Source organism: Novosphingobium sp. PASSN1, assembly GCF_002278815.1.
The window spans coordinates 115344-173014 of record NZ_NKIS01000008.1 but is presented as its reverse complement, the minus strand read 5'-3'; the positions used below and the strand labels follow the sequence as shown (position 1 = coordinate 173014).

Below are 57671 nucleotides of genomic sequence, written 5' to 3'. Positions count from 1 at the left end.
CCGAAAGCGCTTCGGCCTTGCTGTCGAGGCCGGGGAAGTAGTTGCGGCGGTCGGTGACGAAGCGGCGCGCTTCGGCGAGGGGATCGGCCATGCCGCTGCCGCCGCTGCCGCGCAGGCCCGCCAGCGCCTGCTGTTCGCGGATATAGGCGGTGTGGAGCCGCAGCATGGCCTCGGTAATGCCGGGATAGCTGGTGGCGACGTCGGCCACTTCGAGGGCGGGCAGGTCGATCTCGGCGAAGATCGGATCGCGCAGCACATCGGACAGGCGGCGGGCATAGTCATCGCGCTCGTCCGCCGCGAGTTCGCTGACATCGAGCTTGTAGGCCTTGGCGAGTCGCAGCAGCAGGTCCGCCGTCAGCGGGCGCTGGTTGCGTTCGAGCAGGGCGATATAGCTGGGCGAGATCGCGAGATCATCGGCCATGACCGCCTGCGTGAGGCCGAGTTCGCGGCGCAGGCGCTTGAGCCGGGGGCCGAGGTAGAGCGGGCGCGATTCCATGAGTCCTCCTGCGTGTTCTCCGGCCTTGTGCGGGCTGCACAACTTTACAAGCATATTCTGTAAAGTTTTACAACATGACTGCGCTGCGGGTTTCGCGCTGCGGTTTGCGGGTCTAGCCGGTGGTCATCAAGCCTGTTCCCTGAAGAAAGCAAGACCCATGACCTACTCGCAGACCATCAACGAAGCCGCCAAGGCGATCGCGCCTTATGGCCAGCCCTGGGATGGGATCGACGCCGCTTCGGTGGCCCGCATGCGTCTGCAGAACCGCTTCCAGACCGGGCTCGACATCGCGAAGTACACCGCCAAGATCATGCGCGCCGACATGGCCTCCTATGATGCGGACCCTGCCAAGTACACGCAGTCGCTCGGCTGCTGGCACGGGTTCATCGGCCAGCAGAAGATGATCTCGATCAAGAAGCACTTCGGCACGACCAAGGGCCGCTACCTCTACCTCTCGGGCTGGATGGTCGCCGCGCTGCGCAGCGAGTTCGGCCCGCTGCCCGATCAGTCGATGCACGAGAAGACCAGCGTTCCGGCGCTGATCGAAGAGCTCTACACCTTCCTGCGCCAGGCCGATGCGCGCGAGCTGGGCATGCTGTTCCGGGAACTCGATGCAGCCAAGGCTGCGGGTGACGCGGTCAACACGCACCGCCTGCTGCACAAGATCGACGAGTACCAGACCCACGTCGTGCCGATCATCGCCGATATCGATGCTGGTTTCGGCAATGCCGAGGCGACCTATCTGCTGGCCAAGAAGTTCATCGAAGCGGGCGCGTGCTGCATCCAGATCGAGAACCAGGTCTCGGACGAAAAGCAGTGCGGCCACCAGGACGGCAAGGTCACCGTGCCGCACGAGGACTTCCTCGCGAAGATCCGCGCTGTCCGTTACGCGTTCATGGAACTCGGCGTGGACGACGGCGTGATCGTGGCGCGCACCGACAGCCTTGGCGCAGGCCTCACGAAGCAGATCGCGTTCGTGAAGGAGCCGGGCGATCTGGCTGACCAGTACAACGCGTTCCTCGATTGCGAGGAAGTCGATAGCGCCAACCTTGGCCACGGCGATGTGCTGATTGCCCGCGATGGCAAGCTGATGCGCCCCAAGCGCCTGCCTTCGAACCTGTTCCAGTTCCGCCCCGGCACCGGAGAGGACCGCTGCGTGCTCGATTGCATCGCAAGCCTGCAGAACGGTGCGGACCTGCTGTGGATCGAGACCGAGAAGCCCCACATCGGCCAGATCGGCGGCATGGTGAACCGCATCCGCGAAGTGATCCCCAACGCCAAGCTGGTCTACAACAACTCGCCCAGCTTCAACTGGACGCTGAACTTCCGCCAGCAGGTGTTCGATGCATGGGCTGCTGAGGGCAATGATGTGAGCGCCTATGACCGGGCGCGGCTGATGAGCGTGGACTATGATGGCACTGATCTGGCCGACGAAGCCGACGAGCGCATCCGCACTTTCCAGCGCGATTCGGCGCGTGAGGCGGGGATATTCCACCACCTCATCACGCTGCCGACCTATCACACCGCCGCGCTCAGCACCGACAATCTGGCGAAGGAGTACTTCGGCGACGCCGGGATGCTCGGCTACGTCAAGAACGTGCAGCGCGAAGAAATCCGTCAGGGCATTGCCTGCGTGAAGCACCAGAACATGGCCGGGTCCGACCTTGGCGATGACCACAAGGAATACTTCGCTGGTGAAGCCGCCCTCAAGGCGGGCGGCACGCACAACACCATGAACCAGTTCGCAGCTTAATCGCAGAACAGAGGAGCAGGACAATGGCTGAACCGACCCGGGCCCGTGCGGTCCTTTCCACCGAAGATTTCAAGCTCATCCGCGAGGCGGTGCTGCACTACCTCAAGGTGATCGAGGACCAGCCGGAATCGGTGAAGTTCTCGCACCTTTATCACCGGCTCGGGAGCGCCATGGGCCGCTAAGAGCTGCCGCGCCCCACACGAGACTTTCCTGGGGAGGAAAGCTGGCCCGTCGCACTGCGGTGCGGCGGGCCATTTTATTTCAGATGCTGACGCGCCACTGGCTGAGGCGCGCGACGGCATCTTCCAGCATGGCGGGCGGCTTGCAGTGGCACAGGCGCACGATGGTGGTGGGGCCGCCATCACCCTCCCACAGCGCGGAAAGCGGGATCGAGGCGACACCAGCCTCGCGCACCGCGCGTTCGCTGAAGGCGGTGTCGTTCAACGCGATGCCGCTGGCGGTCAGATCAATGCAGGCGAACCACGTGGCGGCGCTTTCGAGCACCGCGAACCCGGCGGCGCGCAGACCCTCGACCAGCACCTTGCGTGAGGCGGACCAATCGGCGTGAAGCCCGGCGGTGATCGCAGGATCGGCCAAGCCTTCGGCGGCGGCCCATTGCAGCATCGGCGGCGTGGTGAAAGTGAGGAACTGGTGCGCCTTGGCAAGGACGGCCACGAGCGCGGCATCGCCGACCATCCAGCCGACTTTCCAGCCCGTCGCGCCGAAGATCTTGCCTGCAGAGCCGATCTTGATCGTGCGCTGCGCCATGCCCGGCTCCGCCAGCAGCGAACGGTGCGTGCGGCCATCGAAGCGCACGGCTTCCCACACTTCATCGCAGATCGCGACAAGATCGTGTTCGCAGGCGATCCGGGCGAGCAGCGCGAGTTCTTCGGCGCTCGCGACCGAGCCTGTGGGATTGAGCGGATCGTTGAGGATGAGGGCGCGGGTGCTGGGGGTGATGGCGGCGCGGATGGCAGCTTCGTCGTAAGCCCAGTGCGGCGGGCTGAGCGGCACGAACACCGGCACGCCGCCCGCGCGCCGAACCAGCGGGGCATAGGCATCATAGGCGGGCGCGAAGAGCAGCACTTCATCGCCGGTTCCCACCACGGCAAGGATCGCGGCGGCGATTGCCTCAGTCGCGCCCGAGGTGACGACGACCTGTTCGCGGGTGAGTGCAAGGCCTTGCTCGCGCGCATAGAACCCGGCGACGGCATCGCGCAGTTCGGGCAGGCCCATGCTGGGCGGATAGTGCTGCGAGCGGGTTTCCATCGCGCGCATGGCGGCAGCGGTCAGCGCCTGCGGCGGCGGGCTATCGGGAAAACCCTGCCCGAGATTGATCGCGCCGAGGCTGCGGGCGAGGCCCGACATATGCTCGAACACGGTGACGGGCATGTTCGCGTAGATCGGATTGAGGGCGCGGGATGGAGTGCTCATCCGCAGAGGGTTAGCCCGGACCAGCAGGGAGTGGCAATGCACCCTCGCTGGCCCGGGCGTATGATCAAAGCACGAAGTCGGTGGCAAGCAAAGTGATCTGCGAAGCCAGGGTGATGCCAAAATCGGCCGTGCCATCGCCGTTTGTATCGCCCAGAATCAGCGTGTCGAAAAAACCGGGCGAAGTTTCGACAAAGCTGATGCGAAGTTCACCCGCCACGTTTTGGAAGGCGGCGGTGCCGATGAACGTAAAGGCGTCGTTTGTGGCAGTGCCTGCCTTGGCGTCGACCGCTGCCAGGTTGATCTTGTCGCCACTGGCCCGGCTGAAATCTGCGATGTAGTCTGACGTGTTGCGGGTTATCCCACTGAAATCGCCGGGTCCAAAGAGGAACAAATCTGCGCCGCCGCCGCCGGTCAAAGTGTCCTCGCCGCTGCCGCCGGTCAGGCGATCGGCGCCATCCCCGCCGTTCAGCAGGTCATCTTCGCTGCCGCCAAGCAGGATGTCATTACCAAACCCGCTGATCAGCCTGTCGGCGCCGCCAAGGCCTGATAGCGTGTCTTTGTCGCCGCCGCCGATCAGCGCGTTGTCGTTCTCGTCGCCGACAAGCGTGTTGGTCTCCGTGCGCGAGCCGAGGATGTTTTCGAATTGCGCATAGCTGTCACCAATGGCCACGCCGGTGAATGCAAAACTGCCGTCGAGCGCAACCTTGATCGAACCGGCGTCGCTGAAATCGAGCGTGTCGATACCGGCCCCGCCATCTGCGAAGTCGGCGTTGGAGCCGGGTCTGAAGCGGTCATCACCCGAACCCATATCGATCTGGCCGTCGATCAGCCCACCACGATTGTCGAGCACATCGTTGTTGGCCTCAAGCTTCACATCACCGACGATCGTGCCGCGATTGATCAGCTTATCGTTGCCTGAAAACAGCCGGACCGTCCCTGCGATGTTGCCGTGATTGCGCACGATGTCGTCACCGGCATCGGTGAAGATGGCTGTGTTGTTCGGATCACTGCTGATCACGCCGAAATTGTTTATGACGCCAGTGCCTGAGGCGAAGAATATCCCGTTGTAGCCAGCGATTGTGCCGAAGTTGGCAATGACGATCTTGTCTGTGGTGTTGAGCTCGCCGCCAACCACAATCGCCGAACCGACGCTGCTTATGCTGCCATGATTGGTGATCCGGCCATTTTTGGCAGACAAGTTGATGCCGTTGTCAAAGCCATCGACACTGCCGCCGGCGTTGACCAGCACCGAGTTGCCCGAATCGGTCTGCGCCGATCCGAGTTCGATCCCGATGTGCGCACCAAACAGGTTGCCCGAAACAACCACCTTGTGCCCACCCCCGCTGCCGAGGACAGAGTTGTCGCCGGTGGAAACGCTGGAAACACGGACCGGGACGTAGAGATTGTCGAGCGTTCCCAGGTTGTAGGTTATGCCAGTCGTGGTCTGGTTGGTGGCAATTCTGAGCGGCATGGACTGTTCCTCTGGTCATGGCGAAGCGGAAATTGGGTTGGCTTACGGCGCGACCAGACGCTCTTGAGGAAAGAATAAGCACAGCTGCGGCGAGGTGGCAATCACATACTCGATCATTGCTATGCCTAATGGCAGAGCATTGGTGCCGGTGCGCGGGGGTGTTTTTCGGTAACTGCTTTACCGGGCGCAGGCCTTGCACGCGCAGGGCTGCATTTTTTCAGGTTCGGTTGACCTGCTATTCGCCACGCTGTCGCCTTTTTTGGGAACAGGACGGTAGGGCGGGAGGTGTGGCCTGCAGAATAAATCGCAGAATGCCCATGGGATAACCAGCTAAGTGCTGGCTGGGGCGGGAGGATTCGAACCTCCGAATGCCGGTACCAAAAACCGGTGCCTTACCACTTGGCGACGCCCCAACGGGAGCCGCGCTTATAGCGGCGACTGTCTGAATGAAAAGAGGCGGATGGGGCAGGATTTCGCCCCATCCGCGCTTTCTCTTAGAGCGTTCCTTCGGGCAGGGCCGCGAAATCGGCGGCGCTGTGGCGTTCGAGCACGCCCTTGTTGGTGTTGACGAGGCGGCCGCGCTTCACGCCGGGGCGCGCGTCGATTTCCGCGACCCAGCGGCCGACGGCTTCGTATTCGTGCATCGAAAGGAACGTTGCCGCCTCGCCGTAGGCTTCGCCGCGATAGATGTTGCCGAGCCACGGGTAGGCCGACATGTCGGCGATGGTATAGTCATCGCCGCCAAGGAAGCGGGTTTCCTTGAGGCGGTTGTTCGCCACATCGAACAGGCGCTTGGTTTCCATCGAATAGCGATCGATCGCATATTCGATCTTGAACGGCGCGTAGTGATAGAAGTGGCCGAAGCCGCCGCCCATGAACGGCGCGGAGCCGACCTGCCAGAACAGCCACGAGAGCACCTCGGCGCGCGCCGGGCCGCTTGCGGGGAGGAAGTGGCCGAACTTTTCAGCCAGATGCATCAGGATCGCGCCCGATTCAAACACGCGCACCGGCTCCGGCCCGCTGCGATCGACCAGCGCGGGGATCTTCGAATTGGGATTGATGGATACGAACCCGCTGCCGAACTGGTCACGATCAAAGATCTTGATCAGCCAGGCATCGTATTCGGCTTCCTTGATGCCGAGCTCGAGCAGCTCCTCAAGCATGATCGTGACCTTCTGGCCATTGGGCGTGCCGAGCGAATAGAGCTGGAACGGGTGCTCGCCGACCGGAAGCTCCGCTTCATGCTGCGCGCCGGCAGTGGGGCGATTGACGGCGGCAAAGGCACCGCCGTTGTTCTGGTCCCAGACCCAGATTTTGGGGGGCACGTATTCTTCGGACATCGGGATCTCCTTGGGGATGGATTGCTGGGGCCAAGAGTGGCGCTGCCATGCGCGGATGGCAAGGCGGGGGAGGGACGGAGATAATCTGCGCAGGCCCCACCTTTTTCTATCAGGCCAGCATTTCCAGTGCGGGCACCAGCTCGTCGAAGTGGTCGATCACCGCATCGGCGCCGAGTTCGTGCGCGGGCAGATCGTTGAAGCCGAAGCTTACAGCGACCACCGGCATCTGCGCGGCGCGCGCTGCGCCCACATCGAACGTGGTGTCGCCGACGAAAGCGGCCGCCCCGCCGCCGCCGCGCGCGGTCATTTCGTGCAGCATGTCGGGCGCGGGCTTGGCGCGGCCGGGGCCAAGCGTGTTGCCGCCGATGATCGTGGCAAAGCGGGGCGTGAGGCCGAGTTCATCGAACAGGCGGCGGGCGAGATCCTCGCGCTTGTTGGTGGCAATGGCGAGGTGGACGCCGCGTGAAGCCAGCGCATCCATCATCGCCTCTCCGCCCGGAAACAGCGCGGTGTGGCGGGCGATATTGTCGGCATAGAAGGCCAGCAGGCGCTCTTGCAGGGACGCAAAATCCACCCCGTCCAGTCCGCCGCTGGCCATCAGCGCATTGTGAAGCATCTGCGCGCTGCCGCCGCCGATGAAGCGCCGCGCCTCCTCCAGCGGAACGAGCGGGCGGCCCGCATGGGCGAGGGCGTGGTTGAGCGCGTGGCCGATATCATGCGCGGTATCGAGCAGCGTGCCGTCGAGATCGAAGCCGACGATCTGGAAGGGAAAATCCGTCATGGTTCAATCCGTGGCGGCGCATTCTGGAAACTGCAAGGAAATGCTGGCAAGGACGCGTGCATGACTGACACGGCTTCTCCGCTCGCACTTGTTGTCCTCGCCGCTGGCAAGGGCACCCGCATGAAAAGTGATCTGCACAAGGTGCTGCACCCCATCGCCGGGCGGGCCATGCTGATGCACTTGCTGGCCAGCGCCGATGCGCTCCAACCGCAGCGCAAGGTAGTTGTGGTTGGTGCTGGGCGCGAGCAGCTGGCGGCGGCGCTGGGCGAATCTGCGGAGCTGGCGGTGCAGGATCCGCAGCTTGGCACCGGCCATGCGGTGCAGCAGGCCGAGGGTGCGCTCTCAGGTCCGGACGGGGCCGGATTCGCTGGCGATGTGCTGATTCTCTATGGCGATGTGCCGTTCGTGCGTGCCGAGACGATGCGCGCGATGTTGGAGCGGCTGCACGGGCCGGACAATCCCGCGGTGGTCGTGCTGGCGTTCGAGCCGGAGGATGCGCTGCAATATGGCCGCGTGATTGCGCAGGATGGCGCAATCCTGAAAATGGTGGAGCACAAGGACGCGAGCGAGGCGGAGCGCGCCTGCCGCTTGTGCAATTCCGGCCTGATGGCGGTGCGCGGGGACGAGCTCTTCGGGCTGCTGTCGCGCGTGGGCAACGACAACGCGCAGGGCGAATACTACCTCACCGATATCGTCAACGTGGCGAACGGCGATGGCCGCGTCTGCGCGGTGGTGGTGACGGACGATCCGGATGAAGTGGCCGGGATCAACAGCCGCGCCGAACTGGCCGAGGCGGAAGCGCGCTGGCAGAAGAAGCGCCGCCTGCAGGCGATGGCGGACGGGGCAAGCCTCGTCGCGCCCGAGACAGTGTGGTTTGCGTGGGACACGAAACTGGGCCGCGATGTGACGGTGGAGCAGAACGTGGTGTTCGGCCCCGGCGTGACCGTGGCGGACAACGTTTCGATCCACGCCTTCTGCCATATCGAAGGTGCGCGGCTGGAAAGCGGCGCTTCGGTCGGCCCGTTCGCGCGGCTGCGGCCCGGCGCGGTGCTGGAGGAGCAGGCGAAAGTTGGCAATTTTGTCGAGGTCAAGAACGCAGTGCTCCACGCGGGCGCGAAGGCCAGCCATCTGACTTATCTGGGCGATGCCGATGTCGGCGCGGGCGCGAACATTGGCGCGGGCACGATCACCTGCAACTATGACGGCTATTTCAAGTATCGCACGGTGATCGGCGAGCGGGCGTTCATCGGCTCCAACTCCGCGCTGATCGCACCGGTGAAGATCGGCGCGGACGCCATCGTCGCCGCAGGCAGCGCCGTCAGCCGCGATGTGGCAGACGGCGAGCTGCGGCTGGTGCGCGCCGAGCAGCTGGTCAAGCCCGGCTGGGCCGACCGCTTCCACGATGCGATGAAGCGCAAAAAGGCGGAGCGGAAGTGATCGCCATTGTTCAGGCCGGACCTGAACATCTCGATGGCTGGGCGGCACTGCGGCACCTGCTGTGGGACGAGGAGCCTGCCAGCGCCCACCGCGCGGAGGCGGAGGAGCAGCTGGCGGATCCGGAGCGGTTTCTCAATCTTGTGGCGCTCGAGCACGGCGCGGTTGTCGGCTTTGCCGAGGCCTCGATCCGCCATGAGTATGTGAACGGGTGCGAGGACTCGCCGGTGCTGTTCCTCGAAGGCATTTGCGTTGCGCCCGAAGCGCGGCGACGGGGCGTCGCACGGCGGCTGGTGGCGGCGGTGGCAGAGTGGGGCCGGGCGCGGGGTTGCGGTGAGTTCGCCTCGGACGCCTGGCATGACGATACCGAAAGCCATGCTTTCCATCTTGCCGCCGGTTTTGCGGAAACCGAGCGTGTCGTCTATTTCCGGCAGGAGCTTTGATCGATGCCTATTGCCCAGATCAACGTTTCGCGCTTTCGCAAAGCCAAGGCCGATCCCGCCAACCAGTCGTTCATGGACGCGCTCGATCGCGTGAATGCGCAGGCCGATGTGGCGGACGGGTTCATCTGGCGGCTGGTGGGTGAAGGCGACGCCAACGATGCCACCGCCATTCAGGTCATCGCGGGAGACGCAGACTTCATCGTGAACCTTTCGGTCTGGCGCGATGTGCCTGCGCTGGAAGCCTTTGCCTATCGCCAGGCCGATCACCGCAGCGTGCTCGCGCGGCGGGCGGAGTGGTTCGATGCGGTGGAGCCTTCGCTGGCGCTGTGGGAAGTGCCTGCGGGATACATCCCCACGGTGGCCGAAGCGCTGGACATGCTGGCGCAGCTGGGCCGCGAGGGGCCGAGCGCGGCGGTGTTTACCTTCAAGTGGTGGCGCGAGAACCGTTGAAGGCGTTTTGTTTACCCGGCACGCCTATGCATTTTTGCCTATAGCTATGCCAGTGATTTCTCTTGACATGATATCATGATATGATATCATGATATCATCATGACGCGCATCCTTGCAGACTTGCCCGACGAAGACATTGCCAAGCTCGATGCCCGCGCGGCTGAGCAGGGCCGATCGCGTGCGGCCCTGGTGCGTGAGGCGGTGCGACTGTTCCTCGTGCAGGGGGACCGGAGCAACGACTGGATCGAACGCTACGCCGGGCTCTGGGCAGACCGTGAGGATATCCCGGATGGGGTCGAATACCAGCGCGCCATCCGCGAGGATCGCCGTCCTTACGACGAAATCTGAACTGTGTCCGATCCCTTTTTCGACACCAATATCGTCATCGATTGGCTGAAGCGCCTGCCGCAGGCGACGGCGGAGCTTTCGCGCTATCGCCGCCAACGTATCAGCCGGATCGTGTGGACCGAAGTGCTGGCCGGCGAGGCGCTGGAACGCCGCGATCTGGTGCGTGAGGCGCTCAGCCATTTCGAGACGGTGGAGATCGACGCGCGCATTGCCATGGCCGCTGCCGATATCCGCTATCGCAGCCGCATGAAGCTCATGGACGCCTATATTCTCGCCACGGCGCAGATCAACGGCGCGATCCTCGTCACCCGCAACACCAAGGATTTCCCGGCTGAAATGCCGGGCATCCGCGTGCCCTATACCCTCTGAGAGAAAGTCCCTCGCTCCATGTGCGGAATTATCGGAATTGTCGGCAAGGAACAGGTCGCGGACCGGCTGGTAGATGGCCTGCGCCGCATGGAATATCGCGGCTATGACAGCGCCGGGATCTGCCTTGTCGAAGGCGGCCAGCTGGTGCGGCGGCGGGCCGAGGGCAAGCTCAATAATCTCGTGCTCGAACTCGCGCGCAATCCCGCTTCGGGCCTGATCGGCATTGCCCACACCCGCTGGGCGACCCACGGCGCGCCGACGACCAGCAATGCGCACCCGCACGCCACGGGCGAAGTGGCGCTGGTGCACAACGGCATCATCGAGAACTTCAAGCCGCTGCGCGATGCCCTGATTGCGCGCGGGCGCACGTTCGAGAGCGAGACCGATACCGAAGTGGTCGCGCATCTGATTTCGGAGCAGGTTGAGGCGGGGCTTTCGCCGCAGGACGCGGTGAAGGCGGTGCTGCCCACGCTGCGCGGCGCGTTTGCGCTCGCGATTGCCTTCCGCACGCACGATGACATGCTGATCGGCGCGCGGCTCGGCTCGCCGCTGGTGGTGGGCTATGGTGAGGGGGAAACCTATCTCGGTTCCGACGCGCTGGCGCTCGCACCGCTGACCCAGCGCATCACTTATCTGGAAGAGGGCGACTGGGTGGTGATCACGCGCGAGGGTGCGACGATCTTCGACGTGAACAACACGCCCGTCACGCGGCCCATCGTGGCCTCAGGCGCGACGGCTTCGGCGATCGAGAAGGGCGAGTTCCGCCACTTCATGCAGAAGGAAATCTTCGAGCAGCCGACCGTGGTGGCGCAGACGCTGCGCAGCTATCTGCGCCGGATCGATCAGACCGTGGCGCTGCCGCAGATCGATTTCGACCTTTCCAAGATTTCGCGCGTGACCATCGTGGCCTGCGGCACCAGCTTCTATGCCGGGATGGTCGCGAAGTACTGGTTCGAGCAATTTGCGCGCCTGCCAGTCGATATCGATGTGGCGAGCGAGTTCCGCTACCGCGATCCCGTGCTGGAGCCGGGCGGCCTTGCGCTGTTCATCTCGCAGAGCGGCGAGACGGCGGACACGCTGGCAGCGCTGCGGCACTGCAAGGCGGCGGGGCAGACCATCGCGGTCGTGGTCAACGTGCCGACCAGTTCGATGGCGCGTGAGGCGGATTTGCTCCTGCCCACCCATGCCGGGCCGGAAATCGGCGTGGCCAGCACCAAGGCGTTCACCTGCCAGCTGGCCGTGCTGGCCGCACTGGCCGCGCATCTGGCCGTGAAGCGCGGGCGGCTCAACCGTGAGGAAGAGGCCGAGATCGTCGGTCATCTGGCCGAAACCCCCGCCGCGCTCAATGCCGCGCTGGCCCATGATGGCGAGATTGCGGCGATGGCGCATCTCATCGCCCCGGCGCGCGACGTGCTCTACCTCGGACGCGGAGCGGACTATCCGCTGGCGCTGGAAGGCGCACTGAAATTGAAGGAAATCAGCTATATCCACGCCGAAGGTTATGCTTCGGGTGAGATGAAGCACGGGCCGATTGCCTTGATCGACGAAGCCGTGCCGGTCATCGTGCTCGCGCCCTCCGGTCCGCTGTTCGAAAAGACCGTGAGCAACATGCAGGAAGTGCGCGCGCGCGGCGGCAAGGTCGTGCTGATCTCGGACGCGGAAGGCATTGCCGAAGCGGGCGAGGGCTGCCTCGCCACCATCGAGATGCCGAAGGTGCATCCGCTGATTGCGCCGCTGGTCTATGCCGTGCCGGTGCAACTCCTCGCCTATCACGTGGCCGTGGCCAAGGGCACGGACGTTGACCAGCCGCGCAATCTGGCGAAATCGGTGACGGTGGAGTGAGCGCGCCTGACGCGCGGGCGATGCTCGCGCTCAATCAGGCGCATGTGGTCGAAACGTCCTCGCTCGATCTGGCGGGGATGCAGGCGCTGATCGATCAGGCGTTCTATCTGGGCACCTGCGAAGCGGGCGGGGCGGAGGCCTTCCTCCTCGCGGTCGATCAGGATGCGGACTACGCGAGCCCCAATTTCCGGTGGTTCCGCGCGCGCTATCCGCGCTTCGTCTATATCGACCGGGTGATCGTGGCACCCTCGCAGCGGCAGAAGGGCTGGGGGCGGCGGTTCTATTCAGCGCTGTTCGATGCCGCGGCAGCAGCGGGCCACACGGTGGTCGCCTGCGAAGTCAATGCGGAGCCGCCTAATCCGGCGTCGGACGCCTTTCACAAGGCACTGGGCTTTGCCGAAGTGGGCAGCGCGGTGCTGGCGGGGCGGGGCAAGACGGTGACCTATCTGGTGCGGGCGTGCGGCCCCGGCTGAGGGTTCACCCCATCACCACTTTGCCGATGGAAAGCAGCAGTTCGACTGCAATCAGCGCGATGATAGCGACTTCGAGCCGGACGGCACGCTTGTCCTGCGCGATGTCGAGCAGCACGTCCGTGAAATCGCCGAGCGCGCCAAACTTGCGTTCGAGCACTTCGGCGCGCTCGCCCAGTTCGTATTCGGCTTCGAGCCGGGTGTAGAGCCGGTCAAGATCGGGGTGGTCCCACAGCAGATCGGGTCGCTCGCCCGCTTGCGCCGTGCCCATCACCCGGTGGCGCGCGGCCAGCACGCCGCCGACCATGCGCATGACTGCGGGGATCGAGAGCCGTGCCTTGCCGTTGACCTGCAAGTCCGCGACCAGAGGCACGCTCGAAGCGAACACTTCGGAGACGAGCATTTCATCGCGCGAGAGCATGACCGAATGCGCCAGCACGGTGGCGACAAGCAGCAGGCGCGGCTCGGTCTCGTCGGCAAGGTGGATCACGCCATCATCGTCGACGCGTTCCTTGCCGCCGTCGGTAAACAGCACCGATGCCGTTTCGATATCCTGCTGCTCAGCGGGTTCCTGCACGTGGGCAAGGAGGGCCATGTCGAGCGCGGGGATGCGTTCGGCGCTGGTGCAGAAGGTGACCGCGACGCCGTAGCGGAAGGCGAACGTGAGGCCGGCTGCACTGGCCAGATCGCGCAGCACCAGATCGGCGGCAAGCCCGCGCGTGTCGATCCGCGTGCCGAGATGGCGGGCGTGGACAATGAGCTGCTCGCCGGGCGGGAGTGCGCCCAAGGCCACTTCGTCGGGCCAGCCCGGCGGTTTGGTGGTGGCAGGCTGGGCGCGGCCCCCGGTTTCAGGCATGGGCCGCGCTTTCGCGGAGCGCCGCAATATGTTCCGGCCCGATGCCGCAGCAGCCACCGAGGATGGATGCGCCTGCCTGGTGCCAGGCCGCGGCGAAGCGGGCGTAACCTTCGGGCGTAAGGTCTGCGCGGATCGGGCTGAGGCCGGCATTGGCTTCGGCATCGGCGGCCATCGGCGGGAAGGCATTGGCATAGACGCCGATGCGGCTGGGGCTGTCCGGCCCCAGTTCGGCCTTGGCCACGCGGACGGCGGCTTCCATCACTTCGGGCTGGCTGCAATTGAACAGCAGCGCGGCGGCGCCGATTTCAGCGGCGAGGCGGGCGGCCTCGGCCACGCTTTCGCCCGAGCGGAGGGTGGGTTCAGGCGTGGGCTTCTCGTCTTCCAGCGTGAAGGACAGCCAGATCGGCTTGCCGGTCGGCGCGGTGAGCGAAGCGGCGAGGCGGGCTTCGGCGAGCGAGGATAGCGTTTCGGCGAGCCAGTGATCGACATGGGGGGCCAGCGCCGCGACGAGCGTTTCCAGCACCGGACGGGCGCGGTCCAGATCGACGAGATCGGGGCGGTAGGAGCCGCAGACCGGGGGGAGCGAACCGGCAACATGGACCTTGCGCGGCGCTTCGTCCGCCACTTCGCGCGCCAGCCGGCCCGCCAGCGCGGCGAGTTCGCCGCCGTGCCGGGCAAACCGCTCATCGCCGATATGGAAGGGGACGACGGCATAGGAGTTGGTGGTGATCACATCCGCCCCGGCGGCAACATAGGCGCGGTGGACGGCGCTCACGAACTGGGGCCCTTCGATCAGGGCAAGTGCGGACCATTCCGGTTGGCGGAAAGGTGCGCCGCTGCGCGCAAGCTCGCGGCCGGTGCCGCCATCAAGGATCAGGAGGGGGGCATTCATGGCTTGGCGGCTGCTCTCTTCTTAGTGCGTTTTGCAGCGCTAGCATGGCGCGCGGCGGATGGGCAGGGGCCGGTGCGCAGCGCAGCGTCGCTTCGAGAAAACCTACTGCGGAATTTACCGAAATATCAGAAAAAAATTAAAAATATCAGTTATTTAAATTAAATCCGAAGTGGTTTTTTCCGGACCGGAAATTTCCAACCGCTTACCATTGCTCAAGGTTTGTCCACTAAGCCTTGCGAGGTGACACGCGCATCCGATCAAACCATGCCTGCTTTGCCGCGGGACCTCCCGGCTCTTGCCGTGCTGGGGCTCAGCGATTCGGCGGAAGGCGATTGGGGACGGCTGCGCGGACTGCAATACTCCGGACTTGCGCGGTTGACGCGTCCGCGCCTTGCGGCACACGGCCTCGCGGCCCTGCTCGTGGTGCAGGCGCTGGCCGGGGCGGTCCATCTGGCCATTCTCCTCGCATGGGTCGGGCTGCTTGGCGCCGTGCTGGTGTGGGGCGCGCGGTTCGAACATACGCTGGAGGATGCCGATCGTCGCCGGATGGCAGGGCATGAGATCCGTCGCCACATGGTGCGCACAGTTGCGGCCGGGCTGATCTGGGCCATCCCGATCGCGGTGTTTTCCCCGTTCGCGGCGGCCGAGCAGCGGTTGCTCGTCTGGACGGTCATGGCGATGCTGATGGGAGGGACAGCCCTCGCCTTTGCGGCGGTGCCGCTCGGAGCAGTGCTGTTCAACGCGATTCTCGGGCTGGCCAGCCTCCTGGTGTTCTTCTGGTATGGCCAGATGACAGCGGCCGCGGCTGTGGTCCCGTTCGTGATCTTCCTTGCCGTCGGCAGCCTTGAGGCCGGACGCATGTTTCTGGCGGGGAAGGTGGCCGAAGCGGGCATGGCGGAAAAGAGCGAGGTTGTCTCGCTGCTGTTGCGCGAATTCGAAGAAGGCGAAGCGGACTGGCTGTGGCAGATCGATGCGACGCGGCGGGTACGATCCGCTTCTCCGCGCTTTGCCTTTGCGCTGGGCGAGGATCCCGAGGACATCGATGGCAAGCCGTTGATTCAGCTCATTTCTGGTTCGGCTTGGGAAAGCGGGCATTTCCATTCGTCGCTCCACGATCTGGCCGAACGGCTGAAGCGGCGCGAAAGCTTTTCCAACTTGCTCGTGCTGGTGACGCTGCATGGCCAGAACCGCTGGTGGGAGCTGTCCGCTTCGCCGCGGTTTGACGACAACGCGACCTTCATCGGCTTTCGCGGCGTGGGTTCGGACGTGACCGAGCAGCGCGAAAGCGCCGACAAGATCGCTTATCTGGCGCGGTATGATACGCTCACCGGCCTGCCCAACCGCCTGATGCTGACCGAGACGCTGGGCGATGCGATGGGCGAAGCGGATCGCTGGCGGATGCGCTGCGGCTTCATGATGATCGATCTCGACCGGTTCAAGGCGGTCAACGATACGCTGGGGCATCTGGTGGGTGATCAGTTGCTGGCCAAGGTTTCCGGTCGGCTGAAATCGCTGATGAGCGAAAACGAGCTGTGCGGGCGGCTGGGCGGAGATGAATTTGCCATCGTGGTGCGCGATGCGGGCGACGGGACGCGGATCCGCGAAGTGGCGCATGCGGTGATCACCGCACTTTCGCAGCCCTATGAGATCGACCACCACACTCTGTTTGTGGGGGCAAGCGTCGGCTCAGCTATCGGGCCGCGCGACGGGGCGACGGTCGAGACGCTGATGCGCAATGCCGATCTGGCGCTCTACCGCGCCAAGGATGAAGGCGGCGGGCTGCACTTCGATTACGAACCGGCGCTGCATGCCCATGCCGAGGAGCGGCGCAAGCTGGAGTTTTCGCTGCGCCACGCGCTGGAGCGGGGCGAGTTTCAGCTGGCCTACCAGCCGGTGGTGGATGCCATCACCGAGGCGCCGGTGAGCTTCGAGGCGCTGCTGCGCTGGAATTCGGCGGATCATGGGCCGGTGAGCCCGGTGAAGTTCATCCCGCTGGCCGAAGATACGCGCCTGATCGTGCCGATTGGCGAATGGGTGCTGCGCACGGCCTGCTACGAGGCGATGAACTGGCCCGCCCCGATCAAGGTGGCGGTCAACGTTTCGGGCGAGCAACTGCTCGATCCCAGCTTCGCCGAAGTGGTGGTGAGCGCGCTGGCCGGGAGCGGCCTGCCGCCGCACCGGCTGGAGATCGAGGTGACCGAAAGCATCTTCGTGCGCGACGGGACGGCGGCGCAGCAGACGCTGGAGCGGATCATGTCGCTGGGCTGCGGCGTGGCGTTGGATGATTTCGGTACGGGGTATTCCTCGCTCGGCTATCTGCGCAAGCTGCGCTTTTCGACGATCAAGGTGGACCGGAGCTTCGTGCAGGGCGCAGCGCGCGACAATCCGGAGAGCCTTGCCATCGTGCGCGCGGTGGTGGCCATGGCCGATGCGCTCGAAATGTCGACCACCGCTGAAGGCGTGGAAACCGTGGAAGAGCTTGAAAAGATCCGCCAGCTTGGCTGCAAGAAGATCCAGGGTTACTACTTCGGCCGCCCGATGACCGCGCATGACGCGGGCGCGCTGTTCGAAACGCTGGAGTGGCGCCGCCTTCAGGCTTGAGTTTGCGAAGCGCGCGAAAAAGCGCGCTTCGAGGCGGCACCGGCCCGCTCCCCCGCTCGGCCACCCAACGAAATTGTACGTTGTGGGTGGCCGGGCGGGGGAGCGGGCCGGTGCCGCGCCATCCGAACCCTTGGGTTCGGATCGGATTACGCGGCGACGCTGAGCCCGGCCAGCACGCTTTCGAACAAGGCGCGGCCATCGCTGCCGCCTTGGGCGGGTTCGATCATGCGTTCGGGGTGGGGCATCATGCCCAGCACGTTTCCGGCTGCATTCAGCACGCCCGCGATATTGCGCTGCGAGCCGTTGACCGGTTCGCCATAGCGGAAGGCGATGCGGCCTTCGCCTTCGAGGCGGTCCAGCGTTTCGGCATCGGCGAAATAGTTGCCATCATGGTGCGCGACCGGGATCGTGATGCGCTGCCCGGCGGCGTAGCGCGCGGTGAACAGCGACTGGTTGTTTTCGACCACCAGCGGCACATCGCGGCAGACGAAGCGGATGCCGGCATTGCGCATCAGCGCACCCGGGAGGAGGCCCGCTTCGGTGAGAACCTGAAAGCCGTTGCACACGCCCAGCACGGCCACGCCGCGATGGGCAGCGGCAATCACCGACTGCATCACCGGCGAACGCGCGGCCATCGCGCCAGAGCGCAGATAATCGCCATAGGAAAAGCCGCCGGGCAGGGCGATGAAATCGAGCCCTTCAGGCAGCTGCGCATCGCCGTGCCACACGCGGTGGACGGTGCCGCCGGTGATTTCACCGATCGCCACCGCCATGTCGCGGTCACAGTTGGAGCCGGGGAAGGTGATGACAGCTGCGGTGAAGGCCATGGTCAGGCGACCTTTTCGATGCGGAAGTTTTCGATCACCTGATTGGCGAGAAGCTTGCGGCACATCTCGTCCAGCGCGGCGTCGGTCGTGCTGTCGGCCACGTCCATTTCGATCAGGCGGCCAGCGCGCACATCGTTGACGCCTGCGAAACCGAGGCCTTCGAGCGCGTGATGGATGGCGCGGCCCTGCGGATCGAGCACGCCGTTCTTGAGGCTGACGTGAACGCGAATTTTCATGGGCAGCGGGCCTTTTTCAGGAGGGGCTGGGAGACTCGGCTGCGCCTATGCCCCGATGCGGCGCGTGAGGCAAGTTTGGGCGCAAATTGACACGGTTGACACGGTCCTGAGGGAAAACGCCCGGCTCTGGAATTTGGCGGAGAACCGGGGTGCGCTGGCAGAAACAGCAAAGGGGGCGGATGGCGCTGCATCCGCTCCCTTTGTCAGAAACCATACCTGTAGGACAGGATCGGAGAATCAGGACAGGATCAGAGCACGAAGTCCGATGCGATGAGCGAAGCGCCATTGGTGAGGCTGATCGTGAAATCGGCCTGTCCATCGCCGTCCACATCGCCGCGGATGGCCGTGGTGCCGGAAACCGTGCTGATGCGCAGTTGACCTGCCGCACCGGTGAAGGCCCCGAAGCCGATCGATGTGAAGGCTTGATTGCCGCTGACCGCGGTGTTTGCGTCAATCGCCGAGAGGTCGATCTTGTCAGCCTGCGCGCGGCTGAAATCGGTGATCTGATCCTTGAATTCGAGCACGTCGAAGCGGAAGATATCAGCGTCTGTCCCACCGGTCATCGCGTCGTCGCCCCGTCCGCCGAACAGCCGGTCCACACCAGCTCCGCCTATCAGCGTGTCATTGCCATCGGCGCCGATCAGATTGTCGGCACCATCGCCGCCATTGACCGTATCGTTGCCAAGGCCGCCGGACATGCTGTCGGCACCGGCGCCGCCATTGACCGTATCATCGCCGGCGGAGCCGTTGAGGGTGTCGTCTCCGGCATCGCCGTTCAGCGTGTCGGTGCCTTCAGCGCCGAACAGTTCGTCGTTGCCATCGCCGCCGTTCGCGGTGTTGGCTACGGCGGCAGTTTCGGCTGCTGCGGTTCCGTTTGTGAACAGCGTGTCATTGCCGGCACCGCCATTCACGGTATCCGCGCCAAGGCCGCCGATGACGTTGTCGTTACCGGCATCTCCGTTCAGCGTATCGTTGCCATCTCCTCCGGCGACATTGTCGATGCCATCGCCGCCCGAAAGGATATCGTTTTCGGTCCCGCCATCGATGTTATCATCGCCGAGGCCGCCGCTTATGGTGTCGGTGCCTTGTCCGCCGATCAGGCGGTCGTTGCCCTCGTCGCCATTGATCGTGTCGTTGTTGGAACCGCCGTCAATATCGTCATCCCCCGCGCTACCGCTGAGACTGTCGTCTTCGCTGTCGCCCCGGATCGTATCCGCACCATCGCCGCCGCGAATGGTGTCGCGGTTGGTGCCGCCCGATAGGCGGTCATTGCCGGTCCCTCCGTCGATGAAGTCATTGCCCTGACCGCCGTCGAGGATGTCATCGCCGCCAAGGCCGTTCAGCGTATCAGAGCCGATATCTCCCACGAGGATATCGGCAGCAGCGCCGCCGATCAGTGTGCTGTCGAACGCGCTGCTGCGGATGACGTTGGCACCCGTCAATGAACCGATGACTCGTTCGAACCCGCTGTAGACATCCCCCTTGGCAACGCCGGTGTTCGCAAGGCGGCCATCGAGCGCAACCGTGATCCCGTCCGTTTTGCTGAAATCGAGCGTGTCGATCCCGTCCCCGCCATTGACCGTCTCGATCACGGCACCGGGGGTGAAGAAATCCGCCCCGCCGCTGAGCAGCACGCTGAGCGCATTGGTGCCGGTGGCACCGGAATTGTCGAACACATCGCCGCCATCGCCGGTGACGACCGTGGTATCGATCTGGCCGCGATTGATGATCGTGTTGTTGCCATTGCCCAGTTCGATGCTGCCGATGCGGCCGCCGAGGTTGAGCACGCTGTTGTTGCCATCGCCGAGGTTGAGCGCGCCGATGCGGCCGCCGTTGTTCTCGATCCGATCAAGGTTGCTGCCGCCCGAAACCGTGCCGACGATGCTGCCGGTGTTGGTGAGCGTGTTGACGCCTTCACCCAGCGCGATGGCGGTGATGCGGCCATCGTTGTCGACCGTGTCGTTATCCGTGCCGCCTTGAACGGTGCCGCGAACCGTACCGGTGTTGGTCAGCGTGTTCTGGTCTTCGCCGAGCGCGACATTGCCGAAGATGGAGCCTTCGTTGGTCAGCACATCATCCCCGCCGCCAAGTGCGATATCGCCCCGGATGCGGCCGAGATTGAGCAGGCTATCGACCAGATTGCCGGTGCGGATAGCCACATCGTCAGTGGTGGCGATCAGGCCTTCGTTGGTGATGGTGGCAAGCCCGGTGCCGGTGGTGACCCCAGTTTCACCCGTGATCGTGCCGAAGTTGCGCAGGACGAAGCGCGCATCAGGATCGCCGGAAAGCGCGGCGGCGGCTCGATCGAGTTGCACGGCGCTGCCCGAAAGGCTGCTGATCGTGCCTGAATTGACGACGACGGAGCGGGTGGAATCAAATAGCTGCACCCCGGCAAGATCGCCGATGATATTGCCGGTTTCCGCCACGGTGACGCGTGAGTTGACGCCGCTATCGATGCGGATGCCCGCTTTGCCCGCCAGCAGCGAGCCGACGACGGCAAAGCGATGCTCCCCAGTGCCGATGACGGCGTTGCCATTGATCGAGACGACCGTGACCCCCAGCGGCTGGAGGAAGTTCACGCCGGTGCCCAGCGGGAAGGCATCGTTCAGGGTTCTGGTATCAATGGCTATACGCGTGGGCATGCAGGGTTCCTTCGGTCCAAGGTCCATGTGCCGGGTGAACCGGGGCGTCCCCTGGGCGCAGCCGACCGCGAACGGATGGCGGCGACAAGGGCGGCGGTGAGAGCCACTGGGCCTGAGTGACAGGCTTTCTGCGGTGTTTCCCCCCGAGGTCTTGCCCCGGAAGGCCCTTCCCGATGCGAACCGGCCCGCAGGGTTTGGTTCATGCGGCGGTGCGGTGCAATCGGGTTGCACACCGATATGGTTCTAGTTTGGCTGGGGGAGGGGCTCGGCTATTTGTCCGGCGCCGCCGCGCCTTCGGGCAGCACGAGCGCGATGACCGCCTGATCGGGGGCGAGATAGCGCTGGGCAAGCGCCTGAAGATCGGCACCGGAGAGCGCATCGAGGCGGGCGCGGGCCTGCTGGAAGCGCGCGATGCGATCCGGCTGCGATCCGGCGCGTTCGGTGAGTGCGAGCCAACCCGCGTTGGTCTTGAGCAGGTTGGCAAGGCGTTCGCGCATGGGCGCGCGGGCGCGTTCGAGCACATCGGGATCGGTGGGGGCGGCGGCAAGACCGGCGACCGTGCCAACAATGGCGGCGCGCGTGGCGGCAACATCGGCCAGATCGACCGAGGCGGTGATGGTGAACGTGCCCCAGCCGCGCCACACCCGGCTGAGCGAGGACGCCGCGCCGGGGGAATAGGCCTTGCCGAGCGCCTCGCGAACCGTATCGAGCACGGCGATCTCAGTCACTTCCTGCAGGAGTTCGAGGCCGGTGGCGGCCACGGCATCGCGATCATCGGTGGTCGGCCAGACATAGCGCACGATGGCCTGGTTGGGCTCGCCCTTGTGGCGGATCACGGTGAGGCCGCGCGATGGTGTAAAGCTGCGCTGGCGGGCTTCCTCGCGCGGCTGGAACTCCGCTTCGCGCGGGGGGAGCGCGCCGAACGTGCGCGCGGCCATGGCAATCGCGGCGTCGGGATCGAAATCGCCAACGAGGGTGAGTTCGATCGCCCCTTTGGCGAGCCGGTCCGCAATGGCCCCTTTCAGCGCGGCCATGGTGAGGCGCTGGTAGGCTTCGGGCGGCTGGATGGTGAAGCGCGGATCGCCGCCGGACAGCACGCCGGGGAGCGTATTGGCCATTGCGGCAGCGGGCGTGGCATCGCGCCGCGCGAAGAAGTTGGTCATCGACTGGTGGTAGATGACATCGGCGGAAGGCCGCCAGCCGGGATCGGTGATCGTGGCGGCGAGGAGCTGGAGCTGGAGTTCCAGATCGCGGCGCGTGGTGCCCGCACCGAGCGCGAAGACATCGCCCGAGGCGGCAATGCTGGCGCCGACGGAGCGCCCGGCGAGCAGGCTTTGCAGATCGTCCTGGCTGTGCTTGGCAAGGCCGCCGGTGGGGATCATCTGCGTCATTTCAGTGGCGAGGGGATTGTCCCGGGTATCGATCAGTTCGCCGCCATCGACGAGGAGGCGCACGAGCACGCGGTCCTTTTCCAGATCGGTGCGCTTCAGATTGAGGCGTACGCCGTTGGCAAAGCGGATCTGGCGCAGGCCGAGATCATCGCGCGTGGTATCGGCGGCGATGGTGCCCGGCGGGCCGAAATCGGTGTAGGCGAAGGTGCCGGAGGGCGGGCGGACACGGATGCGCAAGGGCGCGCGCATGGCCTCGTCCCACGCGGTGCGCAGGGCGGCCTCACCGGTTTGCGCGCCGTGCGCCGGGGCCGTGCGGCCCTGAAAGCGGATCAGCGGATTGTCGAGCGCCGCGAGATCGGCGCGCAGGGCGGCGAGCACGGCGGCAGGGGTGAAGCCGGGGGCGTTGCGGTTGAAGCGTTCGAGCACCGAGGCCGGGGTGGTCGGCACTTTTTCATCGCGCAGCAGCACGAGCGCGGCATTGACGAGCGCATCGTTGCTGCGGGTATCGGCGGAAGCGGCGGCGTTTTCGATGCCTGCCCGCGCGCCTGCGACTTGTTCGGCCACTTCGGCATCGGTGAAGCCGTGGGCCAGCGCCTCGCGATAAAGCTGCGCGGCGGCGAACAGGCCCGCGCGCCAGCCCTTGTCCGCCGTATCGACGACGAGGTTGGTTGTGCGCCCGATTTCGAACACCGCGCTGGTGCCCAGCCCCGCGCCCCGGAACGGCGGATTGACGATGCGGCTGAGGCGCAGGAGGCGGCGGTTGATCACGCCGTAGCCGATCTGGCGCAGCATGGCGGTGCGGCGCTGGTCGGCGGTGTCGCGCTCGCGGCGCCAGGGGGCGTGGCGCGAGACGGTGACGCGTTCGGACAGCGCGGGATCGAGATGGATGCGCGCCTCGCCCTGCTGATCGGGCAGGACGCGGCCTTGCGCGGGGCGCTTCGCGGGCGCGCGGGCGGGCCAATCGGCGAAGCGGGCGCGGATCGCGGCTTCGGCAGCGGCGGCATCCACATCACCGACAAGGATCAGCGTGGTTTTCGCGGGCACATATTCGCGCGCCCAGAACGCCCTGAGCGCAGCGGCGGCGGCGCCCTTGAGCGCGGCGGCAGTGCCGATGGGGAGGCGGTCCGGATAGTGCGCGCGGGGATAAAGGAAGGCCATCTGGTCCTTCGCGTTATCGAGGACATAGCCCTGCCCGTCGCGCAGTTCGGAGAGGACGACGCCGCGTTCGCGCTCCACCGCGGCGGGATCGAAGGTCAGTTCGCTCGCCGTTTCGCGCATCAGCATCAGCGCGGTATCGACCAGCGCGGCATCGGCGCGGGGCAGGCTAAGCATATAGAGCGTCTGCTCGAAGCTGGTCTGCGCGTTGGTATCGGCCCCGAAGGCGAGGCCGGCGCGTTCGAGGAGCTTGATCATCTCGCCTTCGGGCACGCGGGCGCTGCCGTTGAAGGCCATGTGCTCGACGAAATGGGCAAACCCGCGCTCGTCGTCGCGTTCATCGAGCGAGCCGGTATCGATCTGCATCCGCACTTCGGCGGTGCCCTTGGGTGTGGCGTTGTGCCGGATGATGTAGCGCATCCCGTTGGGCAGGCGGCCGAAGCGAAAGGCGGGATCGGGGGTAAGGTCGCTCCGCTCGAATGCCCAGACAGGTTTGGCGGCGGCGGGCGCCGGGGCGAGCGGGGCTGTGAGCGCGAGAAACAGGAGCGCGAAGAGGCGGGCGAAGGGACGCGGGATCATCGCGCGGGATTCTGGCGGCTCGCGGCTGAATGCGCAATGACGGGGTCTTGCGCTGTGCCGGACTTGTAACAGGAATGGCTGTTTTGAAGCCTTGTCAGTGGGCAGGTCGCGCTCCACAAACGCCGTGGGCGAGGGCCGGGAAGGCGGCACCGGCCGCAGGAGACGAGATGGCGGACTACATCGGCACGGCGGGCAACAACAGGTACACCGGTACGGCCGAAGCCGACACGATCAGCGGCGAGGCGGGCGCGGATATCCTGAACGGCGGTGACGGGAACGATTACATCGCGTCCGCCGGTCGGCAGCGGCAGTTCGATTCGGGGCCTTTCGGCTATGCCGATGTGAATTCGGTCGATACCGGCGCCGAGAAGGATGCCCTGATCGGCGGGGCTGGCGACGACCATTTCTTTGCCGGCTATGGCGACAGCGTCGATGGCGGCAAGTTTGATCGCTACGAGCGGAACTCGCTTTCGCTGAACCTGATGGGGGCGAGCAGCGGTGTCGTTGCCGATTTTACCGCCGCGACGGTGACGATCGGCGGAGGGACGATCAAGAACATCACGGACCTGACGTGGGTCTCCGGCAGCGCCTTCGGCGACACGATCACTGCGGGCGATCTGGGTTTCGGCGACGTCTATGGCATGGGCGGAAACGACCACCTGATCGGCGGATATTATACCGTTCTGCTCGACGGCGGGGACGGCGCCGACCTCATCGAACTCGGCGCGGGGAGCTATGGCCCGGTGCTGCGCGGCGGTGCCGGCAATGACACCATCAACGCGGTCGGGTCCAACGGGGCAACCGCCTACGGCGATGCCGGCGACGATCACATCGAGGCCACGGGACCGACCTACGGCGGTACCGGCAACGACAAGATCATTGCCCACGAGACGAGCGGGCGCGGGGTGATGCTCGGCGACGAGGGCAACGACACGATTTCCGTGGCCGACAACTTTCCGCTCACGGCCTTTGGCGGGGCCGGTGCGGACAAGCTGATCGGCAATGGCGGCGAGGACATGCTCTCGACTGATATCCTGCCCGATCCGCTGCCCGGCAATGTCTTCACCGGGTTCTACGACGACTATGCCGCCCATCGCGACACGGTGGATGCGGGGGCGGGCAACGACCTGATCGCAGCCGGCATTGGCGACACGGTGGAGGGCGGCGCGGGGACGGACCGGCTGCGGCTGACGCTGGCTGGGGCCGGCCAGGGCATCACGCTTGCGCTCGCCAATCTGATCGCCGCGGACGGCAACGCGTTTGGCGGCGGCAAGATCACCGGCATCGAAGTCATCGAGTACGTTGGCACGACCAACTTTGCCGATTCCGTGCGGGCAGCGGGCACCCGCCTGCCGGAAACGCTCGATCTGCTGGGCGGCAACGATGTAATCAGGAGCAACGGGTCGGCGATCACAATCGACGGTGGCGACGGTAACGACCGGCTGCTGGGCACGAAGAGCGGCGGCATATTCAATGGCGGCGCCGGCTATGACAAGGCTGACTTCACCAAGGCCGCCGCCAAAGTGACCGTATTGTTGTATGACCGGCCCGAGGATTTCGACTATCCTGATCCGTACTGGCAGGAGCCCGGCATCATAAGGGGCGTCTCACAGCTCTCCAAGGTTGAGGAAGTGCTGGGATCGGGGTTTGGCGACAAGATCACCGGCAACCGCTTGGCCAACCTGCTGAAAGGCATGGCCGGGGACGACCTGCTCGATGGCGGCGGCGGGAACGACACGCTGGACGGCGGGGCCGGGACGGACCGGCTCGATGGCGGTGCAGGCGATGATACTTATGTGATCACTGATGCGCTCGACCAGATCATCGAGGCGGCGGACGGCGGCAGCGATACCGTGCGTACTGCGATCACGTGGAAGCTGGCAGGCAATGTCGAGAATCTGGAACTGACCGGCAGCGCGGCGGCAGACGGCACGGGCAATGCGGGAGCCAACCGGCTTGTCGGCAATGCCGGTGCGAACGTACTCATGGGATATGACGGCAAGGATGAACTTGATGGGAGGGCAGGTGCCGATCGACTCGACGGCGGATCGGGCGACGATATCTATCTGGTGACCCGCTTCGCCGACCACACGACCGCCGAGATCACTGACAGTGGTTCGGGCGGGCGCGACGAACTGCGCATCGCCACGACGGCGGCCGGACGCTTTACCGCCTACGCCGGGGAAGCCGGGCTGGAGCGCGTGGTGATCGGAACAGGCACGGACGCGGTGTCTGATCGCAGCGGCACGGCGGCGATCGATCTCGATCTGGCCGCGCTGCGCAAGGGAGCAGTGATCATCGGCAATGCCGGGATCAACGGCATGATCGGCACGGCGGGTGACGACCTGATTGGCGGTGGCCTTGGGTCAGACACGCTTTCCGGTAGCGATGGCGCGGATACCTTGTTCGGTGAGATCGGGCGCGATGTGCTGAACGGCGGCAATGGCGCCGATCTGCTCTATGGCGGCGAAGGGGCAGACCGGCTGACCGGCGGAACCGGCGTGGATACTTTCGCGATTGGCACCGATCCTTATGAAGGCATCGACACGATCACCGATTTCGTTTCCGGCACGGACAAGCTGCTGGTGATCAATCCCTACCTTTCTGGCCTGCTGCTGGCGGGGGGCTTCCGCAATGGCACTTATGCGCAGGATCAGGATGACCTCGCCGTTTATGATCGTTCCAGCGGGCGGCTCTATGTCGACTATGACGGCAATGGGCCACAGGGGCAGGTGCTGCTGGCCATGTTCACACCCGGTACCAACCTTGCCGCCAGTGATATCCAGCTCATAGATACCGGCGCGTTCCAGTCGCAGACCAGCGCGGCGCAAGCCGAGCTGCTGCTTTAGCGGTTGGCAGCAAGTGGCTCGGTGTTAAGCTCCCCCCTTCTCGGTTTGAGGGGGGAATGAGCATGACACTGCGCACGGCGATGATGGCGGGGCTTCTGCTGGCGAGTGCCGGGACCGGCTGGGCCGCCCCCGCCAAAGGGCCGGTCTATGACGAGCGGCCAGCAACCATCACGCAATCGGTTGCGGAGCGCGATTATGACCGGCGCGCGGTGGATATTCCGATGCGTGACGGGGTGAAGCTGCACACCGTGATCATGGTGCCCAAGGGCGCGAAGGGTGCTGCAATGCTGCTGACGCGCACGCCTTATGACGCTGAGGACATGACCAGCCTGCATGGCTCGCCCAAGATGGCAGTGGCGCTCGATGGATATGACAGCGCGCCCGATGTGGTGATCGGCGGCGGTTATATCCGCGTGGTGCAGGATGTGCGGGGCAAGCATGGCTCCGAAGGCACGTATGTGATGAACCGGCCCTTCGTCGGCACCTCGCTCAATCCCACGAAGACCGACCACGCGACCGACACGTATGACACCATCGACTGGCTGGTGAAGCACGTGCCCGAAAGCAATGGGCGGGTGGGGATCATCGGCATCAGCTATGATGGCTTCACCGCGCTGGCCGCGCTGGTGAACCCGCATCCCGCGCTCAAGGTTTCGGTGCCGATGAACCCGATGGTCGATGGCTGGCGCGGGGACGACTGGTTTCACAACGGCGCGTTCCGCCAGATCGGCATCAGCTACATCTGGGAGCAGGTGGCGACGCGGGGCAACGCCAGCAAGTATGAAGTGGCGGAGGCGGACGCCTATACGCACTACATGAAGTATGGCTCGGCAGGCGCGCTGGCCACGGCGCAGGGATTGGACCAGATCGGGTTCTGGCAGAAGCTGAAGGCGCATCAGGCGTGGGACAGCTTCTGGCAGGAACAGGCGATGGACAAAGTGCTGGCCAAGGCCCCGCTCACGGTGCCGACGCTGCTGGTCCATTCGCTGTGGGATCAGGAAGATATCTATGGCGCGCCCGCGGTGTGGAAGGCGCTGAAGCCGCAGGACAAGGCGGGCAACCTCTATATGTCGATCGGGCCGTGGTATCACGGGCAGGCGATCGAGCGGGCCGATACGCTGGGCGCGCTGAAGTGGGATGGCGATACCGGCAAATGGTGGCGCACGAACGTCCTCGCGCCGTTCCTTGCGCACTATCTGTATGACAAGCCGATGGACGTGCCGGTGGTGAGCGCCTTCCGCAGCGGGACGAACGAATGGCAGAAGCTGGCGGGCTGGCCAGCATCGCGCGCGGAAAAGAAGCTCTATCTGCTGCCGGGCGAGGGGCTGGGGTTCGCCCCTTCAGCCGAGGCGGGAACGGTGGACTATGTCTCAGATCCGGCCAAGCCGGTGACCTACTATCCGCGCCCCAACCAACAGGAGGGGTATGACGGAAACCCCTGGCCGACATGGCTGGTGGGCGATCAGCGCCCGGTTTCAGGGCGGCCCGATGTGCTGAGCTTCACCGGCCCGGTGCTGACGGAGGCGGTGACCATCGCAGGCGCGCCGGTGGTGCACCTGACGGCATCGACCAGCGGGACCGACAGCGACTGGGTGGTGAAGCTGATCGACGTCTACCCCGATGCCGTGCCCGGCGATCAGGCGATGGGCGGATACCAGTTGGCCGTGGGCATGGACATCTTTCGCGGCCGCTTCCGCGAAACGCTGGCCGAAGCGCGGCCGCTGAAGGCCGGGGCGGCGCTGGGCTATGTGTTTGAACTGCCGCAGGCGAACCACGTGTTTTTGCCGGGGCACCGGATCATGGTGCAAGTGCAATCCAGCTGGTTCCCGCTCTATGACCGCAACCCGCAGACGTTCGTGCCCTCGATCATCGATGCCAAGCCGGGGGATTATGTGAAGGCGGTGCAGAAGGTGAGCGTGGGGGGCGCGGAGGGGAGCTATATTGCGCTGCCGGTGGTGGAGTGAGGGGGATTGGGGGTTGTTGCACCTGTCACCGTAATTCCTGTCACCGTAATTCCGTGCGGATCGACGCTTTTCTGGCGGGCGTCGCGTGATGGGTTGAATTTGGGGACTTTATGACATGTCAACGTAATTCTTTATCATCGCGAGTGCGGGCGGCGAGTGAGTGCTCAGGCCTTAGGGTGCTGTTTGCCCCCAAGCTGATTTAATCGAAGGCTAACATATTGGGCTTTCGCCACATGTTCGTCGCCTTTGCCAAAAACTAGTGCGCGAGCCCAGGTTTCAGGGTCCATATTTCCAGTCAACAGCTCTTCGCCAGCGACTTTATAGAATGCTCCATCATCTTGATTTTCTTCATTTATAGATTTTTCTTCTTGTTTTGAAGGTGGTGACCAATAAGTTACATTACCATGATATGACGTTGACGGCGTATCGGTTTTTCCAATGTTTAAAGCAGAATCTGAGTTCCCGTTAGAATCATTTCGCAGATCAGAGCCTGTCGAGTGAGCATTTGCCAACAGCGCACCTATTCCTAATCCTGCCAAAGCTGATGCGAATGTCCAGAATTGCCAATCGGGCAACAAAGGGCTTTCTCCCCGTTGCTGGATACGAATCGTCCCATAAATAACACCGAGCAGAATGAGGGCGCTAATGGCACCCAATACCTTTAGCCACCACTTTCGGGGCTGAGAGGATGGCAGAAAGGCAGCGCCCACAATGGTCCACAGCGTTGTTGGAATAAGGTTTTCCGCCAATCTCTCGACAATGTATCCAAGCATATAAACATCATCCCAACCAGCTTGTGGCGAGGATGAGATTAGTACCCGTCGAAGGTCAATAGAGCAGCCGCTTCAAATCCCGGAGGCACGTCTCGGAGGCGCTGAAAAACTGGCGGTTCCGGCGAATTTCGGGGACTGGTACTACAACCGCTAAATCTACGGGATGCAAGGGCGGTGGCCCTTGCCCGCCGGAGGCTCTTTTGTTCTGACGCCTTTTACCCCTCCGTCAGCCCTGCGGGCTGCCACCTCCCCATTTGTGCGTGCCGCAAAAATGGGGAGGGGCTTAGAGGTTACTTCTTGCCGCGCAGCTTGCGGTGGGCGCCGAGGTCGAAGACTTCGCTGGGGCCGCCGTCGTTTTCGAGCAGGCCGAGGCGGCGGGCGACTTCCTGGTACGCTTCTTCTTCGCCGCCGAGATCGCGGCGGAAGCGGTCCTTGTCGAGCTTTTCGCCGGTGACCATGTCCCACAGGCGGCAGCCGTCGGGGCTGATTTCGTCGGCCAGGATCACGCGGGCGTAGTCGCCATCCCAGATGCGGCCGAATTCCAGCTTGAAATCGACGAGGCGGATGTTGATCGCCGCGAACATGCCGACCATGAAATCGTTGACGCGGATGGCCATGCTGGAGATGTCCTGCATCTCCTCGTTGCTGGCCCAGCCGAAGCAGGCGATGTGTTCTTCCGCGATCAGCGGATCGCCCAGCGCATCGTCCTTGTAGTAGTATTCGATGAGGGTGTGGGGCAGCGGTTCGCCTTCGGGGATGCCGAGGCGCTTGCTGATCGAGCCGGCGGCGACATTGCGCACGACCACTTCGATGGGGATGATTTCCACCTGCCGCACCAGCTGCTCGCGCATGTTGAGGCGGCGAATGAAGTGCGTGGGGATGCCGATGTGGGCGAGGCGGGTGAACACATACTCGCTGATGCGGTTGTTGATCACGCCCTTGCCGTTGATCGTGCCGCGCTTCTGCGCGTTGAAGGCGGTGGCATCATCCTTGAAATACTGGATGATCGTGCCGGGTTCGGGGCCTTCGTAGAGGATCTTGGCCTTGCCTTCGTAGATCTGGCGGCGACGGGACATGGGCGGTTCTTTCACTGGCGTCAGCTTTGGCGCTGGGCCGAAGATAAGCACAGCGCGGTAAATCAAAAGCCCCGGCGGGGCGGGTTTTGCACCGATTGGTGGAAACCTGCGCTGAGCCGGGGCCTTTGGCGTGGCCCATAGGACAAAAACGGCGTCCACGCAAATGGACAGGTGTGGCGGGGTTTGTTCGATATTTCTGAACAAGATGCGCGATTTTATCGGGCTGATCCGGAGAACTGGCGCGCTGTAGGACCGCCTCAGTCAATGCGGCGGGGCCGATTCGGTGCCCTCGCCGGAACAAGGGAATACGAATATGGCAAAGGTTCTGGTGCTTTATCATTCGGCATATGGCCACGTGGAGACGATGGCGCACGCGATTGCCGAAGGCGCGCGCGGTGCGGGCGCGGACGTCGACGTGAAGCGCGTGCCCGAGACGGTGCCGCTGGAAGCCGCGAAGGCGCATCACTTCAAGCTGGATCAGGCCGCGCCGGTGGCGACGGTGGCGGAGCTGGAGCACTACGACGCGATCGTGGTCGGCACCGGCACGCGCTTTGGCCGGATTTCGAGCCAGATGGCGGCGTTTCTGGATCAGGCAGGCGGCCTGTGGGCGCGCGGCGCGCTGAACGGCAAGGTTGGCGCGGCGTTCGTTTCGAGCGCGACGCAGCACGGCGGGCAGGAGACGACACTGTTTTCGGTGATCACCAACCTGCTGCACTTCGGCATGACCATCGTGGGGCTGGACTACGGTTTCCAGGGCCAGATGCGCAACGACGAAGTGGTGGGCGGCGCGCCTTACGGGGCGACGACGATTGCCGGAGGCGATGGCAGCCGCCAGCCGAGCGAGACCGAGCTGGAAGGCGCACGCTATCTGGGCGCGCGCGTGGCGATGACGGCAGGGAAGCTGTTTGGGTAAGGCCCATCCGTCAGCCCTCTCGGGCTGCCACCTCCCCATTTGTCCCTGCGGGAAAAATGGGGAGGAGCGGCAGGCGCTTTGCGTTTTTGTAATGTGGTGCATTAGCTTCGGCCTCGCTAGATACGCGGGGCTGAAGGAGACTGCCTCATGAGCCGTGCCGATACGATTGCCCTGCTGACCCGCTATTATGCCGCGTTCAATGCGGGCGATTGGCAGGGGATGCTCGATTGCCTTGCGGATGATGTGGCGCACGATGTGAACCAGGGCGAGCGAGTGACCGGCAAGGACAAGTTCGCCGCGTTCCTCGGCCATATGGAGCGGTGCTACAAGGAAGAGCTGAAGGACATCGTGCTGATGGCGAGCGACGATGGTTCGCGCGCGGCGGCGGAGTTCGTGGTGCACGGGGCCTATCTCGCGACCGACGAGGGGCTGCCCGAGGCTGATGGGCAGACCTATGTGCTGCCGGCTGGCGCGTTCATCGCGGTGGACGACGGCAAGATCACGCGGCTGACGATGTATTACAATCTGGCCGACTGGACCGCGCAGGTGGTGGGGTGAAGGTCGTTGTTCGCCCGCTGACCGGCCCGGAAGTGGGTGCGGCGCTGGGCGATCTGGCGCGGCTGCGGATCACGGTGTTCGCGTCCTATCCCTATTTGTATGATGGCGATGCGGCTTATGAGGCCGCCTATCTGGCCGAATATGCCGCGGCGCGGGATGCGGTGCTGGTGGCGGCGTTTGACGGGGACCGCATTGTCGGCGCGGCAACGGCGGCGCCGATGATCCACCAGAAGGCGGAGTTCCGCGCGCCGTTCGCGCAGGCCGGGCTGGACGTGGAGCGCTTGTTCTACTTTGGCGAAAGCGTGCTGCTGCCCGAATATCGCGGGCTGGGCGTGGGCCATGCTTTCTTCGATCACCGCGAGGCGCAGGCCAAGGCGTGCGGGGCGAATGCGGCGTGCTTTGCGGCGGTGGTCCGCGCGGAGGACCATCCGGCCATGCCTGCGGACTATGTGCCGCACGATGTGTTCTGGACCAAGCGCGGCTATGCGCCGGTGCCGGGGCTGGTGACCGAACTTGGCTGGAAGGAGCATGGCGAGGCGAAAGAGAGCCTGAAGGCGATGCGATACTGGCTGAGGACTTGGGAATGACCCGCTACACCATCGCCGCCGCGCAGTATCCGATCGAACAGCTCGCCGATTGGGCGGCGTATGAAGCGAAGCTGACGCGCTGGGTCGCCAATGCTGCCGAAAGCGGCGCGGCGCTGGCGGTGTTCCCTGAATATGGCGCGATGGAGCTGGCGAGCCTTGAGCCTGCGACAATGGGCGATCTGGCCGGGTCGTTGGCGAGCGTGGCGGGGATGGCAGCACAGGTCGATGCGCTCCATGCCCAACTTGCGGAGCGGCACGGCCTTCACATTCTGGCGGCGAGTCTGCCGCGCCTCGATGCAGACGGGCGCTATCGCAATGCCGCGCGGCTGTTTGCGCCGAATGGCAAGGTGGGGACGCAGGACAAGCTGGTGATGACGCGCTTCGAGCGCGAGCAGTGGTTTGTTTCGGCAGGGGTGGACGGCATCGCGCTGTTCGAAACGGTGCTGGGCCGGATCGCGGTGCTGATCTGCTATGACAGCGAGTTTCCGTTGCTGGCGCGCGCGGCGGTCGATGCGGGGGCCGAGTTGCTGCTGGTGCCAAGCTGCACGGACAGTGTGCATGGATATTGGCGCGTGCGGCTGGGCGCGCAGGCGCGGGCGCTGGAAAGCCAGTGCTATGCGGTGCAATCGCCGACTGTGGGCGTGGCCGAGTGGTCGCCCGCGGTGGACGAGAACCGGGGCGCGGCGGGCATCTATGGCCCGCCCGATCGGGGCATGCCCGAGGACGGGGTGATCGCCATCGGCACCGAGGGCGAAAGCGCGTGGGTCTATGCCGAAGTCGATCTGGCGCGGGTGGCGCAGCTGCGTGCCGATGGCGGCGTGCTTAATGCACGTGACTGGCGCGATCAGCCGGGCGCGGGGCCCTTGCCTGCGGTACGGGTGGTTTCGCTGCTGTAACAGGGCTGACTTCCTCGCGGCATAGCGGACCTCACGCGTTCCAACAGGAGATTCGCCATGGTATTCCATCTCTCTCGTCGCGCGCTGGTGGCCTTCGGCGCAGGTCTGGGGATCGTGATGTCTGCACCTGCTGCTGCTTCGCCCGGCAATCCTTCGGACACACTGGTATTTGCCCATCGCGGCGCTTCGGCCTTGCGGCCCGAGGAGACGCTGGCGGCCTATGAAAAGGCGATTGCCGACGGCGCGGACTTCATCGAGCCGGATCTGGTGCCGACTAAGGACGGCGTGCTGGTGGCGCGGCACGAAAGCAATATCGCCGAGACCACCAACGTGGCCGACCATCCTGAATTTGCCGCGCGGCGCAGCGTGAAGGTGGTCGACGGCGTGCGGCAGGAGGGCTGGTTTACCGAAGATTTCACGCTGGCGGAGCTGAAGACGCTGCGCGCGAAGGAGCGCCTCGGCGCGCTGCGACCGGAAAGCATGAGCCATGACGGCCAGTTCGAGATCGCGACGTTGGGCGAGATCGTGGCGCTGGCCGAGCGCAGCCGGACCACCAAGGGCAAGCCGGTCGGGCTGATCCCGGAAATCAAGCGTTCGACTTATTTTGCCGGGCTGGGCTTTGACATGGAAGCGAAGCTGATCGCCGCGATCAAGGCTTCGGCTTATTTGCGCAGCGCGCCGCTGATCGTGCAGAGCTTCGAGATCGCGGGCCTGAAGCGGCTGCACCGCGAACTGGCGGGCATGGCCAATGTGGCACTGATGCAGCTGATCCAATCGCCCGATGTGCCGCAACCGGCCGATGTGGTGAAGGCGCGGGGCAAGCTGACCTTCGAGGACATGCTGAGCCCCAAGGGTCTGGCCGAGATCGCGACGTATGCGCAGTGGGTCGGCGTGCCGCTCCGCCAAGTGATCACGCTGGATGCCGAGGAGCGGGTCGGCCCGCGCACGGCGGTGCTGGCCGATGGGCACCGCGCGGGGCTGAAGGTGGCGGTGTTCACGTTCCGGCCCGAGAACAAGTTCATGCCGGCCAACTTCCGCTATGGCGAGCCGGGCGCGCGCTATCCGCAGGGGATGCTTTCGGACGTGACCAAGTTTCTGATCGCGGGGATCGACGGGTTGTTTGCCGATGATCCCGGCGTGGCGCGGCAAGCGGTGGACGGTCCGCAATAAGCGTCTGAGCCTTCAGGCCGAGCGGAGCGTGGCGGGCAGCGCGGGCGCGGTGCGAGCGGCGGCCTTGGCTTGATAAAGTGCCTTGTCGGCATGATCGAACAGACCGTCGGCAGTGGCACCATCAGCAGGCCAGACCGCGATGCCGATGCTGGCGCCGACGGTGATCGGGTGGCCATCGAGCATGTGCGGGCGGACGAGGGCGATGAGCAACTGATCGGCCAGCGGGGTGGCCATGAGCGCGGATTCGGGCGGCAGCAGGACGGCAAATTCGTCGCCCCCCTGCCGGACCACGAGGCCTTCCTCGCCGACGGCGGCGCGCAGCCGGTCTGCCACCGAGCACAGCAGCTTGTCACCCAAGGCGTGGCCATAGCGATCGTTGACGGGCTTGAACCCATCGAGATCGAGCAGCGCGAGTTTGAACGGGCCAGACCGGGCCGAGGGGCGCAGCAGCCCGGCAATCCGATCATCGAGCGCGCGGCGGTTGGCGATGCCCGTGAGCGGATCGGTGTGCGCCAGATCGCGCGTCTGCTGCTGGAGCTGGAGCAGATCGACCAGCATCGCGTGGCTTTGCAGGATGAAGCGGATGAGGATCGCGGTGGCGAGCAGCAGGCTGGTGGCGGCGGCCATCTCCGCCGGGCGGCCTGACGAGAGCATCAGCGCGCCGAGCGGGACGACGCCGATGACCAGATTGAGGATCGCGGCGAAGCGGATCGCGGAAATGCAATAGGCCGTGGCGAGCGAGCCCATGGTGAGGATCATCGCGAAGTCGGCATGGTTTTCCGGCGGCGAGGCCAGCCAGTTGATCACGCACCAGGCGCTGCACATCAGGCCGACCCCGCCCGAGGTGGTACTGGTCTTGCTGACCAGCAGGCGCGCACGCGTGAGGCTCATGCGGTGCTTGCGGCTATAGCGGTTCTCCACCATGCCCAGCACGCACAGGATGGCGAGCAGCGCAGGCATCCCGAAGCGCACCGTCCAATGGACATCCGCCGCGCCTGCCCAGGCCGCCGTTGGCGTGGTGGCGAGCAGCATCAGGAACATCATCGGGGTCTGCGTTTCGACGCGGCGGGCGCGCAGCATGGTGAAATCGTCCCGGATCGCTTCCGGGATGGGCGGCACGATCCGCGTGCGCAGGCTGGCGAAGACCCCTCTCATCTTACGTGGTTCTACGTAGGATGGGTAAAGCGGGTGTTAACGATGTTTGCCCGGTCCGGCGCTGCGGCGATGCCGAGACGGGGTGACGCCCCGCGCGGCTTCGGCTAGGGCTGGCGGGATGATCGCAAACGAAACCGGTTCGCGCTGATGGACGCCGCACAGCAGGTTCATGAGCAGTTTGTCGCCGCGCTGGATGCGGGCACCTTGCAGCGCAGGAGCAATCTGGGGCTGAGCGCGGTGGGCCTCGACCCGAAGCGTGCGGCGGCGATCCTGCATAGCCAGATGGTGAGCCGCCAGCTGGATCGGCTCAGCCGCAAGCTGCAGGCGCGGGGCGAGGGGTTCTATACCATCGGCTCGTCAGGCCACGAGGGCAACGCCGCGCTGGCCGAGGCGCTGCGCGTGGATGATATCGCGTTTCTCCATTACCGCGATGCCGCGTTCCAGATCCACCGCGCGAACCGTGTGCCGGGCGAGAACCCGATGTGGGACATGCTGCTTTCCTTCACCGCGAGCGCTGACGACCCGATTTCGGGCGGGCGGCACAAAGTGCTCGGATCGAAGCGGCTGATGATTCCGCCGCAGACCTCCACGATTGCGAGCCACTTGCCCAAGGCCGTGGGCGCGGCGTTTTCCATCGGGATCGCGCGGCGGATGGGGTTTGAGAATACCGTGCTGGCGAAGGACGGCGTGGTGCTGTGCTCGTTCGGTGATGCCTCGGCCAACCATTCGACCGCCGTGGGCGCGCTCAACACGGCGGCGTGGGCGGCGTTTCAGGGGACGCCGATGCCCATCGTGTTCCTGTGCGAGGACAACGGGATCGGCATTTCGACCAAGACGCCGATGGGTTGGATCGAGGCGAACTGGTCCACGCGGGCGGGGCTGCATTATATCCAGTGCGACGGCTGCGATCTGGCGGACGCATGGCGCGGGGCGAGCGAGGCGGTCGAATACGCGCGGCGCTATCGCAAGCCGGTGTTCCTGCACATGAAGACGGTGCGGCTTTATGGTCATGCCGGGAACGATGTGCAGCAGGTCTATCTCAGCAAGGACGAGATCGCGGCGGACAATGCGCGCGATCCGCTGCTGGCCAGCGCGGCGCTGCTGATCGAGGAAGGCGTGATGACCGCCGCCGATGTGCGCCGCGAGTACGACGCCATCGAGGCGCAATTGCTGCGGCAGGTGGAACTGGCGATAAAGCGGCCCAAGCTGCCCGATGCGGCGGCGGTGATGGCGAGCATCGTGCCGCCGAAGCGCGTGGGGGCCGGGCGCCCTCTGGCCAGCACCGAGGCGCGCGCGGCGATCTTTGCCGATGAAGTGGCGGTGATGGAGAAGCCGCAGCATATGGCGCGGCTGATCTCTTGGGGCATGGCGGACCTGCTGCTGCAATATCCCAATGCCATCGTCTGCGGTGAGGATGTGGGGCCGAAGGGCGGCGTCTATAACGCGACAGCGCGGCTCCACGCGCGGTTCGGTTCGGCGCGGGTGATCAATACGCTGCTGGACGAGCAGGCGATTCTGGGGCTGGCGATCGGCGCGGCGCACAATGGGCTGCTGCCGCTGCCCGAAGTGCAGTTCCTCGCTTATGTCCACAATGCCGAGGACCAGATCCGGGGCGAGGCGGCGACGCTGCCGTTCTTCTCCAACGGGCAGTTCACCAATCCGATGGTGCTGCGCATTGCCGGACTGCCCTATCAGAAGGGCTTTGGCGGGCACTTCCACAACGATAACAGTCTTGCGGTGTTCCGCGATATTCCGGGGCTGGTGATCGCGGTGCCGTCTTGCGGGCGCGAGGCGGTGCTGATGCTGCGCGAATGTGTGCGGCTGGCGCACGAAGAGCAGCGCGTGGTGATCTTTGTGGAGCCGATTGCGCTCTACATGACGCGCGATTTGCATGCCGAGGGGGATGGGCTGTGGACTTCGGTGTACGAAGTGCCGGGTATCAGCGAGATTCGCGTGGGCGAGATCGGGGTGCATGGGGCTGGCACGGACCTTGCGGTGGTGACCTACGGCAACGGCGTCTACCTCTCCTTGCAGGCGCAAAAGTTGCTCGCGGAGCAGGGCGTTTCCGTTCGGGTGATCGACTTACGCTGGATTGCGCCGCTGGCCGAGGAGGCGCTGCTGGAAGCGGTGGCACCGTGCGGGCGCGTGCTGGTGGTGGACGAATGCCGCGAGACGGGTTCGCAGAGCGAGGCCTTGCTGGCGCTGATGGCGCTGCGTGCGCCGGACAAGGCCCTGGGCGTACTGGCGGCAACGGACAGCTTCATCCCGCTGGCGCGCGCGGCGACGCATACCTTGCCGAGCCGCGACGGGATTGTGGCTAAGGCGCTGGAGATGGTGCGTGGCTAAGGAAACTGTCGTCGTCGTCTGCCCCGGGCGGGGGACGTACAATGCGCCGGAGCTGGGTTACCTTGCGCGGCATCATGCCGGATCGCCGTGGCTGGTACATTTCGATGCCGTGCGTGCAGACGCGGGCAAGCCTACGCTGACCGAGATGGACGGGGCGAAGAAGTTCGACCCCAAGCTGCATCCGCGCGGGGATGTGGCGGCGCCGTTGATCCATGCCTGCGCGTTTCTGGATTTTCTGAAGCTGGACCGGGAGCGGTTCGAGGTTGTGGCCGTCACGGGCAATTCGATGGGCTGGTATACCGCGTTGGCCTGTGCCGGGGCGGTCTCGGGCGAGCACGGGTTTGCCATTGCCGATGCGATGGGGATGAATTCGCAGAAGCACGCGCCCGGCGGGCAGGCGGTGATCGTGCTGGCGGGTGAGGACTGGCGGGTCGATGCCCAAACGGCACTGGCCGTGGATGCGGCCTGCGCGCGGGTGGGCGTGCTGCCTTCGATCCGGCTGGGCGGGATGCTGGTGGTGGCAGGACCGGAAGCGGCGCTCGATGCGCTGACCGCCGAACTCCCGCCCTTGCCGCGCCCGCCGCTGCGTCTGCCCGGGCATGGGCCGTTTCACACGCCCTTGATGCAGGCGAGCGCGGATGCGGCGCGGGCGCAGTTGCCGGCGGCCTGGTTCGGCGCGCCGCAAGTGCCGCTGATCGATGGGCGCGGGAAAGTGTGGCGGCGCTTCGAGAGCGACCGCCAAGCGCTGTGGGACTATACCTTTGGGCACCAGATCCTGGCGGCTTATGATTTCACGGCGGCTATCACCGTGGCCTGCCGCGAGTTTGCGCCCGACCGGCTGGTGTTGCTGGGGCCGGGCGAGACGCTGGGCGGGGCCATCGGGCAAGCCATTGTGGCGCTTGATTGGCTGGACATCGGCAGCAAATACGTGTTCTCCCGTAGGCAAGAAGAGGATCCGTTTCTCGTCGCGATGGGCCGCGAAGCCCAGCGGCGGCTCGTCGCAAGCTGACCGGAGTGCCACTGTTGAACCAGCCGTCCGTTCTGTTCGTATGTCTGGGCAATATCTGCCGCTCCCCGCTGGCCGAGGCTGCGCTGCGCGCTGAAGCGATTGCGGCGGGGTTGGCGATCTCCATCGATTCAGCCGGGACCGGGGGCTGGCATGCGGGGAGCCCGCCCGATCCCCGCGCGATTGCCGAGGCGGAGCGCCACGGTATCGACATCTCGCATTACCGCGCGCGGCAGGTGCAGCGCGAGGATTTCCAGAATTTTGGCCATATCTATGCGCTGGATCAGCAGAACTTGCGCGATCTCAGGCGGATTGAACCGAGAAGGCTGCTGGGGCGCTCGCCCGCGCGGCTGGGCTTGTTGATGGATCTTGTGCCGGGGCGTGCTGGGACGGCGGTGATCGATCCCTATGGCGGGACGGCGGAAGACTTTGCGACGACCTGGGACGATGTGAGCGCGGCGGCGCGAGTGATCATCAGCCGGATGACGTGATCCGCCGTTCGGCATCGAGCAGCGCCCGCTTGCGCTCCAGCCCCCAGCGATAGCCGCCAAGGCTGCCATCGGCGCGCAAGGCGCGGTGGCAGGGGATGAGCACCGCGATCCGGTTGGCGGCACAGGCGCTGGCGGCGGCGCGCACGGCGCGGGGCTTGCCGGTGGCGGCGGCCAATTCGCTATAGCTGACAACATCGCCGGGTTTGACCGACATGAGGAAGCGCCAGACGCTGATCTGGAAGGCCGTGCCGATGAGATCGAGCGGGAGATCGGGGCGCGGCGCGGCCGCTTCGAGATGGGCGGCGAGCGCGGCCATCCATGCATCGAGCGGGGCGGCAGCGGCCAGCGCGGCGGGGAGCAAATGCGCCTTGGGAAACTCGGCGGCGAGCTGTTGCAGCAGCTCTGCTTCGCTGGTCCCGAACTGGACGAAGCAGACGCCGCGCCGGGTGGCGGCCATCATCAGCGGGCCAAGCGCGGTTTCGCGCACCGCATGGGTGATGACTTCGCCCGCGCCGCCCGCGCGGTAGGCGCTGGGGGTCATGCCGAGGCTGCCGTCTGCGGAGGCGTAAAGGCGGCTGGTGGAGCCGAAACCGGCATCGAGCCCGGCTTCGAGCACGCCTTCGCCGTCCCGCAAGCCCGCCTTGAAGCGGGCGAGGCGCTGGGCGGCCTGATACTCACGCGGGGAAACGCCGAGCGCGGCCTTGAAGCTGCGCTGGAAGTGGGCGGGGCTCATGCCTGCCTGATCGGCGATGCGGGCGAGCGGGAGGCTCTCTGCGGCATGGACGGTGATGTACTGCGCCATGGCCTGCATGAGCGAGGCGGCAGGTTCCTGCGCGGCGGCGGGATGGCAGCGGCGGCAGGGGCGCAAACCGGCGGCTTCGGCTTCGGCGGGGGTTTCATGGAAGCTGACGTTGGCGCGCTTGGCGGGGCGCGAGGGGCAGGAGGGGCGGCAGTATATGCCGGTGGTCTTCACGCCGTAGACGAACGTGCCATCGCCCGCACGGTCGCGCGTGGTGACCTGCCGCCAGCGGGTTTCGTCGAGGGTTTCGGGGTTTGCCACGGGCGGGCCGTAGCGCGTGGGTGTGGGGATTGCCATGGGCACGGGAGCTTCTCCTGTTCGCTCAGGAGGGGATAGCCGCCGGAGCGCGGGGCACGCGCTCCGGGGCTTGCGGTGCAATCGCTTAGGCTACCGCCATGAGGCTGGCGTTGCCGCCCGCTGCGGTGGTGTTGTTCGAGAGCGTGATTTCTTCGAGCAGCAAGTCGAGCGAGTAGTCCGGCGTATGCAGCGAAACGATAGCGCCTTCGCGCGCCGCGAGCTGGCGGCTGAGTTCGGCGATGCGTTCGCCCGGACCTTCGGCCAGCATGGCGGCAAGATCGGGGATGCAGGCCAGATCGGCATCCACCCATTCCACGCGCGCGGCAAGCGCAGCGGGAAAGCCTGCGGGGCGCGTCGCGACCGGGCCAAGATCTGGGGGACTGGGGGCGGTGATCACGGCCGTGTTGCCGGTGGCGAGGACGGCGGCGACTTGCTGCCAGAGCGCCTCGACGCTGGTGGCCGAGCAGGCCACCCGGCCGCGCGGGACGAGGCGGTACTGGTTGCGTTCGCCGACCGGGCCGGGAAGCTCAGTGGTGAAGCCGAGGCGTGATGCCTTCGCGGTATCGCGTGCGGCGGATGCCGTGGCGGCAAGGCCTTGCGTGGTGGCCCACTGCGCGAAGGCATCGAGCGCGGGATCGGGAGCGGCAGGCCAGGTGCCTGCGGGCAGGCTGGACACTGCATTGTGGCTGAAGCGGGTGAGATAGAGCGGTCCGCCCGCCTTGGGGCCGGTGCCGGAAAGGCCGCGCCCGCCAAAGGGCTGCACGCCGACGACCGCACCGATCATGTTGCGGTTCACGTAAAGATTGCCCGCGTGGATGCGGCGCGTCACCCGCTCTACCGTCTGGTCGATGCGGGTGTGGAGGCCGAACGTGAGGCCGTAGCCTGAGGCGTTGATGGCCTCGATGAGCGTGTCCAGTTCGTTGGCGCGGTAGCGGACGACGTGGAGGACGGGGCCGAAGATCTCGGCCTTGAGGTCTGCCGGGCGGTGCAATTCGATCAGGGTCGGGGCGATGAAGGTGCCATGTGCGGTCTCTTCGCCGAGCGGCATTGCGGTGATGGGGAAGCCTGCAGCGCGCATGGCGGCCACGTGGGCGGCGATGCCGCTGCGGGCGCGCTCGGAGATGACCGGGCCAACATCGGTGGCGAGCCGGCCGGGATTGCCCACCGCGAGTTCGGCCATCGCGGCCTTGAGCATGGCAAGGGTGCGGTCTGCGATGTCTTCCTGCAAGCACAGCAGGCGCAGGGCCGAGCAGCGCTGGCCTGCGCTATCGAACGCGGAGGCGAGAACGTCGGCCACGACTTGTTCCGCGAGCGCCGAGCTATCGACCACCATCGCGTTAAGGCCGCCGGTTTCGGCGATGAGCGGGATGGGCTGGCCGTGGCCGTTGAGGCGGCCCGCCAGCGACTGCTGGATAGCGCGGGCGGTGGCGGTGGAGCCGGTGAAGACGACACCTCGCACTTCGGGCGCAGCGACGAGCGCTGCGCCGACTTCGCCGCCGCCGGGGAGGAAGTGGAGCGCGTCTGTGGGCACGCCCGCTGCGTGCAGGATGCGCACCGCTTCGGCGGCGATGAGCGGGGTTTCGGGGGCGGGCTTGGCCAGCACTGGATTCCCGGCGGCGAGCGCGGCGGCGATCTGGCCGGTGAAGATGGCGAGCGGGAAGTTCCACGGGCTGATGCAGACGACCGGGCCGAGGGGCTGGGCACTTTCGCCGAGTGTCCGGGCCTGCACGGCATAGTAACGCAGGAAATCCACCGCTTCGCGCACTTCGGCCAGCGCATTTGCGGCGCTCTTTCCAGCTTCGCGGATGAGCAGCGCGATAAGGGGGACGCGCGCAAGCTCCATCGCCTCGGCGGCGCGTTCAAGCGCGGCGGCGCGTGTTTCTACCGGGGTGGCTGGCCAGCTTGAGGCAGCGGCCTGGGCGGCGGCGCGGGCGGTGTCTTCAGCACTGGCGGGATGGACATGGCCGACCACATCGCGGTGATCGGCGGGGTTCAGCACGGCGTGCGCGGGGCGGGCGGGATCGCCCGCACGGTGATCCTGCGCGGCGCTGGCGATGAGGGCTTTTGCCAGCGCGGCAAGGGTCGGCTCGTCGGCGAGGTCCAGCCCTCTGGCGTTCTGGCGGTCTGCGAACAGGGCCTCCGGGTGCGTGATGGCAGGGTGCGGCGCGCCGGGGGCGGGTTCGGACGCGACCGCTTGCGCTGGGTCTTCGATTAGCGCCTCGACCGGCACTTCCGGATCGGCAATGCGGTTGACGAACGAGGAGTTCGCGCCGTTCTCGAGCAGGCGGCGAACGAGGTAGGCGAGCAGCGTTTCGTGCGTGCCGACAGGGGCGTAGACGCGGCACGGGCGGGCAGGGCCATCTGCCCCCACGACTTCATCATAAAGCGGTTCACCCATGCCATGGAGGCACTGGAATTCATAGTCGCCGGGGGTGAAGTGCGGCCCGGCAAGGTGGTGGATCGTGGCCAGCGTCTGCGCGTTGTGCGTGGCGAATTGCGGGAACACCGCATCGCGCGCGGCGAGGAGCTTTTGCGCGCAGGCGACGTAGGCGAGATCGGTGTGGACCTTGCGGGTGTAGACCGGGAAATCGGAAAGCCCGGCTTCCTGCGCCCGCTTGATTTCGGCGTCCCAATAGGCCCCTTTGACAAGGCGGATCATCAAGCGGCGGCCCGTGCGGCGTGCGAGATCGACGATCCAGTCGATCACCATGGGGCAGCGCTTCTGATAGGCCTGGATGACGAAGCCAAGGCCCTGCCAGCCCGCGAGACTGGGCGCGTGGGCGAGCATTTCGAGCAGATCGAGCGAGAGTTCGAGGCGGTCGGTCTCTTCGGCGTCGATGTTGAAGCCGATGTCATAGCCTTTGGCGAGTTCGGCCAAGGCGAGGACGCGCGGGGCAAGCTCGGCCATCACGCGCTGGCCTTGCCCGCGGGAATAGCGCGGGTGGAGCGCGGAGAGCTTGATCGAGATCCCGGGGCCGCCGATCACCCCGCGCCCAGCGCTGGCCTGCCCGATGGCGTGGATCGCGGCGGAGTAGGACGCGAAGTAGTGCGCGGCGTCTTCGGCCGTGGCGGCGGCTTCGCCCAGCATGTCGTAGGAAAAGCCATAGCCGCGCGCCTCACGCTGGCGGGCGCGGGCGAGGGCTTCCGCGATGGTTTCGCCCATGACGAACTGTTCGCCCATCATGCGCATCGCCACGTCGACGCCGCGGCGGATGACAGGTTCGCCAAGCCGGTGGACCATGCGGGTGAGCGCGTGGCCGAGGCCGGTTTCATCGACGCTGGCGCTCAATTTGCCGGTGATGACGAGGCCCCAGGTGGCGGCGTTGACGAACAGCGGCTTGGCGTGGCCGAGGTGCGCGGCCCAATTGCCGGTGGCGAGCTTGTCGCGGATAAGCGCATCGCGCGTGGCATCGTCCGGGATGCGCAGCAGCGCTTCGGCGAGGCACATGAGCGCGACGCCTTCGTGGCTGGAGAGCGCGAATTCCTGCACGAGCGCCTGCACGCCGCCCAAGTTGCCCTTATGCCGGGCCTTGGCGCGCAAGGCTTCGATCAGGGTGCGAGCTGTTGCGGCGATGGCGGCGCGGCCTGTTTCTGGCAGGGTGGCGGCGGCGAGCAGGGGGCGGATCGCTTCGGGCTCGGCGATGCGCGTGGCCTGCGTGATGGCGCGGCGCAGCGGGGTTTCGGGCGAGAGGCGGGGGGCGAAGGGCGGCAGGTTGCTCATGGGGCAGAGAATACCATATCGCTCCAAGGCCGTTTGCCTGATTTTGATTGTCTGGCAGTTATACTGGCCTTAAGTTTGCCGCTATGGTAGGCGATATGGAAAATGATAAGGCAATTGGCGGGCCGTTAGACCGGTTTGACCGCGCGATCCTCGAGATTCTGGCGGTGGACGGGCGGCTGCCGATCACCGAACTGGCGCAGCGCATCGGGCTTTCCAAATCACCGACGCAGGCGCGGCTGAAGCGGCTGGTGGCGGAGGGGTATATCCGGGGCTTTCGCGCGATCCTCGATCCGGGCAAGCTGGGGATGGATCATGTCGCCTTCACCGAGGTGAAGCTTTCCGACACGCGCGAGGCGGCGCTGGCGGCCTTTGCAGAGGCGGTCCTGCGCATTCCCGAGATCGAGGAATGCCACATGATCGCATCGAGCTTCGATTATCTGCTCAAGGTGCGCACGGCCGATATTCGCCGCTACCGCGAAGTGCTGGGCGAGAAGATATCGAGCCTGCCGCATGTGGCCAGCACATCGACGTTCGTCGCGATGGAGACGGTGCGCGAGTCCCATGATTGAGAGGGGAACATGATCACAATTTGAAGGCGCTTTCCCGCTTTGGAAGGCTTCTCCATCTCATGACCTGCCAAATGTGATCACATTCCTGATTGACACGGCGTGGGCCTGCCCGGTATTTTGGGCCTCATGACCGACCGCATCATCGACACCTTCTCGCCCGCTTCGCCCTATGCGGGCATGCCGACCTACTACGCGGCGAGCGCCAATCCCACGCCGCGGCGACCCGAGCTGCTGGGTGAGGAAGTGGCCGACATCTGCGTGGTGGGCGCAGGCTTCACCGGCATGGGCGCGGCGCTGGAGCTGGCCGAGCGCGGCTACAAGGTGATCGTGGTCGAAGGCGAGCGCGTGGGCTGGGGCGCTTCGGGGCGCAACGGCGGGCAGCTGGTCAATGGCTATAGCCGGCGGATGCAGGAAGTGCGGCAGCACTATGGCGCGGAGGCCGAGAAGGCGTTCGGCGCGATGGCGCTGGAGGGCCAATCGATCATCCGCGAGCGCGTGGCCAAGTACGGCATCCAGTGCGACTTGCGCGCGGGCAATGCGATCATGGCGATGAGCAAGCCGCAGCTGAACTTGCTGGCTGAGCGGACCGAAGAATGGCACCGGCACGGGCACACCCAGATGTTTCTGGCCGAAGGCGCGGCGGCGCGCGAGCACATCAATTCGGACCGCTACATCGGCGGCATGTTTGATCCCATCGGCGGGCACATGCATTCGCTGAACTATGTGCTGGGCGAGGCGGCGGCGTTCGAGAGCCTTGGCGGGCGGATCTTCGAGAACTCGCGCGTCACGCATGTTGATCGCGGGGCGGAGCCGGTGGTGCACACCGCCAAGGGCAAAGTGCGCGCTAACAAGGTGCTGGTTTGCGGCAATGCCTATCTCGGCGATGCCGCGCCTGATCTTTCGGGGCGCGTGCTGCCGGTTTCCAGCCAGGTGATCGCGACCGAAGTGCTGGGCGATGATCTGCTCGAAACGCTGTTTCCGACCAACTATTGCATCGAGGATATCCGCTATATCCCGGACTACTACCGGCGCACGGCGGATGGGCGGCTGCTCTATGGCGGCGGCACGATCTATGGCGGGTTCGATCCGGCCTCGATCGAGGGCAAGATCCTGCCGCAGCTCCACCAGACGTTCCCCCAGCTCAAGGGCGTGAAGGTGGACTTCCAGTGGAGCGGCAACTTTGCGCTGACGATGACGCGGTATCCGCAGATGGGGCGCGTGTCTGACAGCGTCTATTTTTCGCAGGGTGACAGCGGGCACGGGGTGACCACGACGCAGATGCTGGGGCGCCGTCTGGCCGAGGCGATTGACGGCCAAATGACCAAGTTCGACGTCTTTGCCTCGCTGCCGTACATCCCGTTCGTGGGCGGAAAGCTGTTTCGCGTGCCGTACTGCGTGGTGGGCGCATGGTACTATGGGCTGCGCGACAAGCTTGGAATCTAAGGACGAATCCTGAATCTAAAGCGAGCTTTAGGTTAGATTCAGTTCTCCGATTCCTTTCAATGCCTTGGCGATGAGGCCTGCCTTCCAGTTTGCCCCCGCAAGGTCGGGGCGGGCGTCGCTCCAGCCGATCAGCATGAGGGTGCGCATAAGCAGGAAGAGACGCAGTTGCGCGTGGACTTCGGCCGGGAGCGCGCGGCGCTGCGCGTAGCCAGCAAGGAAGCGGGCTAGCAGTTCGGGAAAGCGAGGTTCGCTGGATGCGCTCCACAGGCTGACAGCCATGTCGAAGACGGGCCAGCCCCATGCACAGTCGTCGAAATCGATGAGGCCCAATCGCTCGCCGCTGACGAGGACGTTGGCGGGGTGTGCATCTGCGTGGATGAGGATGAGCGGATCGGTGAGCGGGGGGAGGCGGGCGGTGACAAGATCGCGCGCTTCGACGAGGATGCGGCGTTCCTCCGGGGTCAACGCGCTGGCTTCCCAGAAGCGGCCCCAGAACGGCGTTTCACCGACGAGGCCGTCTTCATCTAGGCGGTGGCGGGTGAAGCCTTGGGGCGGCGTCCAGTTCGCGGTGGCGTTGTGGAGTTCGGCGAGGAGTGCGCCGGTCCGTTCGAACCAGGGCCAGGTTGCGAGGCCGCGGTCCTTGCCGATCAGGCTTTCGAGGGTCTGGCCGGGGTGCCAGAGCGTCATCCCGGCGAGGCGGGTGGCTTCGGGGTCGGGCGTGGCGACTTGTGCGTACCATGCGCCGCTGATGGTGCGGCGGCCGGTGGGGACGAGGAGACCGTTTGCAGAGAGATGTGCGGTGAGTTTGCGGTCTGACTCCAGCGCGGGGAGGGCGTGGTAGCCTGGGCGGTGGAGGCGCAGCGCCCATGTGGTGTCATCGGGCGCGTCGGCGCGGAAGACGACGTTTTCGCTCTTGCCGATGGGGTGGGGTTCGGTTTCGGGGAGGCCGAACTGGGCGAGCGCGGTGCGGGCGGCGGGAAGGTACGCCTCGATCTCAGGCACTTGCAGTCACGCGGTCGAAGGCATCGAGGAACGCGAGTGCGTCCTCGCGCGGGAGGACGAGCGGGGGGCGGATCTTGATGCAGTTGTTGAAAGCGCCATCGACCGAGGTGAGGAAGCCCTCGCGGCGTAGCGCGCAGACGAGGGCGAAGGCGTGGGCGGCGTCGGGTTTGCCCTCGGCGTCCACGAACTCGGCGGCGAGGAACAGGCCCTTGCCGCGCACGTCGATCAGGCCGGGGGTGTGGCCGAGGCGCTGCTGGAGCGAGGCCTTCAGTTCGGTGCCGAGGGCGCGGCTGTGTTCGACGAGGCCTTCCTCCGCGATCACATCGAGCACGGCGAGGCCGACCGCGCCTTGCAGGGGGCTGGCGGCGAAGGTGTTGAAATAGCGGGTTTCAGCGCGGAATTGCTCGACCACCTCGCGGCTGGCGCACGTGGCGGCGAGGGGTAGGCCAGCGCCCATCGGCTTGCCGGTGACGACGAGATCTGGCGTTAGGCCGACATGATCGTAGCCCCACCATGTGCCGCTGCGGCCATAGCCGGCTTGCACTTCATCGGCGATGATGAGGCCGCCCTCGGCGCGGACCAGTGCGGCGGCCTTGGCCATGAAGTCGGGCGGAATATCGGGCAGACCCTCGTTGGCGAGGATGGGGCATAGGATGAGAGCGGCGAAGCCCTGCCCGATGGTTTTCAGGTCTTCGATAGCGGCCTTGAGGCGCGCGACATAGGCATCGCCGAGGGCTTCCTCGGACAGGCCGCGCGTGAGCGGGCGCAGGGTTTCCGGGAAAGGGATCGAGCGCATATCTGGGTGGCGGGTATCGCCCGTGGGGAGATTGGTGAGCGCGCCGACGACCACATTGTTGCCGTGGTAGGTATGGTTTGTGCAGACGATCCCGCGCTGTCCGGTGGCCATGCGGGCCATGCGCAGCGCGATCTCGATGGCCTCGGTGCCGGAGCAGCTGAACACGGCGCTTTCCGTCACGCGCTGGAGCGCGGTGAGGCGTTCGGCCAGCGCAATCGCGGGTTCGCTGAGGTAGCGGCTGTGGGTGTTGAGCGTGGCCTGCTGGCGGGCCATTGCCTCGACAATGCGCGGGTGCGCGTGGCCGACCGAGGCGACGTTGTTGTACATGTCGACGTAGCGCCGCCCGTCCGCACCGAAGAGGCTCGCGCCTTTGCCGCGTACCAAGTGGAGCGGTTCATCGTAGAACAGCTTGGCGCCGCGCCCGAAGGCGCGGTCGCGGCGCTGGAGCAGGTCGCTGTCAGGCGTTGCGGAGGTACCAGTCATAGTCGAGCGCGGTGACCTCGCTGTAGAACCGATCCTGTTCGGTGCGCTTCACTGCGCAGTACATCTCGACGAAGGTATCGCCGAGGTAGTCGCGCATGAGGGCGGAGGCGTGGAGCGCATCGACGGCGGCGTACCAGTTGCCGGGGACCTGATAGGGGCTGTCTGCGGCGGCCTTGTAGCCATCGCCGAAGACGGCGGGGCCGGGATCGATCTGGTTGACCATGCCGTGATGGACGCCCGCCAGCATCGCGGCAAGCGCGAGGTAGGGGTTGGCATCGGCCCCGGCAAAGCGGTGTTCGACATGGCGCGAAGCGGGCGGGCCAGCGGGGACGCGCAAGGAAACCGAGCGGTTGTTGACGCCCCAGATCGGCGCGGTGGGCGCGTAGGAATTGGCGCGGAAGCGGCGGTAGGAATTGGCGTTGGGGGCGAAGATGCCGAAGGCCTGAGATTGCGTTTCACGCAAGCCCCCGATGGCGTGGCGCATTTGCTCGGTGCCTTCGGGGTCTTCGCTGGTGAAGACGTTCTTGCCCGAAGCGTCCGCCATGCTGAAGTGCAGGTGCATCGAACTGCCGGCGGAATGGCTGAACGGCTTGGCCATGAAGGTGGCGGCCATGCCCTGGGTCTGCGCGACGCCCTTGGCGAGGCGCTTGTACATCTGCGCTTCGTCGCCCGCGCGCAGGGCATCGGGGCGGTGGTGGAGCGTGAGTTCGACCTGCCCTTGCGCATACTCGGAGATCACCGCTTCGAGCGGGATGCCCTGCGCATCGGCCTGCCGCCACAGCTCCTTGAAGAAGGGGGCGAAGTCCTGAATGTCGGTCAGGCTGAACACGTCGATGAGGTGCGGCTGCGCGGAAGTGTGCGGCGAGCGGGCGAGGTGGACTTCACCGCGCGCGCCCCGGACGGGATCGACGAGGTAGTATTCGATCTCGCACGCGACGACGGGGGTAAGGCCGAGCGGCTTGAAGCGTTCGACCACGCGGGTCAGCACGTGGCGCGGATCGAGTTCGCAGGGGGTGCCGTCCGCGTAGTACATCGATGTGATCACTTGCGCGATATCGTCGCCAAGCCACGGTGCCTTGACCAGCGTGCCGGGGACGGGGCGCAGCATGTAGTCCGGATCGCCATTGCCCCAAACGAGGCCGGTGTCCTCGCAGTCCTGCCCGGTGATATCCGCGACCAGCATCGAGCTGGGGTAGAGGCGCCCGTTTTCGTAGATCGCCATAAGCTCGCTCTTGCGCACGCGCTTGCCGCGCGGGACGCCGGAGAGCGCGGTGAAGATCACTTCGATGAAGGCGATCTCAGGATTGGCGGAGAGGAAATCGCGCGCCTCTGCCGGATCGGCGATCATGGATTGCGGGGCGGTCATGGGTCGACAGGGTCCTTGGGAGCTTCGTACCGGGTGGTATGGAGCGGGGCGAGGGGTGTCAATCGCGCTTGGCGCGGGCGCAGATTTGTGATCACATGGCGGCATGACGGCAACAGATCTTTCGGCGGAAATCGAAGCAACGGGTGAAGACCCGCGCACATTGCACCAGCAGGTGCTCGCGGGGCTCAGGCGGCGCATCCTGCTCGGCCGGATCGAGCCGGGGCAAGCGCTGACGATCCGGGGGCTGGCCGCCGAACTGGGCGTGAGCGCGATGCCGGTGCGCGAGGCGCTGCGCCAACTGGTGGCAGAACGCGCGCTGGAACTGATGGACAACCGGCGGGTGCGCATTCCGCCGATGACGATCGAGCGCTTCGAGGACCTGATCGCGGCGCGCATCGTGCTGGAGGCCGAAGCGGCGGCGCGGGCCATGCCCTATGTGACCGATGCGGTGATCGCGCGGATGGAAGCGGAAGACGCGGTAATCAACGAGGCCGAGGCCGCGCGCGATTATGACCGCTGGATCGGCGCGAACTATGCTTTCCATTCCGTGCTTTACGGGGCGGGAGGGCAATCGGCATTCCTGCCGCTGATCGAATCCTTGTGGCTGCAGATCGGGCCGTTTCTGCGCCGGGCGATCCGCACGATTTCGGGCCACTACACGGTAGACCGGCACGGCGAGGCGCTGGCGGCGCTGCGAAGGCGCGATACGATGGCGCTCAGGATCGCGATCGAGGCTGATATCCGTGACGGGATTGCGCATATCGGCAGCACCCTGATCCGCAGCGACATGCTGGGTGCGGTTGGGGGCAAAGTACCGGAGGGCGCTATGGCATGAGCGAGCATTCGTCCGAGCAGCAAGGCCAGCCGAGTCTGGCGAAGGGCGCGCTTTCGGCGCTGGAATCGACCATCATGGGGATCGCGGGCACCTCGCCCGCCTTCACCGTGGCAGTCACCACCGGCACGATCTATGCCGCCATCGGGCCGCTTTCGGTGGGGAGCCTGCTCTACAGCGGCCTCATCATGCTCGGCATCATGTTCGCCTTTGCCAAGCTCAACCGCGTGATGCCCGATGCGGGCGCGGCGTTTGCGTGGGTGGGCGCGGTGTTTGGCCCGGTCTGGGGGTTCTTCGCCGGGTGGGGGCTGATGGTCGCCTCGGTGGTGTTCATGGTTTCCGCCACGCTGCCCGCCGCCACCGCGACCTTGCTGCTGTTTGCGCCCGGTGAGGTGGAGAACACGCCGCTCGTGACCGCTATTGCTGCCGTGTGGCTGACGGTGGTGACCGCCATCGTCCTGCGCGGGATCAAGCACGCCAGCACCGCGCAGGTGACGGTGACGGTGATCGAGGCCGCCATCGTGGTGGCGCTGCTGGGCGCGGCGGTGTTCTGGTTCGGGGCGAACCCGGCCCATGTGCCTTCGCTCGAATGGATCGCGCCGGGCTCGTTCACGTTCCGCTCGTTTGCCGATGGGGCCATCGTCTCGGTATTCTTCTACTGGGGCTGGGACGTGACGATGAATCTGGGCGAGGAGACCGAGCCCGAGGATGCATCGAAAGGCGCGTTCTGGGCGATGATCAATCTCATCATCTTCTTCGTGGTGCTGATGACGGTGGTGCTGATCGCGCTTTCCGACAAGGAAATCGCCGCTGCCAACACCAACGTGCTCTATGCGATTTCGGCCAAGATCTTCCCGGCGCCGTGGAGCTATCTCGTCGTGCTGGCGACGGTGCTGAGCACGGTGGGCGCGCTGGAGACGCAGATCCTGCAGTTCAGCCGCAGCATGTATTCGATGGCGCGCGCCGGCGTGATGCATCCGCGCTATGCCGCCGTGCACCGCGAATGGCAGACGCCGTGGGCGGCCACGCTGGTGATCTGGGGGCTGGGGCTCGTGCTGCTGTTTGCCGCATCCTACATGCCTTCGGTGGCGGCCATTCTGGAGAGTTCGATCGAGGCGATTGGCTTGCAGATCTGCTTTTACATGGGGCTGACGGGCTATGCTTCGGCGTGGCATTTCCGGGGGCTGCTGAAAACCGACCTGCGCGAGTCGTTCACCCATGTGATCATGCCGCTGATCGGGGCGCTGTTCATGACCGGGGTGGCGGCGTGGGTGATCCCCACGTTCAGCGCCATCGTGCTGACGGTGGGCATTGGTGGGCTGGCGCTGGGGTTCATTCCGCTGGGGCTTGGCATCTTGCGCAAGAGGCGCGGCTGAAGGATCAGCATATAGTCCTCAAATATACCTAGGTGTTAACTGCATGTTCGGGCCGTCCTGCTAGCTCTGCTGGCCGGAGACCTGATTTTGAACGACGAATCCTTTACCATGCGGCCGGGGAAGCGGGGCCTTCCCGGAGCAGGCCCAGCTGCTGCCAGCGCTGATGGCAGCGCTGCAGCCTGCTTTGCCGTGCAGCCGTGGCGCGCGTGGGATTCGCCTGAGGCGCAGGCGGTGTGGGACGGGCTGGCGGCGCGGGCAGGAACGCCCAATCCGTTTTTCGAGCCGTGGTATCTGCTGCCGGGGCTGGCACGGTTCGATCCCGGCGCACGGGTGCAGATCGCGGCGCTGATGCGCGGCGGTGCAGCCGAGGCACTGGTCCCCTTGGAGCGCGCGTGGCGTTATGGTCGCCATCCGCTGCCGCATCTGGCGGTGTGGCTTCATGCCAACGCGTTTCTGGGTGCGCCGCTGGTGGCCAAAGGGGCGGAAGAGGCGTTCTGGGAGGGGCTGCTCGATTGGGCGGACCGCAATCCGGGGGCGGCGCTGTTTCTCCATCTGGCCGCACTGCCGCTGGATACCGCGCTGGCCGATGCGCTGCTGGAGCTGTGTGCGCGGCAGGGACGGCAGGCGGCGCTGGTGCACCGCGAAGAACGTGCGCTGCTGGCGACGAACCTTGTGGCGGCAGACTATCTGGAGCAAGCCCTGCCGGGCAAGAAGCGCAAGGAACTGCGCCGCCAGCAAGCGCGGCTTGCCGAGCAGGGGGCGCTGGCGTTTGTGCGCCGCGATGACGCAGGCGGGATCGGGCCATGGATCGAGCAGTTTCTTGTGCTGGAGGCGCGCGGCTGGAAAGGCAGTGCGGGCAGCGCGCTGGCCTGCGCGGCGGAGACGGCGGGCCTGTTTCGTGAGGCGATGATGGCGGCGGCGCAGCGCGGCTGCCTTGAACGGCTGAGCCTTGAGCTGGACGGCCAGCCGATTGCCATGCTGGCGAGCCTTATCGCGCCGCCGGGGGCATTTTCCTACAAGACCGCGTTCGATGAGCGCTATGCCCGGTTTTCGCCCGGTGTGCTGCTGCAGCTGGAAAATCTGGCGCTGCTGGAGCGGCCGGAGGTGTGCTGGGCCGACAGCTGCGCTGCGCCCGATCACCCGATGATCGATTCGTTGTGGCGCGAGCGGCGTCCGCTGGGCCGGGTTTCCATCGCGATTGGCGGCGCGGCGCGGCGTTCGGTGTTTGGCCGCCTCGTGTCCCTTGAATTGTCCCGCAGTCCGCCCCGCATCTCACAAGGTCTGGCATGAGCTTTTCCGCGTTTCCTCCGCAAGCCCGCACGGCCTTTGCCGCGGCCTATCCCGAAGTGCCGCACCGGCTGACGCACGATCTGCGCGGGCACCCGCTGCTGACGCTGGAGGCATTGGCCGACCTGGCCGAGGCGCTGCCGGAAACGTCGCGCGAGTATAACCGCGCCGATCTGCCGGTGGGGCTGAACGGGATCGTGCCGCCCGCCAACGGGCTTGGCATTGGCGAGACGATCCGCCGCATTGGCGAGACGGGGAGTTGGGCCGCGCTCAAGAACATCGAGCAGGTGTCCGCCTACCGCGATCTGCTGCTGGCGCTGCTGGAGGAACTGCGCCCGGTGATCGAGGCGAAGACCGGGACCATGCTGCGCCCACAAGGCTTTGTGTTCATCACCAGCCCGCACGGGGTGACGCCCTATCACTTCGATCCGGAGCACAACATCCTGCTGCATCTGGCGGGTGTGAAGACGATGACGATGTTTCCGCAAGGGAACCCGAAGTATGCGCCGGACGAGACGCATGAGGGCTATCACACGGGCGGCGGGCGCGAGCTGTTCTGGACCGATGATCTGGCGCGCGGCGGCACCGAATGGAAGCTGCGGCCGGGCGAGGCGCTTTATGTGCCGGTGATGGCGCCGCACTATGTGAGGAACGGGCCAGGCAGCGCCATTTCGCTTTCGATCACGTGGCGTTCGGAATGGAGCTTTGCCGAAGCGGACGCGCGCGCGTTCAACCGCGTGCTGCGCCTGGCCGGGCTGCGCCCGCGTGCGCCGGGGCGCTGGCCGCAGGATAACCGGGTGAAGGCGGCGGGCTGGCGGGTGCTGCGGCGGCTGCCCCTCTTTGGCTGATGCATTTGGGCTGATGCCAGCTTTCCGTTGACGCAAACGGCAGGCTGGGCAATGCGCTGAGCTTATGAGCGAAACTTCCAACTCCGATCCCGCCGATCTCGTCGCCGGCTTGCTGCGTCTGCTGGATGTGGCCGATCAGGGCGGCGATCACTTTTCCGGCGCGCGCAAGCCGGGCGGGGTGGGCCGTGTGTTTGGCGGGCAGGTGATCGGGCAGGCGCTGGCGAGCGCCGAGCGCACGGTGCCCGAGGACCGTCCGGTCCATTCGCTCCACGCTTATTTCCTGCGCGGCGGCAGCGAGGATTTCGGCATCGATTTCGAGGTGATGCGCGATCTCGATGGCGGGAGCTTTGCCAACCGGCGCGTGGTGGCCAGCCAACCCGACGCGAGCGGAAACCTGCGGCCGATCCTGACGATGGTCGCCTCGTTCCACAAGCGCGAGCCGGGGGTGGAGCACGCCGAAGCGATGCCGCACGTGCCGGAGCCGGAAAGCCTGCGCAGCGAGCAGGATCTGCGCGCCGAATATGCCGACAAGGTGCCCGAGCGGATGCGCCGCATGATGCTGGAGGCGCGGCCGATCGAACTGCGCCCGGTGGAGACGCGGCACTGGATGGGCGCAGGCCCGCGCGAGCCTTTGTCACACACCTGGATGCGCGCTGTGGCGCCGCTGCCCGATGATCCCAAGCTGCACCGCGCAGTGCTCGCCTATGCCAGCGACATGCCGCTGCTGGGCACCGCGCCGCTGCCGCACGACATCAGCTGGGCCAAGGGCAACATGATGGGCGCGAGCCTCGATCACGCGATCTGGTTCCACGACGATTTTCGCGCCGACGAATGGCTGCTCTATGTGTGCGACAGCCCATGGGCCGGGCGCGCGCGCGGGTTTAACCGTGGGCGCATCTTCACGCGCGATGGCCGGCTGGTGGCCAATGTGGCGCAGGAAGGGCTGATCCGCCCGCTGACGAAGACGTCTGCCGACTAGAGCACTTTCCGACCAATCTGGCTCACCGCGATTGCCGCAGGAAGCCTCCCGGCAAGGAACCTTGCGCCGGGCGGACTGGTAGCCCGTCCAAGCAAGGTGACGCTGTCCGAGGGGCTTCCTGCGGCAACCCCTCCGGTGCGGGCCCCTTTTGGCCGATTGCCGCGTCGATCGTCGGTCACAATGCTTCAGCATTGCTCCCTCCTCTCTCCTTGCACTCGGCCAAAATCGGCTCCGTCGCAGTGAGCCAGATTGGTCGGAAAGTGCTCTAAGCTCTATGGCTTGCCCGGCGGGCAGTTCACGATCGCTTCGAGCAGGGTGACCTGTACGAGTGAGGAGGACACCATCGTCAGCAACCGGTCGGTGTTGGTCTTGTCCGACAGGGCCACCACGATAGCATCGAAGGCCTTGCAGCGCTGCAGCGTGGTCATGCCCGCGCCATACTGGTTGCCGATCATGGTGAGGTAGCGATCAAACGGATCGGTGCGGCGCGAGATTTTGGCCGCAGGCTTTGCCGTGGCCGGGGGCGCAGGGGCGGCTTTGGCGGGGGCGCCTTTTACGGGAGCCTTGGTTACGCTCTTTCCGGGAGCCGCCTTTGTCGGCAGCGCGTTTGCGAGAGTTGCCTTGGCGAGAGCTTTGCCCGCCGCAGGTTTGCCAGTAGCAGGTTTGGCGGGCGCAGTTGCGGGCGGGGCCGAGGCGGCGGGCGCGGCTGCCGGTGCGCCCTTTGCCGGCAAGTTGCGCAGGAACGCAGCGACCCGGTCGTTTGCGCTTGTGAGCGTGGTGCGGCGCGCAGAGGTCATTTCGTCGAGGTGATCGCTGATCGGCACGCTGACATGCTTGCAGCGCACTGAAACGCCCATCATCATCGTCTGGAACTCGACAACGCGGGCAGCTTGCACGGTCGCCGCATCGGGGCAGTTGGCTCGGGCCGCTTCTGCTGCTTCTGCTGTCGCCGGGGCAAACGCCAGCGCCAGCGCCGCAACCGGCCCGGCGCGGCGCAGCAGATGCGATGACATCATGGCTGGCGAGGCGTTTCGCAGGCCACGATCGGGACGGCCATTAGCGCGGAGAAGGCGTTTACCAGCACCGATTGCGCGTTGAACGCAGCAGCAGCAACGGGGCCATACGCGCGCGCTTCGGCGGCGACGGCGTTGACCGGATTGATATCGCCTGAAAGCTGGTTGGAATCGTAGAGGTCCTGAAGCTGGCGCAAGTAGGCGATAGCGGTATCGTTGTTGCGCTTCGCCGCATCGACCGCAGTGATGTAGGTGCTATCGTGGAAAGCGTTGCGCGCTTCGGCCGAACAGAAGCTGACCGGGAAGGCCAGCGGAGGAATCTGGGCGAGCCGGGGCCGCGACGGCATCACGAAGCTGGACGGCAGCGGGCCGACCGCGATCGGGTGCGGATCGGCTGCGGCGACAGTGCTGGCCGACAGCGCAGCGGCATCGGGCACCGCGAGGGGCGGGCCCAAAGCGGCCGAGGGGGCTGCCGGTCTGGCCACTTCGACAAGGCGCGGGGCGGCAGCGCCCGGTGCGGCAGCAGGCACGGCAGACGGTGCTGGTGCGGCGACTTGCGCGCCATCGGCAGGCGCTGTTTCGGCTACGTCGACGATCGGAGCGGGCGGCGGCGCGCCGGTGCGCTGGCTATCGCCCAGCGCGCCAAGCAGGCGGCGCAGGGCGGCACTGTCAGCATTCTCTCCCGCCGGTTCGACGGGCGGTGCAGGGGTGACGTAGGGCGCTGATTCGGACGCATCGCGGGGGGCGATCCGTTCGCGTGATGCGGGCAAGGGGGCGGGCAGGGGGGCTGGCGGTGGCACTGCCTTGGCAGCAGCGAGCTGCCGTGTTGCCGGTGCCGGGGTTTGCGGGGCCACCGCGGGCTTCGGGGGCGCTGCTGCGGTGATGACCGGTGGTTGGGGCAGCGCGGGAGGCGGCACCGGGGCCATTGCCGGGGCTACGGCAGGCGGCGGGGCGATTTGCGCCGGACCAGGGGCAGGCATGGCTTGGCGCAGCTTTGCGAGCTTTACACGCGCGAGCGCGGCGAACGTGCCATCGGGGTACTGCGCCAGATAGGCTTCATAAAGCGCGGCATCATCACCGCTTTCGACCGATTGCCAGAAGGTCAGTTCAAACTGCGAGCCGACGCCGGTGGCAGCAGCACCTTGTGCCAACGCGGAAGCTGGCAGCGCAAGTGCCAAGGGCACTGCGGCGATTGCCGCGAGCCAGCGTGCCGACTTATGCCGGACGCGCGTGTCCGCGCTGACAATACCCCTGTTAACCACCGTG

The 57671-nt window shown here is 65.7% G+C and carries 48 protein-coding genes and 1 tRNA gene (1 of these 49 only partly in view); 27 read left to right on the top strand and 22 right to left on the bottom strand.

Annotation, left to right across the window (positions count from 1 at the left end; all coding sequences use genetic code 11):
* Positions 1-496: the start of a short-chain fatty acyl-CoA regulator family protein gene (locus CFE35_RS14650; protein ID WP_292931552.1), read on the bottom strand. It extends 902 nt beyond the left edge of the window; the window shows 496 of its 1398 coding nt (coding positions 1-496); its start codon is at positions 494-496; its stop codon lies off the left edge, out of view.
* 157 nt (positions 497-653) lie between these two features.
* Here CFE35_RS14650 and CFE35_RS14645 point away from each other — a divergent pair, with 157 nt between their 5' ends.
* Positions 654-2249: an isocitrate lyase gene (locus CFE35_RS14645; protein ID WP_292931550.1), complete on the top strand. Its 1596-nt coding sequence runs from the start codon at positions 654-656 to the stop codon at positions 2247-2249.
* A 23-nt stretch (positions 2250-2272) separates the two neighbouring features.
* Positions 2273-2431 carry a hypothetical protein gene (locus tag CFE35_RS14640; RefSeq protein ID WP_169793754.1) on the top strand — a complete coding sequence of 53 codons (159 nt, stop codon included), beginning with the start codon at positions 2273-2275 and terminating at the stop codon, positions 2429-2431.
* Positions 2432-2510: 79 nt separating this feature from the next.
* Here the strand turns inward: CFE35_RS14640 and CFE35_RS14635 are convergent, their stop codons facing one another.
* The 5 genes from CFE35_RS14635 to CFE35_RS14615 form a co-directional block, all read right to left on the bottom strand.
* Positions 2511-3683 (bottom strand): aminotransferase, encoded by a 1173-nt coding sequence (locus CFE35_RS14635; protein ID WP_292931548.1) that lies wholly within the window; start codon positions 3681-3683, stop codon positions 2511-2513.
* A gap of 64 nt (positions 3684-3747) precedes the next feature.
* Complete coding sequence (locus CFE35_RS14630) at positions 3748-5154, bottom strand: calcium-binding protein (protein ID WP_292931547.1); 1407 nt, start codon at positions 5152-5154, stop codon at positions 3748-3750.
* 338 nt (positions 5155-5492) lie between these two features.
* A tRNA-Gln gene (locus CFE35_RS14625) sits at positions 5493-5567 on the bottom strand.
* 81 nt (positions 5568-5648) lie between these two features.
* A complete protein-coding gene (gene yghU / locus CFE35_RS14620) occupies positions 5649-6494 on the bottom strand; it encodes a glutathione-dependent disulfide-bond oxidoreductase (RefSeq protein ID WP_292931545.1) in 846 nt (281 codons plus the stop codon).
* 109 nt (positions 6495-6603) lie between these two features.
* Positions 6604-7275 carry an HAD hydrolase-like protein gene (locus CFE35_RS14615; protein ID WP_292931543.1) on the bottom strand — a complete coding sequence of 224 codons (672 nt, stop codon included), beginning with the start codon at positions 7273-7275 and terminating at the stop codon, positions 6604-6606.
* A 60-nt stretch (positions 7276-7335) separates the two neighbouring features.
* Between CFE35_RS14615 and glmU the strand changes: the two genes are divergently transcribed.
* From glmU to CFE35_RS14580, 7 genes are all read left to right on the top strand, one after another.
* Positions 7336-8712 carry a bifunctional UDP-N-acetylglucosamine diphosphorylase/glucosamine-1-phosphate N-acetyltransferase GlmU gene (gene glmU / locus CFE35_RS14610; RefSeq protein ID WP_292931541.1) on the top strand — a complete coding sequence of 459 codons (1377 nt, stop codon included), beginning with the start codon at positions 7336-7338 and terminating at the stop codon, positions 8710-8712.
* A complete protein-coding gene (gene aac(6') / locus CFE35_RS14605; RefSeq protein ID WP_292931539.1) occupies positions 8709-9152 on the top strand; it encodes an aminoglycoside 6'-N-acetyltransferase in 444 nt (147 codons plus the stop codon). The genes glmU and aac(6') overlap by 4 nt, the downstream gene beginning before the upstream one ends.
* Positions 9153-9155: 3 nt before the next feature.
* Positions 9156-9602, top strand: a complete 447-nt coding sequence (locus CFE35_RS14600) for a DUF3291 domain-containing protein (protein ID WP_292931538.1) — start codon at positions 9156-9158, stop codon at positions 9600-9602.
* A 99-nt stretch (positions 9603-9701) separates the two neighbouring features.
* Positions 9702-9950, top strand: a complete 249-nt coding sequence (locus CFE35_RS14595) for a ribbon-helix-helix protein, CopG family (RefSeq protein WP_292931537.1) — start codon at positions 9702-9704, stop codon at positions 9948-9950.
* Between the two features lie 3 nt (positions 9951-9953).
* Positions 9954-10319 carry a type II toxin-antitoxin system VapC family toxin gene (locus tag CFE35_RS14590; RefSeq protein ID WP_292931535.1) on the top strand — a complete coding sequence of 122 codons (366 nt, stop codon included), beginning with the start codon at positions 9954-9956 and terminating at the stop codon, positions 10317-10319.
* Positions 10320-10337: 18 nt separating this feature from the next.
* A complete protein-coding gene (gene glmS, locus CFE35_RS14585; RefSeq protein WP_292931533.1) occupies positions 10338-12161 on the top strand; it encodes a glutamine--fructose-6-phosphate transaminase (isomerizing) in 1824 nt (607 codons plus the stop codon).
* A complete protein-coding gene (locus CFE35_RS14580) occupies positions 12158-12634 on the top strand; it encodes a GNAT family N-acetyltransferase (protein ID WP_292931531.1) in 477 nt (158 codons plus the stop codon). Before glmS ends, CFE35_RS14580 begins: the two co-directional genes overlap by 4 nt.
* Before the next feature lie 4 nt (positions 12635-12638).
* Here CFE35_RS14580 and CFE35_RS14575 read toward each other — a convergent pair whose 3' ends face one another.
* Both CFE35_RS14575 and CFE35_RS14570 read right to left on the bottom strand, forming a co-directional pair.
* On the bottom strand, positions 12639-13487 hold the full coding sequence (locus CFE35_RS14575; protein ID WP_292931529.1) for an RMD1 family protein: 849 nt from the start codon (positions 13485-13487) through the stop codon (positions 12639-12641).
* The gene (locus CFE35_RS14570) at positions 13480-14379 is read right to left on the bottom strand and encodes a homocysteine S-methyltransferase family protein (protein WP_292931527.1); all 900 of its coding nucleotides are present in this window, start codon (positions 14377-14379) and stop codon (positions 13480-13482) included. Before CFE35_RS14570 ends, CFE35_RS14575 begins: the two co-directional genes overlap by 8 nt.
* Positions 14380-14643: 264 nt before the next feature.
* Between CFE35_RS14570 and CFE35_RS14565 the strand changes: the two genes are divergently transcribed.
* On the top strand, positions 14644-16980 hold the full coding sequence (locus tag CFE35_RS14565) for an EAL domain-containing protein (RefSeq protein ID WP_292931525.1): 2337 nt from the start codon (positions 14644-14646) through the stop codon (positions 16978-16980).
* 146 nt (positions 16981-17126) lie between these two features.
* Here CFE35_RS14565 and purQ read toward each other — a convergent pair whose 3' ends face one another.
* The 4 genes from purQ to CFE35_RS14545 all read right to left on the bottom strand — a co-directional run bounded on the left by purQ (position 17127) and on the right by CFE35_RS14545 (position 23810).
* A complete protein-coding gene (purQ, locus tag CFE35_RS14560) occupies positions 17127-17807 on the bottom strand; it encodes a phosphoribosylformylglycinamidine synthase subunit PurQ (RefSeq protein WP_292931523.1) in 681 nt (226 codons plus the stop codon).
* 2 nt (positions 17808-17809) lie between these two features.
* Positions 17810-18043, bottom strand: a complete 234-nt coding sequence (purS, locus tag CFE35_RS14555; RefSeq protein ID WP_292931521.1) for a phosphoribosylformylglycinamidine synthase subunit PurS — start codon at positions 18041-18043, stop codon at positions 17810-17812.
* Positions 18044-18291: 248 nt separating this feature from the next.
* The gene (locus CFE35_RS14550; RefSeq protein WP_292931519.1) at positions 18292-20685 is read right to left on the bottom strand and encodes a calcium-binding protein; all 2394 of its coding nucleotides are present in this window, start codon (positions 20683-20685) and stop codon (positions 18292-18294) included.
* Between the two features lie 269 nt (positions 20686-20954).
* Positions 20955-23810 (bottom strand): M16 family metallopeptidase, encoded by a 2856-nt coding sequence (locus CFE35_RS14545; RefSeq protein WP_292931517.1) that lies wholly within the window; start codon positions 23808-23810, stop codon positions 20955-20957.
* 167 nt (positions 23811-23977) lie between these two features.
* Between CFE35_RS14545 and CFE35_RS14540 the strand changes: the two genes are divergently transcribed.
* Both CFE35_RS14540 and CFE35_RS14535 read left to right on the top strand, forming a co-directional pair.
* Complete coding sequence (locus CFE35_RS14540; protein WP_292931516.1) at positions 23978-26659, top strand: calcium-binding protein; 2682 nt, start codon at positions 23978-23980, stop codon at positions 26657-26659.
* Positions 26660-26721: 62 nt separating this feature from the next.
* Entirely contained in the window at positions 26722-28623 is a 1902-nt protein-coding gene (locus CFE35_RS14535) for a CocE/NonD family hydrolase (protein ID WP_292931515.1), read from the top strand.
* 164 nt (positions 28624-28787) lie between these two features.
* On the opposite strand, the gene CFE35_RS14530 is transcribed toward CFE35_RS14535, so the two are convergent.
* Both CFE35_RS14530 and purC read right to left on the bottom strand, forming a co-directional pair.
* Positions 28788-29396, bottom strand: coding sequence for a hypothetical protein (locus CFE35_RS14530; protein ID WP_292931513.1), 609 nt, complete (start codon positions 29394-29396; stop codon positions 28788-28790).
* A gap of 290 nt (positions 29397-29686) precedes the next feature.
* Positions 29687-30472, bottom strand: a complete 786-nt coding sequence (purC, locus tag CFE35_RS14525) for a phosphoribosylaminoimidazolesuccinocarboxamide synthase (RefSeq protein WP_292931511.1) — start codon at positions 30470-30472, stop codon at positions 29687-29689.
* Positions 30473-30785: 313 nt separating this feature from the next.
* Here purC and wrbA point away from each other — a divergent pair, with 313 nt between their 5' ends.
* From wrbA to CFE35_RS14500, 5 genes are all read left to right on the top strand, one after another.
* Positions 30786-31385, top strand: coding sequence for an NAD(P)H:quinone oxidoreductase (gene wrbA / locus CFE35_RS14520; protein WP_292931509.1), 600 nt, complete (start codon positions 30786-30788; stop codon positions 31383-31385).
* A 147-nt stretch (positions 31386-31532) separates the two neighbouring features.
* Complete coding sequence (locus tag CFE35_RS14515) at positions 31533-31943, top strand: ketosteroid isomerase-related protein (RefSeq protein WP_292931508.1); 411 nt, start codon at positions 31533-31535, stop codon at positions 31941-31943.
* Complete coding sequence (locus CFE35_RS14510; protein WP_292931507.1) at positions 31940-32530, top strand: GNAT family N-acetyltransferase; 591 nt, start codon at positions 31940-31942, stop codon at positions 32528-32530. Before CFE35_RS14515 ends, CFE35_RS14510 begins: the two co-directional genes overlap by 4 nt.
* Positions 32527-33426: a carbon-nitrogen hydrolase family protein gene (locus CFE35_RS14505; protein ID WP_292931506.1), complete on the top strand. Its 900-nt coding sequence runs from the start codon at positions 32527-32529 to the stop codon at positions 33424-33426. Before CFE35_RS14510 ends, CFE35_RS14505 begins: the two co-directional genes overlap by 4 nt.
* 57 nt (positions 33427-33483) lie before the next feature.
* Complete coding sequence (locus tag CFE35_RS14500; protein ID WP_292931504.1) at positions 33484-34596, top strand: glycerophosphodiester phosphodiesterase family protein; 1113 nt, start codon at positions 33484-33486, stop codon at positions 34594-34596.
* Between the two features lie 12 nt (positions 34597-34608).
* Here CFE35_RS14500 and CFE35_RS14495 read toward each other — a convergent pair whose 3' ends face one another.
* On the bottom strand, positions 34609-35751 hold the full coding sequence (locus tag CFE35_RS14495) for a diguanylate cyclase (RefSeq protein WP_292931502.1): 1143 nt from the start codon (positions 35749-35751) through the stop codon (positions 34609-34611).
* 147 nt (positions 35752-35898) lie between these two features.
* On the opposite strand from CFE35_RS14495, the gene CFE35_RS14490 reads away from it, so the two are divergent.
* The 3 genes from CFE35_RS14490 to CFE35_RS14480 are packed head-to-tail and all read left to right on the top strand — an operon-like array spanning position 35899 to position 39594.
* The gene (locus CFE35_RS14490; RefSeq protein ID WP_292931500.1) at positions 35899-38097 is read left to right on the top strand and encodes an alpha-ketoacid dehydrogenase subunit alpha/beta; all 2199 of its coding nucleotides are present in this window, start codon (positions 35899-35901) and stop codon (positions 38095-38097) included.
* Entirely contained in the window at positions 38090-39106 is a 1017-nt protein-coding gene (locus tag CFE35_RS14485) for an ACP S-malonyltransferase (RefSeq protein WP_292931498.1), read from the top strand. Before CFE35_RS14490 ends, CFE35_RS14485 begins: the two co-directional genes overlap by 8 nt.
* A 14-nt stretch (positions 39107-39120) precedes the next feature.
* Positions 39121-39594, top strand: a complete 474-nt coding sequence (locus CFE35_RS14480; RefSeq protein WP_292931496.1) for a low molecular weight protein-tyrosine-phosphatase — start codon at positions 39121-39123, stop codon at positions 39592-39594.
* Here the strand turns inward: CFE35_RS14480 and CFE35_RS14475 are convergent.
* Together CFE35_RS14475 and putA are read right to left on the bottom strand one after the other, a co-directional pair.
* Positions 39578-40690, bottom strand: a complete 1113-nt coding sequence (locus CFE35_RS14475; protein ID WP_292931715.1) for a bifunctional transcriptional activator/DNA repair enzyme AdaA — start codon at positions 40688-40690, stop codon at positions 39578-39580. The genes CFE35_RS14480 and CFE35_RS14475 overlap by 17 nt on opposite strands.
* 85 nt (positions 40691-40775) lie before the next feature.
* The gene (gene putA, locus CFE35_RS14470) at positions 40776-44411 is read right to left on the bottom strand and encodes a bifunctional proline dehydrogenase/L-glutamate gamma-semialdehyde dehydrogenase PutA (RefSeq protein ID WP_292931494.1); all 3636 of its coding nucleotides are present in this window, start codon (positions 44409-44411) and stop codon (positions 40776-40778) included.
* A gap of 95 nt (positions 44412-44506) precedes the next feature.
* Here putA and CFE35_RS14465 point away from each other — a divergent pair, with 95 nt between their 5' ends.
* The gene (locus tag CFE35_RS14465; protein ID WP_292931493.1) at positions 44507-44980 is read left to right on the top strand and encodes an Lrp/AsnC family transcriptional regulator; all 474 of its coding nucleotides are present in this window, start codon (positions 44507-44509) and stop codon (positions 44978-44980) included.
* A gap of 126 nt (positions 44981-45106) precedes the next feature.
* Positions 45107-46423 (top strand): FAD-binding oxidoreductase, encoded by a 1317-nt coding sequence (locus CFE35_RS14460; protein WP_292931491.1) that lies wholly within the window; start codon positions 45107-45109, stop codon positions 46421-46423.
* A 27-nt stretch (positions 46424-46450) separates the two neighbouring features.
* On the opposite strand, the gene CFE35_RS14455 is transcribed toward CFE35_RS14460, so the two are convergent.
* Genes CFE35_RS14455 through CFE35_RS14445 form a run of 3 tightly spaced genes read right to left on the bottom strand, consistent with a single transcriptional unit; the run spans position 46451 to position 50070 of the window.
* Positions 46451-47425: a phosphotransferase gene (locus tag CFE35_RS14455; RefSeq protein WP_292931489.1), complete on the bottom strand. Its 975-nt coding sequence runs from the start codon at positions 47423-47425 to the stop codon at positions 46451-46453.
* The gene (locus CFE35_RS14450) at positions 47418-48704 is read right to left on the bottom strand and encodes an aminotransferase class III-fold pyridoxal phosphate-dependent enzyme (protein ID WP_292931488.1); all 1287 of its coding nucleotides are present in this window, start codon (positions 48702-48704) and stop codon (positions 47418-47420) included. Before CFE35_RS14450 ends, CFE35_RS14455 begins: the two co-directional genes overlap by 8 nt.
* Positions 48679-50070 carry a glutamine synthetase family protein gene (locus CFE35_RS14445; RefSeq protein WP_292931486.1) on the bottom strand — a complete coding sequence of 464 codons (1392 nt, stop codon included), beginning with the start codon at positions 50068-50070 and terminating at the stop codon, positions 48679-48681. Before CFE35_RS14445 ends, CFE35_RS14450 begins: the two co-directional genes overlap by 26 nt.
* Before the next feature lie 103 nt (positions 50071-50173).
* Here CFE35_RS14445 and CFE35_RS14440 point away from each other — a divergent pair, with 103 nt between their 5' ends.
* The 5 genes from CFE35_RS14440 (at position 50174) to CFE35_RS14420 (ending at position 55392) form a co-directional block, all read left to right on the top strand.
* The gene (locus CFE35_RS14440; RefSeq protein WP_292931484.1) at positions 50174-50905 is read left to right on the top strand and encodes a GntR family transcriptional regulator; all 732 of its coding nucleotides are present in this window, start codon (positions 50174-50176) and stop codon (positions 50903-50905) included.
* Positions 50902-52278, top strand: coding sequence for an APC family permease (locus CFE35_RS14435; protein WP_292931482.1), 1377 nt, complete (start codon positions 50902-50904; stop codon positions 52276-52278). The genes CFE35_RS14440 and CFE35_RS14435 overlap by 4 nt, the downstream gene beginning before the upstream one ends.
* Before the next feature lie 87 nt (positions 52279-52365).
* On the top strand, positions 52366-53568 hold the full coding sequence (locus CFE35_RS14430; protein WP_292931481.1) for a GNAT family N-acetyltransferase: 1203 nt from the start codon (positions 52366-52368) through the stop codon (positions 53566-53568).
* Positions 53565-54413 (top strand): transcriptional regulator, encoded by an 849-nt coding sequence (locus tag CFE35_RS14425; RefSeq protein WP_292931480.1) that lies wholly within the window; start codon positions 53565-53567, stop codon positions 54411-54413. Before CFE35_RS14430 ends, CFE35_RS14425 begins: the two co-directional genes overlap by 4 nt.
* A 64-nt stretch (positions 54414-54477) precedes the next feature.
* A complete protein-coding gene (locus CFE35_RS14420) occupies positions 54478-55392 on the top strand; it encodes an acyl-CoA thioesterase II (protein WP_292931479.1) in 915 nt (304 codons plus the stop codon).
* Positions 55393-55664: 272 nt separating this feature from the next.
* On the opposite strand, the gene CFE35_RS14415 is transcribed toward CFE35_RS14420, so the two are convergent.
* Positions 55665-56405 (bottom strand): hypothetical protein, encoded by a 741-nt coding sequence (locus tag CFE35_RS14415; RefSeq protein ID WP_292931477.1) that lies wholly within the window; start codon positions 56403-56405, stop codon positions 55665-55667.
* Complete coding sequence (locus CFE35_RS14410; RefSeq protein ID WP_292931475.1) at positions 56405-57556, bottom strand: hypothetical protein; 1152 nt, start codon at positions 57554-57556, stop codon at positions 56405-56407. Before CFE35_RS14410 ends, CFE35_RS14415 begins: the two co-directional genes overlap by 1 nt.
* Positions 57557-57671 lie beyond the last annotated feature (115 nt).

Coding starts and splice junctions, on each gene's coding strand:
- CFE35_RS14645 (WP_292931550.1), top strand. CDS start 654: ATGACCTACTCGCAGACCATCAACGAAGCCGCCAAGGCGATCGCGCCT.
- CFE35_RS14640 (WP_169793754.1), top strand. CDS start 2,273: ATGGCTGAACCGACCCGGGCCCGTGCGGTCCTTTCCACCGAAGATTTC.
- CFE35_RS14635 (WP_292931548.1), bottom strand. CDS start 3,683: ATGAGCACTCCATCCCGCGCCCTCAATCCGATCTACGCGAACATGCCC.
- CFE35_RS14630 (WP_292931547.1), bottom strand. CDS start 5,154: ATGCCGCTCAGAATTGCCACCAACCAGACCACGACTGGCATAACCTAC.
- yghU (WP_292931545.1), bottom strand. CDS start 6,494: ATGTCCGAAGAATACGTGCCCCCCAAAATCTGGGTCTGGGACCAGAAC.
- CFE35_RS14615 (WP_292931543.1), bottom strand. CDS start 7,275: ATGACGGATTTTCCCTTCCAGATCGTCGGCTTCGATCTCGACGGCACG.
- glmU (WP_292931541.1), top strand. CDS start 7,336: ATGACTGACACGGCTTCTCCGCTCGCACTTGTTGTCCTCGCCGCTGGC.
- CFE35_RS14600 (WP_292931538.1), top strand. CDS start 9,156: ATGCCTATTGCCCAGATCAACGTTTCGCGCTTTCGCAAAGCCAAGGCC.
- CFE35_RS14595 (WP_292931537.1), top strand. CDS start 9,702: ATGACGCGCATCCTTGCAGACTTGCCCGACGAAGACATTGCCAAGCTC.
- glmS (WP_292931533.1), top strand. CDS start 10,338: ATGTGCGGAATTATCGGAATTGTCGGCAAGGAACAGGTCGCGGACCGG.
- CFE35_RS14575 (WP_292931529.1), bottom strand. CDS start 13,487: ATGCCTGAAACCGGGGGCCGCGCCCAGCCTGCCACCACCAAACCGCCG.
- CFE35_RS14570 (WP_292931527.1), bottom strand. CDS start 14,379: ATGAATGCCCCCCTCCTGATCCTTGATGGCGGCACCGGCCGCGAGCTT.
- CFE35_RS14565 (WP_292931525.1), top strand. CDS start 14,644: ATGCCTGCTTTGCCGCGGGACCTCCCGGCTCTTGCCGTGCTGGGGCTC.
- purQ (WP_292931523.1), bottom strand. CDS start 17,807: ATGGCCTTCACCGCAGCTGTCATCACCTTCCCCGGCTCCAACTGTGAC.
- purS (WP_292931521.1), bottom strand. CDS start 18,043: ATGAAAATTCGCGTTCACGTCAGCCTCAAGAACGGCGTGCTCGATCCG.
- CFE35_RS14550 (WP_292931519.1), bottom strand. CDS start 20,685: ATGCCCACGCGTATAGCCATTGATACCAGAACCCTGAACGATGCCTTC.
- CFE35_RS14545 (WP_292931517.1), bottom strand. CDS start 23,810: ATGATCCCGCGTCCCTTCGCCCGCCTCTTCGCGCTCCTGTTTCTCGCG.
- CFE35_RS14540 (WP_292931516.1), top strand. CDS start 23,978: ATGGCGGACTACATCGGCACGGCGGGCAACAACAGGTACACCGGTACG.
- CFE35_RS14535 (WP_292931515.1), top strand. CDS start 26,722: ATGACACTGCGCACGGCGATGATGGCGGGGCTTCTGCTGGCGAGTGCC.
- CFE35_RS14530 (WP_292931513.1), bottom strand. CDS start 29,396: ATGCTTGGATACATTGTCGAGAGATTGGCGGAAAACCTTATTCCAACA.
- purC (WP_292931511.1), bottom strand. CDS start 30,472: ATGTCCCGTCGCCGCCAGATCTACGAAGGCAAGGCCAAGATCCTCTAC.
- wrbA (WP_292931509.1), top strand. CDS start 30,786: ATGGCAAAGGTTCTGGTGCTTTATCATTCGGCATATGGCCACGTGGAG.
- CFE35_RS14515 (WP_292931508.1), top strand. CDS start 31,533: ATGAGCCGTGCCGATACGATTGCCCTGCTGACCCGCTATTATGCCGCG.
- CFE35_RS14505 (WP_292931506.1), top strand. CDS start 32,527: ATGACCCGCTACACCATCGCCGCCGCGCAGTATCCGATCGAACAGCTC.
- CFE35_RS14500 (WP_292931504.1), top strand. CDS start 33,484: ATGGTATTCCATCTCTCTCGTCGCGCGCTGGTGGCCTTCGGCGCAGGT.
- CFE35_RS14495 (WP_292931502.1), bottom strand. CDS start 35,751: ATGAGAGGGGTCTTCGCCAGCCTGCGCACGCGGATCGTGCCGCCCATC.
- CFE35_RS14490 (WP_292931500.1), top strand. CDS start 35,899: ATGGACGCCGCACAGCAGGTTCATGAGCAGTTTGTCGCCGCGCTGGAT.
- CFE35_RS14475 (WP_292931715.1), bottom strand. CDS start 40,690: ATGGCAATCCCCACACCCACGCGCTACGGCCCGCCCGTGGCAAACCCC.
- putA (WP_292931494.1), bottom strand. CDS start 44,411: ATGAGCAACCTGCCGCCCTTCGCCCCCCGCCTCTCGCCCGAAACCCCG.
- CFE35_RS14465 (WP_292931493.1), top strand. CDS start 44,507: ATGGAAAATGATAAGGCAATTGGCGGGCCGTTAGACCGGTTTGACCGC.
- CFE35_RS14460 (WP_292931491.1), top strand. CDS start 45,107: ATGACCGACCGCATCATCGACACCTTCTCGCCCGCTTCGCCCTATGCG.
- CFE35_RS14450 (WP_292931488.1), bottom strand. CDS start 48,704: ATGACTGGTACCTCCGCAACGCCTGACAGCGACCTGCTCCAGCGCCGC.
- CFE35_RS14445 (WP_292931486.1), bottom strand. CDS start 50,070: ATGACCGCCCCGCAATCCATGATCGCCGATCCGGCAGAGGCGCGCGAT.
- CFE35_RS14440 (WP_292931484.1), top strand. CDS start 50,174: ATGACGGCAACAGATCTTTCGGCGGAAATCGAAGCAACGGGTGAAGAC.
- CFE35_RS14435 (WP_292931482.1), top strand. CDS start 50,902: ATGAGCGAGCATTCGTCCGAGCAGCAAGGCCAGCCGAGTCTGGCGAAG.
- CFE35_RS14425 (WP_292931480.1), top strand. CDS start 53,565: ATGAGCTTTTCCGCGTTTCCTCCGCAAGCCCGCACGGCCTTTGCCGCG.
- CFE35_RS14420 (WP_292931479.1), top strand. CDS start 54,478: ATGAGCGAAACTTCCAACTCCGATCCCGCCGATCTCGTCGCCGGCTTG.
- CFE35_RS14415 (WP_292931477.1), bottom strand. CDS start 56,405: ATGTCATCGCATCTGCTGCGCCGCGCCGGGCCGGTTGCGGCGCTGGCG.